This is a genomic window from Candidatus Blochmannia sayi (nom. nud.) (assembly GCF_059935855.1).
Genome location: NZ_CP011796.1, coordinates 749730 through 790354 on the forward strand (window position 1 = coordinate 749730; position 40625 = coordinate 790354).

Here is a 40625-nt window from a genome sequence, read left to right on the forward strand (position 1 = left end):
AAATAATAAAAATATTACTCCTGCATACATGATAGTACAATTGTTTACAGTATTGCTATTTAAATTTAGTTTAACTTTATTTGGATTCCAAGTTATTTTTAAAAAATTCTAAAAACATTTCAAGTTTCAAATGAAACATCTTCAATTATAATATTGTCGTACACAAACAAACACAAAATAACACATTACTATTACTCTCTTATATAAATACACTTTATTTTATATCTACATGTAAAATAACATGTCTGTTTATTTCATCATTTGATTCTTTAAAATTAGATCCAATTTTCCTTGACTATCTAAAAAAATTAAATCATCTGAACCTCCAATATGTTCGTTATTTATGAAAATCTGAGGAACCGTCGTTTTACCACTAGAACGTCGTTGCATCTCTATATATAAATCATTAGACAATTTATCATTATCTATAGAAATTTCTTTGAAATCCAATAATTTTTTCGTTAACAACGCTTTAGCTCGATTACAATAAGGACAATTTTTTTTTGTATAAATCTCAATATAAGCCATGTTCTCGTTCTCATTATCCTAATAATTATTTATTTTTTTAATAACAAAGGTAAACTGTCAGACTTCCAACCAACTATACCCCCATGCAAAACATATATCTCTTCAAATTTTAATTTATGCAAATATCTTTTAATTGAATGAGCCAAAATATTATTATCATGTGCTATAATTAATGGTTGTTTTTTAAATTTTTTTAACTTTAAAATGTTACCATTTTTAATATCTTCTACTGATATATGGATAGAATTCGATATATGCCCTGCATAATAATCATCTGTACTACGAATATCGATTACTATTGCATTCTTTCTATTCATCAACAAAATCGCTTTATTGCATAATATTTCAGAAGATCGAAATAACCAACTACTTACTGCTGAGTATAACACAATAATCAGTAAAAATATCCATATAGAACTTAATATAATATGATTTTGTAAAAATATTACTATTTCCTGTATATACACGGTATATTAGCCTCTATAAAATTAATACATATGTAAAAGAAGATATATTTCTATAATTTATTCCTAATCATGTAACATGACAGCCATACATATACTATTATGTATATCTATGGCTTTAAATAAAGTTGACAACTCTTTGAATTATTTACAATAAAAATACCACATACTGTCCAACTATATATTGCTTATTATAAAAGAAATACAACAAATACTTATATATATTTGCTACAATATATAATATATTGCCTGATAATACTAAAACACATTAAAATTTTTCACATTATAGTAAATGAAAAAATTTATAAAATTATAATGTGTTCATTTACACATCATTAATAAATAACTACCATTATTACATTTTTATATTGATTTATTCAAATGGAGTATAATAACGAACTATTATTAAATCGATGCTTCATCTGAAGCAATATCATAAAAATTAATTTAATAAGAATAATTATTGAAATAATACTTTATAAACAAATTATATGTTTACAAAACAAATCACACCTCAGTTTCAAATATTAGCATATTATATAAAAATAATTATTATAATATTAAAAAATAATTGAAGTTATTATATTAATTGTTATTTAACACATGTTTAACTTATGCGGGTAATGTATGATTATTGTAACTGGTGGAGCCGGATTTATAGGTTGTAATATAATTAAAGCGTTAAATAAAATTAAATATAAAAATATCTTAGTAGTAGATAATCTGAAAAATGGAAAAAAATATAAAAATTTAGTAAACTTGAATATCTCAGATTATATAGATAAAAATTGCTTCATTAAACATATACATACTACTACCATTCATTCTTATATTAAAAATATAGATGCAGTCTTCCATGAAGGAGCTTGTTCTTCCACTACAGAATGGGATGGAAAATATATGATGGAGAATAACTATCAATATTCTAAAGATCTTTTATGTTTTTGTATTAAAAACAACATTCCTTTCATATACGCTTCTTCTGCATCAGTATATGGTAAAGACACCAGTGTTTTTCTCAAAACTCAATCACATGAACATCCTATAAATATATATAGTTATTCTAAATTTTTGTTTGATCAATATGTACGTAGTATATTACCAAAAGTTACATCTCAAATTTGTGGATTAAGATATTTTAATGTTTATGGACCTTGCGAAGCACACAAAGGTAACATGTCAAGTATTATATTTCAATTGTACAAACAAATTAAAAACAAAAAAAATCCAAAATTATTTATTGGTAGTAAATATTTAAAACGAGATTTTATATATATTGAAGATATCGTGGATATAAATATTTGGGCTTGGAAAAATAATATATCTGGTATTTTTGATTGTGGAACTGGCAAGTCAGAATCATTCGAATCAGTCGCTAATACTGTATTACAATTTTGCAATAAAAATATGACTATTAAGTATATTTCTATACCAAAAAAATTATATAACAATTATCAAATATTTACTCAAGCAAATATTTCTCAATTAAGAAAAGCAGGTTATCACAATCAATTTATTAATATTCACAAAGGTATATATCAATATTTAAATTGGTTATCACATAACGATGTGGATTATTATCATATAAAATAAAGCATAATGATGTTTATTATGAAAAAAATATTAGTCATTGGGCCATCATGGATTGGAGATACAGTAATGTCACACAGCATGTATCAACTACTTACTAACAAATATTATTACAATATAAAAATTGATGTGATTACTCCAATATGGTGTAAAGATATATTTTATCATATGCCTGAAATCAATAAAATATTAACTATTCCTTACAAACATGGTGTTTTAGAGTTGTCAAAATGTTATCGTCTTGGAAAATTATTAAAAAATGAGAAATACCAACAAGCGATAATATTACCTAATTCATTTAAGTCTGCTCTAATACCATTTTTTGCAGATATTCCAATTCGGACTGGATGGCGTGGAGAAATGCGATATGGAGTGCTAAATGATTTGAGAATACTTAATAAAAGATCCTTTCCATCAATGGTGCAACGTTATGCCGCATTGGCATATGATCATAATATTATAAAAAATTTCCGTGATCTACCCTATCCGTTACCATGGCCTCAATTAAGTGTAAATAAAAAAGAAATTATAAACATATTATATAAATTTCATTTGAATTACCATAGAAAAAAAATATTAATTGGATTATGCCCTGGCTCAGAATTTGGATTATCTAAAAATTGGCCACATTATCATTATATAACGTTAGCTACTCAATTAATTTACTGTGGGTATCATGTAGTAATATTAGGATCATCCAAAGATCAAATAATTAATAAATTTATTGAACTTAGTATTCTCAAAAATTTAAAGAAACATTGTCACAATCTTATAGGAAAAACATCGTTAGGAGAAGCCGTTACGATTATAGCAGCGTGTAAAGCGATAGTTAGTAATGATTCTGGCTTAATGCATATAGCTTGCGCATTACAACGTCCCGTAGTAGGGTTATATGGACCCACTGATCCCATATTTACTCCGCCTTTGTATTTTAAATCTGTTATAATACGCCACATTCAGAAATATAATAAAACACAAAAAAATAGCAATTGTTACGAGTATCATGATAGTTTAATAGACATTAGACCAGAACAAGTTTTAAAAGTATTGAAAACATTATTAAATTAATTAACTATAATCTAATCAAAAAATTATGAAAGCTTTAATTATAAAAGTTTCTTCTATGGGAGATATCATACATACTTTGCCTGCATTAACTGATGCATTTAATGCTATACCTAATATATCATTTGATTGGATTATAGAGGAAACTTTTTCTGAAATTCCTAAATGGCATCCAGCAATACATAAAATCATCCCTATAACTCTCAGGTCATGGAAAAAAAAATGGTATAAAATTTCTTCATGGATTCAATATCATAAACATATTAAACAATTGCAAAAAAAAAAATACGATACAATTATTGATGCGCAAGGTTTATTACACACATCTCTATTAATCACACGATTTGCACGTGGCACAAAACACGGTATGGATTATAAAAGCGCACGAGAACCCATCAGTTCCTGGTGCTATCATCGACAACATTACATAAACAAAAACCAACACGCTGTCGAACGCATTCGTCAACTTTTTTCTCTTAGTTTAAAATATCCCATACCGATTTGCATGGGAAAATATAATATTGATAAATTATTTCCACTTAAAAACCACAATACTCCTTATTTAATATTTTTTCATTCTACTACCAGAAAATCAAAACATTGGCCAGAATTTAATTGGAGTGTTATTATACACTATGCAGTGAAATCGGGTTATCATATAAAACTACCCTTTTGGACAAAAAACGAAGAATTACGCGTTAGTCGATTAGTTGCTTTATGTCATCGTTACTGTAATCAAATAACAATCCTACCAAAATTAACATTACGAGATATTGCAATACATATATCTGAATCAATTGCAATAATATCTGTTGACACTGGGCTTAGTCATTTAGCTGCAGCGCTTAATTGCCCTAATTTAACATTATATGGCCCAACTAATCCTAGTCTAATTGGAACATACGGACAAAATCAAATAACCTTACGTGCTTCAACGAAGAAAATGGAACATCTAACTCCTATTCAAGTTTGGAAAACATTTCAAAAAACTTTACATCTAAAATAGATATGACATTTTATAATCTATCCATTAAATTATTTTAATAATAACATTACTAAATTATTTCAGACTTGCTTTAATCTGAAAACAATAGTCTCTACTATATTATAATTTTATTTTTTTTATATACTTTAAAACAAGTTTAATCATTTTATCCATAAACAATCGATATTTAGAAAATATATTATTCACGATAGATACCACCATTGTGTTTATTTAAAAATTAACATCATTTAAAATATGAATAAATTAACGATAATTATTAAACCATGATTTGTGAAATTAAAAATACTACTTTTCAACAATAATCACTAAAATACCCTAAATATTTAAAATATTATCAATTTTTTTTAAACTATAATAAATAAATATTAATAATATTCTAAAATATCAAAATTATATACACCGCTAATTATACATATTTCTCATTAAATTATTCAATGCCATACAATTAAAACTAAAAATTTTATTCAATAGATGAATTTTTCAATTTTTTAAATAAAAAATATTTTTTATTCATTTTAACAAATTTAGTAAATTTGACTATTTAACCAACATAAAGTACTAAAAAATAAAAATATACCACATTATTATTGTGAATAATATGTTATACATAACAACAAATAAATATATTTTTCAAAAAAATTAATTTAAATTAAATTACGTTATATGATCAAACCAGATTATTTCAATAATACTCAAAATGAGTATTACATTATGTAGATAATGTAATTTTAACCGTAATAAGATCTACCAAAATTCTTAAAAAAAATAATTGTTATATATTATACATTACATAATATTATAATTTATTACTAATGCTATTATTTATGCTTTTAAACAAATGAAATTATAATCTACTCATCCTAACGAAATAAACTTATTTAAAAATATAAATATAAAAAAATAACGCTATTCTCACATTATATCTTTAAACTCATGAGTTATTCATGAGCATTATCAAAAACACGTATATAATATACAAACAATGTACTATTACTACTATTACAATAGTAGTAATAAATAAAATATATCATACATCAAAAATTGATCACTATGATACTATTGTTAAACGATATGATTTCAATTATAATCATTACAAAATAACAACACAACATCACCTAAAATTGTACTACACCTATTTTGAAAAAATTGAAAATTTATTTTTCATTTTAAAAAAAATAGATTTTGAATACACAAACACTCACATAAATACAAAAATAGAAAATTAAAACAATAAAAAGTATATTCAACACTATTTCTATTTACATTACGTGTATAAAAAATTATAAAAAATTATTTAGATTCATAAATTTCATCACATCTATGTTCATTATTTGCTAATTATTAAAATTAAAAAATCAAACATATCACTGACATATAGTGATAATCTTTACTACAATAAAAAAAGAAAAAATTATAACTATATGCTAAGTAACTTCTGTTTAAATCCAAACAGTATTTTTGCTTTAAAATACAATCAATCATATAATAAATACATTTTTTAAATGAAATATTATTTCATCATCAATTTATATAAAACAATCAAATTAGTATATTAATTATGAATATAATAACTTGTTCTTTCGAGAGATAATATGTTTACATTATATATCACAATATATAGTATAATTATATATATTGCTCAACCTATAATATGGATCCGATCATTATGGCGTAGCAGGAGATTACCATCTTATCGTAAAAATTGGTTAGAACGCTATGGATTTTTTCATAAACCTATTAAATCTAACGGAATTATGTTGCATGCTGTATCTCTTGGAGAAACATTAGCAGCCATCCCTTTGATACGAGCTTTACAGCAACGCTATCCTAACATAACTATTACATTAACTTCTATGACTCCCACTGGGGTAGAGTTAGCACAATCTCAATTCCATCACAACGATACGTATTGTGGTTACTTACCATATGATTTACCTGGATCTATGAAACGATTTATTAATCAAGTCAAACCCAAATTAGTTATTGTTATGGAAAAAGAGTTATGGCCAAATCTTATTAATATATTACATAAACGCAACATTCCTTTCATTATAGCTAATGCTAGACTATCATTTAACTCTTTTCTTAAATACAAAAAAATTAATCATTTTATTTCATTACTTATGCAACGTGTTACCTTCATTGCCGCTCAAAATACAGAAGACGCTTCCCGATTTCTTAAGTTAGGATTAAAAAAAAACAAATTATTTATTACTGGCAATCTGAAATTTGATATCGAAATAACTCAAAACCTATTAAACAAAATATCATTTTTAAAAAAAACTTGGATAAAAAATAGACAAGTATGGATAGCTAGCAGTACTCATGCAGGAGAAGAAATATTATTATTACAAGCACATAAACACCTTTTAACTATATTTCCTGATTTACTAATGATTCTAACTCCACGTCATCCAGAACGTTTTATCAACGTTAAAAACATTACCGAACAAACCGGATTTACCTATATTATGAGAAGTTCTAGGACCACTCCATCTAAAAAAACACAAGTCATTATTAATGATACCATAGGAGAGTTAATGTTGTTATACGGTATTTCAGATATAGCATTTATTGGAGGTAGTTTAGTAAAACATGGAGGACATAACCCATTAGAACCAGCAGCACATTCAATTCCACTAATTATGGGACCATATACTTTTAATTTCCATGATATTTGCATCAAATTACGCAAATCAAATGGATTAATTACAGTAACTAATACTGAATCTTTAGTAAAAGCTATTTATATGTTATTAAGAAATAAAGAATGTCGTTTAAATTATGGTTATCGAGCTATGAAAGTACTAAAACATAATCAAGGATCACTACCACGATTATTATATTTGTTAGATAATTATTTATCAATCAAAAAATAATTGAATTCTATTAATAAATTATTGTATTTTCAATACACTACTTATACTATATGAAATTAAAAAATTATTAACCATGCTATCTATAATAACTATGTATAAAACTTATATTTATACCAAAAAAATTAGTGATACATTTATAAATTTATTCAACATAATAACTAATTTTAATAATTTAAATCTCTAAAATTTTTTATACATATTTAGTATAGATATGTAGTTATTCAAATAACTATTATTTGGTTCAATTTTTTATAATAAAATTCAAAACTATTATAATTTTAATAACTGTAATATTTATAAAATCCTAATATAAAATAATTTATATAAACACAAAATTGAATTTTAATATAACTAAAATATTATAAACAAATGAGTATATTAATTTCAAAATTAAATGATTATGGTATAATATAAAGTATGTAATATATATATTTCTAATCTAAAAAATATTTTAATAATAATCAAATACGAGTTTTATATAACTAAAACCTATTTATTTAAACATAATTTTAAAATCAGCGCATAATGTAGTACCATCATACATTCTGTATTTCTAACTATTACAAAAAACAATTCATAACATATTATGATCACTCAGGCTATGTATCCAGGTACTTTTGACCCACTAACTCGCGGACATCTGGATTTAATTATTAGAGCTAATAAAATTTTTGATAAACTACTTGTAGCAGTAGCTGAAAATCCAAAAAAAAATCCATTGTTCAGCCTCAAAGAACGTGTAATACTTGCAAAACAAGCAACCGCAACATTAACTAATGTAACAGTATTTGGATTTAATGATCTAACTGTAAACATTATGAAAAAAAAAAAATCAACATTCTAATCCGCGGACTTAGAACCACATCAGACTTTGAATATGAATTACAACTCTCAAAAATAAACAACCTATTCCTTCCAGAAATAGAGACTGTATTTATGATGTCTACAGATGCATGGTCCTGTCTTTCTTCTAAATTAATAAAAGAGATTGCTCAATACGGAGGAACATTAGATCATTTTTTACCTAATTTTATTGCTGAAAAAGTTATAGAAAAATTGAACAAAAAAAATAAATAGAGAATAATTTATTGGAAATAACACAAAAACAATTACAATATAAGATCATCGTTAGAAAAAAATAAAATACTAATCAATTAATTTAAGTACCTCTACCCTCTATATACAGTACATGTTTCCGTTCAATAGGATCAAACTTTCTTAATTTCATCTTTTCAGGATTATTACGTTTGTTTTTTGTAGTACTATAAAAATGTCCATTATTAGCAGAGGAAAACAAACGTACAGTTTCTCGTGTTTCTTTAGCCATACTATTATTAATTCCTTTTGAATATTATTTATTTCTTTAAGTATAAATTAGACAAAAAATATTCAATACCCAATTTATCAATTAACCTTATACCTTTAGCAGATATTCTCAATTTAATAAAACGTTTCTTATTTGCAATCCAAAAACGATGATAATGAAGATTAGGAGCAAACCAACGTTTAGTTGCATTCATTGCGTGAGAGCGCTTATTTCCATGCATAGGGCGTTTTCCAGTAATTCGACACACACGTGTCATATTTTTAACCCCTTGTTGTAAACAATAAACATTTTTTAATTAAAATAAAAAACAACCTTTTATTTATGTTGACTCATAAATCTCGTAATTATTAACATTATAACACTCTAATTACATACCAAAACATTAGTATATGATATCATCAATTATTGCATATCTTCGTTAAAATATGCAAACTATACACAATTAATAGTCATATATAATACAGAATTTGTGCATTGTATACAATACTATTGCAAGTTTTACAATAAATTTTATTTAATAAAATAATTAATTTTTTTATACTAACAAAAACTATCAATTTTTATGATATAACACATAAAATTAAATAATTGTTAAAATCATGTGAATATAATATGACGGGTTTAATAAATAAAAATATCATATTAGGAGTAAGCGGTGGTATTGCTGCATATAAAACTATAGATCTTATTCGATATTTAAAAGAACGAGGTGCAAAAATCAAAGTAATTATGACTAAATCCGCAAAAAAATTCATTACTCCTTTAAGTTTGCAAACAATATCATGTCATCCAGTATTAGATAATTTTTTCGACTCTAAAATAGAAACAGCGATACCTCATATCAAATTAGCTAAATGGGCTGATTTGGTTTTACTTGCCCCAGCTACAGCCAACTTATTAGCTAAATTATCTGTAGGATTAGCTAATGATTTGTTATGTAGTTTATGTCTAGCTACAACAGCCCCTATAGCTGTTGCACCTTCAATGAATCAACAAATGTATAAAGCCATTGCAACACAAACAAATTTAAATATTCTACAAAAAAGAGGCATATTAATATGGGGCCCAGATTATGGGCATCAAGCTTGTAATGATGTTGGATACGGACGTATGACAGACCCTAAAGTTTTAGCTGAATGTGTAGATCATTATTTTTCTAACGATCATTCTTTAGATCATCTTAATATCATGATCACTGCCGGACCTACTCATGAAGCTTTAGACCCTATTCGTTTTTTTACTAATTACAGCTCAGGAAAAATGGGATTTGCTATTGCACAAGCTGCTGCAGATAAAGGCGCAAAAGTTACATTAATAACAGGACCAGTACATCTACATACTCCTACTAAAGTACGACGCATCAATGTTATTTCAGCGCTAGACATGAAAAAAGCAGTTATGCAAAACATCAAAAACCAACAAATTTTTATCGGTTGCGCAGCAGTATCAGATTATCGTATTTGTCGTTCTTCTATTCAAAAAATAAAGAAAAATAAAAATATATTAAAAATAACCATGATTAGGAATCCTGATATTGTATCAGAAGTAGGATCATTAACAACACAACGTCCCTATGTTGTTGGATTTGCTGCTGAAACTAATAATATAAAACAATATGCTCAAGATAAACGCATTAAAAAACGTTTAGATTTAATTTGTGCTAATCATATCTCTCGTGTAAATCAAGGATTCAATAGTGATAATAATGAATTATATTTATTTTGGAACAAAGGTAGCGTTATATTACCTTTAAGGAAAAAAAAATTATTGGCACAACAACTTATTAATGAAATTATCAATCGTTACAATGAAAACAATTAATATTAAAATTATTGATAATCGTTTTTATGATTCTTTTTGTTTTCCGACATACGCAACATCAGGATCAGCCGGATTAGATTTACCGGCTTGTTTAAATGATCCTGTTATTATTTATCCTGGAGAGACTCATATTATTTCTATTGGTATTGCAGTCCATATTTCTGATCCAAAAATAACAGGGATAATCTTACCACGTTCAGGTTTAGGGCATAAATATGGAATAGTTTTAGGTAATCTAGTGGGACTTATTGATTCAGATTATCAAGGAGAATTAATGGTATCTTTATGGAATCGTGGAACAAAAAAATACGTTGTATACCCCGGGAAAAGAATAGCACAACTAGTTTTTATACCAATCATTCAAGTTAAATTTTCTGTAGTTACATCTTTTATCCCTAGTACACGTGGATCCAAAGGATTTGGGCATTCAAAATAAGCATTACAAATTTAAATAACGTTACCATTATTACGAAAAACAAAGATAAATAATTTATTTTGAATTATGATTTATTTCAACTAAAATAGAAAATAAATTATGCTATTTTTAAAGATCAATCGTTACTGCTATAGAAAAAGAACATCAAATTAAATTTATGATAATAATCTAATAATATTATTATAAAATACATAAAATATTTATTATAAATTTTATATGAATTATCGTTTAATGATATATCTTCAATTAATTAATAAGTAAAATTTTACCAAATTACATATTGAAATTTTTTATTCAATACATTTAAATATTTTTTGTCTTTATTCTTTATTAAGAATGTCAATTTAATAAACAATAAAAACATACGATTATATATAATATTATAAATCTGTAAAAATTATTGTTTTATACCAATTCTAAAAACACCATTTATTCATATAAATATATAAATCACATTTGTTTTTCTTTTTTTTTATTTTATTAATACATTTTATTATAATTTAGTTTTTACATTTTATTTAAAAACGCAATTTATAAACATTATCCATATTAGATAAATCATTATCTTCTGCAATTATTATTATTATTTAACTTAACAATAAAAAATTATTGTTAAATTGACAACCTTAAAACACATTACAAATTATATATAAACAATATAAATATATATAATTATAGCAATCTTTTAAGTATTATAAGAAAATAGATTTCTTTATAATACTTAAAAAAAAATAGGTAATATTATGGTTTATAGTATGACTGCTTTTTCAAGACATGAATCAAAACACGCATGGGGAAATGCTGTTTGGGAAATTTGTTCTGTAAACCAACGTTATTTAAATATTCATATTGATTTGCCTAAACACTTTTATGATTTATCATGGATTATTCGTAAACAAATTAAAAATTCTCTCATTAGAGGACAGATAGAATGCAATTTAAAAATTCAATTAAATACTACTAATAATATAAATAACTTTACCATTAATAAACAATTAGTTCATTGTATTATCTCATCTACAAAATGGATAAAAACATTAATTAATGAAAGCGGTGAAATTAATCCGTTAGAAATTTTATTTTATCCTGGAGTCATAACGTATGAACAAAATAACATAAATAACATTCGTTCCGAACTATTAACTTGTTTCACAAAAACATTGAGTAACTTGATACAAAATAGAGAAAAAGAAGGTATTTTTATAAAAAATAAAATTACAGAACGACTACATCTTATGTATGAAGAAATTAACAAAATCCGCCAATATATTCCTCATGTGCTAGATTGGAAACGAAAAAAACTGTTAGACCAAACAAAAGATGTATGCATTTATGTTGATCCAATACGATTAGAACAAGAGTTATTAACAATAGCTCAAAAAATAGATATTTCAGAAGAAATAGATCGATTAACGAATCATATTAAAGAAATGCACAGAATACTTATTCAAAAAGGATCTATTGGTAGACAATTAGAATTTATAATCCAAGAATTACACAGAGAAGCGAATACTTTAACTTCAAAATCTATAAATTCCAACATTACACAATTAGCGATTTCTTTAAAAATACTTATTGAACAAATACGAGAACAAACTCAAAATATTGAGTAAAAATAAAATATTTATATAATACATTGTACATTTTAATTATTTTTAAAAAAAAATGATTCTTTAAAAAAATAAATTACATTTTATATAAAACTTTATTTTCATAATTATTGATTAAATTACACTATTCTATAGTACATGAAATTTTCACTCTTTAATTAACAAAAAAATATATTTATATATTATCAATATCATATCAAACACTTTACTCAAAAATAAAATTATAAAATTTAAATAAATTTAATTTGTAATGGATAAACTATTTATTAGAAATAACATATAAGTTTATATATATAATTTACTACTATAAATTATATGATATATATCTTTTTAAGATCATTGTTAATAATGAATCAAAATCTAAAAATATATGTATATTTAATAAATATTATTTATCATTCAAAAATAAATTTGTGTTCATTATTTATAAAAAAATAATAAATAAATTTATTTTCATAAAATTTATTTATTATACCCCCCCTAAAACTTTATACCATGAGTATATAAGACTTTTAAATCAAAAATATATCATAAAAAATAAAAAAAATATTTTTAAATATATTTATCAGTAGTTTTCCTTTTTCCTATAGTAATATTTCAAATTTAAAAAAACTCCGATAAAATAAAAAATAATAAATAATTCAAGTTTAATACTGAACATATATATATATTCTAAAGAATAATAATATTTGACTATTTTAATACAACAAAATATTAATTCAGTAAAATCAAACAAAATTGGGAGGTACAAACTATAATAGTTTATTAACAATATTAATACTTATTAAACATAAATAATTGTCTAAAATAGATTATTGACAATAATTTTTTTATAAAATAATACCTTTAGTAATTTATTTTTTGATTTAGATGACTATTGCTGACACTGTCCAATGCAGTTCTATCATAGTCATTTATTGATTCAATATAGAGACTCATAAATATGAATAGATTAACAGATATTTCAAACATGGTCGAATCTTTATCCCGTATTTATCATCGTTTACGCAAAGAAATAAACGGTCAATTAATTAACGAAGGTCTTTCAATGTCAAAAATGAAGATCTTACATCTCATTACTACCGAAAAAACCAGCGCAACAGATATTAAAAATTATATGGGGTTCTCATCAAGAACTGTCGTGACAGTACTAGATGCATTAGAAAAAGATGAAATGTTACGCCGACAACAAAGCCTTACAGATCGCAGAGTTAAATATGTACATATTACAGAAAAGGGACGTGATAAACTACGTATCGCTAAAAATACACACAGCATTATTTTAGACCGTATGTTTTCGCCTTTATCTGATATACAACTTAAAAATTTTAGAGAAGTATGCAATTTACTTGAAATACAACAAAAAATAACGTGATAATTTAATTACATAAACACATACAAAATATAGAAGACCGTTAATAAAAACTTGACAAAATTATATTAGTTATACAAAATGGTAGTGTGTAATACAATATAACTAAACTCACAAAATACATTTTATTAACGGTCTTCTATAAAATTTTTCTTAATAACATGTCATTGTCATATTTATAGTTAATTAATATTAACAATACCCATCAATATTAGATGATTTAAATTAAAAAACCATATATATTTATATACACAATTATATATACGCCACTTAATAATGAAAAAACTAGGGAAATTATGCATCATATCCGCTCCAAGCGGAGCAGGAAAATCTTCTTTAATTCAAGCTTTAATGCAATATAATCGTTTCCCCACTCAAACTAAATTATCTATTTCTTACACTACACGCGTTAAACGATCTGATGAAACACATGGAAAAGATTATTATTTTGTCCCAAAAAAAAAATTTGAATATATGATGCATAAAAATATGTTCTTTGAATACGCTAAAATTTTTAACCATCACTATGGCACTGCCTTAAACGATATTAAGTCCATGTTAAAAGATGGTACACATGTTATATTAAATATTGACTGGAAAGGAGCGCAACAAATTCGTAATAAAATATTAAATAATATTTACAGTATTTTTATTTTACCCCCATCGAAAAAAGAATTAGAGCGAAGATTGCGCCTGAGAGGACAAAATACAGAAAAAAATATCACTATACGTATGAAACGAGCAATAGAAGAAATCAATCATGTTGAAGAATATGATTACATTATTATAAACGACGATTTTAATGTTGCTCTAATACATTTACAATCAATCATATTTTCTGAACAATTACGAATAACACATCAAAAAATACGCTATGCAACGTTAATAAATAACTTGTTACTACCAGATATAATAAAAAATAAGTAAAATATAATACATACAATAATAATACAATCAATTTAATGATATAATTCAAACTAATAAAAGCAATAACTATATAATATATATGGTGAATAACATGAAATGTATAATCGCGCAAGATTCTGTAGAAAAAAATAATAATAGATTCGATTTAATATTGATTGCCGCACGACGTGCTCGTCAAATGCAAATCGATGGAAAAGAAAAATTAATTAGTAATAACAAAAACAATAACGATAAATATACTGTAATTGCTCTTAAAGAAACAGAAGAAAGTTTAATTTCTAAATAAACACTTTTTTTATTTATAAATAAATAATATAAAAATACAATACTATATAAATCGTAAAGCAAATACTTTCGCAACAACGAAACATATAAAAAAAATTAAATTAAACAGCAATTAATTTTAATAACTTATTTTTATTTTTTATAATCAAAGTGATTATTACTAATATAATATACAATTAATGATATATACATATGACCATTAAATAATAATTTAATAAATTAACTAGTATATCATTTTTGATATATCTACTATGTTATACAGTACAATAATTTTTGGGATTCATATAAAATATATAATATTTATTATTACATTTTTTCATATACAACCCTGTATAATATTTAAAAAAACATTAGTATTACTGTTGATGATATATAGTACCGACTAAGTATTTTAATAATGATCACTATATTGATAGTGCATCATCAATTATAATGATTAATTATTATAGTAATAATACCAGACAAATTTTTAACAAAAAAATCAATTTTATTTTAATAAATATGTTATCTATCAATACATTAAAACAGTAATGCCAACATAAATATTTATTAAATAAATTTAGTAAGTTTTGTCATAATAAACATATATATAGTACACAGTTCTGAATTACACAATTTATGAACTGATTACCGCAACATTAAACTATGACAGCTAAGAGAATACATATGGCAGATATTGAAGAAATTTTTTCTATTATTAATGAAAATCAAATAAAATTTGTTGATTTACGTTTTACCGATACAAAAGGCAAAGAACAGCATCTTACCGTTCCTAAAACACAAGTTAATGATCATTTATTCAATAACGGTAAAATTTTTGATGGATCTTCTATCAAAGGATGGAAAGACATTCATGAATCAGATATGATTTTAATGCCTGATCCTACTAGTTTTAGTATAGATCCATTTTACAAAGAACCTACAATAATTATTCGTTGTGATGTACTTGAACCCGGAACTATGAAAAATTATGATAGAGATCCACGATCTATAGCTAAACGAGCAGAAATTTTCTTATGTAATTCTGGTATCGCCGATATCGCAATGTTTGGGCCTGAACCAGAATTTTTTTTATTTGATGATATTCGTTTTGAAACAACAATATCGGGATCTTATGTAGTTATAGATGACAAAGAATCAGCATGGAATAGCGGTAAAATTTACCAAAACGGCAATAAAGGACATCGTCCTCAAATAAAAACTGGATATGCTCCAGTGCCTCCAATAGATTCTTCGCAAAACTTACGATCCAGTATGTCTTTAATAATGGAGAAAATGGGATTAATTGTAGAAGCTCATCATCATGAAGTTGCTACTTCTGGTCAAAATGAAATAGCAACTCGATTTAATACTCTAACTAAAAAAGCCGATGAAATACAAATATACAAATATGTAGTACATAATGTCGCTAATAATTTTGGGAAAACAGCAACCTTTATGCCTAAACCTATTATGCATGATAATGGATCAGGTATGCATTGTCATATCTCTTTATATAAAAATAATATTAATTTATTTTCAGGAACTCAATATGGCAATCTTTCTGACACAGCCTTGTTTTATATTGGAGGCATCTTATATCATGCTAAAGCATTAAATGCTATTACAAATCCCACTACCAATTCCTATAAACGTTTAGTCCCAGATTATGAAGCTCCAGTAATGTTAACTTATTCTGCTTACAATCGTTCCAGTGCGATTCGTATTCCATCTATAATCAAAGAATTAGAAAATATATCATGTCGTATTGAAATTCGTTTCCCCGATCCATCTGCTAATCCTTATTTAGCCTTTTCTGCATTGCTTATGGCTGGATTAGATGGTATTATTAATAAAATTCATCCTGGAGAACCTGTAAATAAAAATTTATATACTATGTTAAAAAAAGAAGCATCATCGATACCACATATGGCTAAATCTCTTGATGAAGCACTCAAATCTTTAAATGAAGATCATAAATTCTTAACGCGAGGAAATGTATTTAGCCAAGATTATATAGATACATATATTGCATTACGTCAAGAAGAAAATAAATTAGTACATGATACCCCGCATCCTATAGAATTTAGTTTATATTATAGTGTTTGATTTAAATTTCTTAAAATATACAAAAATAATAAATATTATGTAAGTGAAGTTATACACCATTTTATGACATAAAATGGTGTATAATCGTTACATATAACAAACTGTTATAATTAAATAATTTAAAACACTAAACTTAAAATATCTAAAAATATTTGTTTTATATATACAAATTTATTTTTTAATAAATATTGAATAAATAAACCATGTAAATTTTGAAAAATTGTTTTTATATTAATATTACTACAATTATATTATCTATAAATATACATACTTATGATACATAACTATCGTGCTACTCGTTTTTCAAAAAGTATATCTAAAATATGTTGTTTACCTAATGAAAAAATAGGTATGGAAGTAGCTTTTATTGGTTATTCTAATAGTGGAAAATCCAGTACAATTAACGCTTTAACCTTTCAAAACAAACTAACTAAAGTAAGTAAAACACCAGGATGTACTCAACTAATTAATTTATTCGTAATTAAATCAGACATTCGTATAATTGATTTTCCTGGTTATGGTTACGTTAAAAAAAAAAGAACATTAAAAAACTATTGGTTTAATATTCTGTGTGAATATTTAAAAAAAAGAAAATCTTTAAAAGGATTGATATTAATAATGGATATTAGACATCCAATGAAAAATTTAGACCAAAAAATAATTAAAAAATCGATTTCTATAAATATTCCAGTTTGTATTTTATTAAATAAATCAGATAAAATATCTAAAAGTATCGCTCAAATTACATACGAAAAAATAACACAAAAAGTAAAAGCAATGTACAACACTTCAACATATGCTCAAATAAAACTTTTTTCCGCTACTAAAAAACACGGAATAGAATCATTAAAAATGGTTCTAAATTATTGGTTAAAAACATCAAAACAATATAATAAATAATAACTGTAACTGACTGTATATAAATTTTTGCAATATGTTGTTTATGCGTACCGTGTAAAATATTACACTAAATAAATTATTTTTTAAAAATTAAAAATAAGTACATAAATATATAAACACTATATTTATAGTATAAAAATACTAATAAAATTAGTGAGCTTGTTCCCAATTTTTCCCAATACCAATATCTACCTTTAATGGTACATCTAAAATAAAACATTCTTCCATTAATTTTCTAACTTGTTTTACAACGATATCTATAGTATCGTGTTGAACTTCAAATACCAATTCGTCATGTACTTGCATAATCATACGCGCTGGAACTGAATCTTTCTGTAACCAATTATCAATAGATATCATTGCTCTTTTTATAATATCAGCGGCGCTTCCTTGCATAGGAGCATTAATAGCTGCTCTTTCGGCGCTTTTCTTTTGAGAAATATTAGTAGAGTAAATATTTGGCAAATATAATTTACGACCATCCAGCGTATATACATAACCATATTTATTGGCATGTTCTCGAATATACACCATATACTTCATAACTCCAGGATAACGTTTAAAATAACGATCCACATATTTTTGAGCTTCTTTACATGTTACTGATAATTGACGTGCTAACCCAAATGCACTCATCCCATAAATTAATCCAAAATTAATAGTTTTAGCCCGATGTCTTTGTTCATCAGTAACCAAATGTAATGCAGTAACAAATATTTCAGAAGCTGTTGCAGTATGAATATCTTTTTCAGAAAGAAAATCGTTAATCAATGTAATATCTTGAGAAAGATGCGCCATAATTCTTAGTTCTATTTGTGAATAATCTGCTGCTACAATTAAAAAATTTGTTGGAGCAATAAACGCTTGACGTATCTTTCTTCCATCGTAATTTCTATTTGGAATATTTTGCAAATTAGGGTTAGTAGAAGAAAGACGTCCTGTAGAAGTTCTAGTTTGATTATATGAAGTATGTACTCGATTTGATTGCTTATTAATCATGGTTGTTAACTTATTAGTATAAGTAGATTTTAATTTGGCTAAACCACGATATTGTAAGATAATTTTAGGCATTGGATATTTTCTTGCCAATTTTTTTAATACTTCTTCATTAGTAGAAGGAGCTCCATTAGGTGTTTTTTTTAAAATTGGTAATTTTTGTTTATTATACAAAATTTCTTGTAATTGTTTAGTTGAAGCAAGATTAAAAGGAATATTAACTAACTGATGTGCTTTTGACTCTAAAACATTAAGTCGATAATTTAGTTCTACCGAATGCGCATCAAGTAACTTTTTATCAATTAATACACCATAACTTTCAATACGATGTAAAATAGATATTAAAGGCATCTCTATTTCTTCAAATATTTTTCTCAATTTATTATTTTCTTTTATTTTTGGCCATAAAATATTATGTAAATGAAAAATAGATCTGATAAATTGAGCTGCATATAAAGATTGCATACGTATATTATTAATATCTATAATTATATTATTTTGATTATAATTACTATAAGTTTTCTGAAAATTTATAACAGCGTTAAATATATCTTTGTCTAAAAATTTTTTTATATCCTGATAATTCGCAGTACCATATAAAATATATAACTCTAATATAATATCAAACGCCATACCGACTAAATTTATATTATAACGTTTAAACATGGAATAACTAAATTTTAGATGTTGGCTAATTTTTTTAATTTTTGAGTTTTCTAAAATTGGACGTAAAGTAAACATTGTGTCTTCAATACGTAAAAAATCTTTGTCACCATTAGTTAAATTACTTTTTATAGGAATAAATGCACTTTCCGCTGTATCTATACACAAACATATACTTATAATTTTAGCAGTAGACACATTCAATGTATCTGTACATATACTAAATACAAAAAATTTAGCAGTTCTAATTTTTTCAATCCAATGATACAGCATATCAACACTATATATTATAGTAACAACTTTTTTTTCTTTAGAACAATTCAATAATAGATTTTTTTCTTTATATAAAAATGTATTTTTTAACCATTGACTTGATAACATTTTATTTTCAAATTGATATTTATTAAACCATTTATCTGATTGTATATCCATTAACCAATTTTTGAACTCATATCGCTTAAATAATAATAATAAACTATTCATGTTTGCTTGCTGTATTAATAATTGATATTCTGATTGATTTAAAGATACATTTGTTTTAATAGTTGCTAATTCATAAGAAAGAAAAGCTATATCTTTATGAGTTAACAAAGTGTTTTTTATCGATTTAACACTACGTAATCTCAACATATCAATTTTATCTAAATGATCATACAATACTTTCAAGCTGCCTATATTATTTAACAAAAACTGAGTTGTTTTTTTACCTAATCCTGGAACACCAGGAATATTATCAGAACGATCTCCTGTCAATGCCAAATAATCAGCTATCAGTGTTGGTAATACTCCAAATTTTTTTTCTACTTCTATAGGAGTTAAAATAATATTTGACATAGTATTAATCAAAGTTATTTGAGAAGATACTACTTGAGCCATATCTTTATCTCCTGTACTGATTAATACAGAATTCCCTGATTGCGCGCAAAATACCGCTAAAGTCCCTATTACATCATCCGCTTCTACATTAGGTATTTTGAGCATTGGCAAACCCATAGCTTGTATGATTTCACATAATGGATCAATTTGATCATATAAATCTTTAGGAACATTAGTACGATTAGCTTTATATTTCGCAAATAAATCGTCACGAAATGTTTTACCCATTGCATCAAAAACAATTGCCATATGAGTAGGTTTATATCGTATCAATAGACTTTTGATCATATTGAGTACTCCGTATATTACCCATACTGGTTTTCCATAACTAGTGGTTAACGGTGGAAACGCATGATACGCACGATGTATATAAAAGGAACCATCTACTAAAATTATTGGATTATTTGTAACTGTCGTAACCATAATAATGTTTATGTACGATTTAATCGTATAATAAAGAATAAAAAACAGAACACTGCATATTTTAAAAAAATTACATCCAATTATAGTATTATTATAAATTATAAAATAATGAAATCAAATGAAGTTTAATATTACATTTTTTATAAAATAATTACGCATTATATTATTTTAATATTATATTGAATTAACAATATACCTAATTAAATATAAATAACTAATTATTTTTAATATTTTTATGCATAAAATAAATAATTATAATAATAATAATAATAATGGAATACATCTAAAAAATTATGTCTTATCTATAAGTAAATTTAATAGCTCGCAAAATTGTTGCATGTAAGCATTCACTGAAGATATATCTAATTTGTCATTTTTTATCATATATTTACCATTAACAAACATTGATGGTACTCCTCTTAAATGAAAATTTATTGCTGCTTGTTCTTGATCTATTACTAAAGATTTGACTAATACACTATCCCAAGCGGTATCGAATTCTTTTGCACTAACACCAGATTTAATAAATATTGCACGAATGTCTTCTACGGTGTGAATAGATTGTTGTTTTTGTATCGCTATAAATAATAATGGACTAATTTTATTTTCTATTCCCAACGTCATTGCTACAGCCCAAGCATGTGTTAATTGTTTTCCTAAATTACCTAAAAAATTTACATGATATTTATAAAAATTTACATTTTTAGGCAATGTCCGTTTTATGTTATTAGAAATATGATATACTTGTTCGAATTGATAACAATGCGGACAATAAAAAGAAAAAAATTCTAACAACGTTGGAGCATTTTGAATAGGTTTATTTAATCTAATATATTGTTTTCCTTCAATAATTGAAGATGACATACTTTTATGTGAAAATATCAAAAAAATCACTATAAAGATAATATGTAATTTTTTCATACTCCTCCTAGTCACTATGTAAATACAGTATTTTATATAAAAAAACAAATAATATAATTTTTATGCAAACAAACTATTCTAAATTAAATTAGTATTAATATTAATTTTTTAGGCTCTTTAGTTATTTATGCTCAAAATATATTTGATGAATAATTATTATTTTTAATATATATATATATGCATCTTTTTATTTATGAGTTAAAAATTATTCATAATTTCAATTTGAAATAGATGGAGGATAAACTTTTTTTTTTAAAATAATTTTAATCTATAAAAACAGTTGTTTTATTAATTTTTTTAAATCACAATATATACTAATTTTCATGTAAATAAATAATTTAATTAAAAACATATAAAATTTACATAAATATTTTAATATCAACACTGTATAAAACACATTTTAAATTAATATATAAATAATATAATTAAGAATATTTAATCAATTAAATGAGTTGAGTTGGTAAATGTTTAAAACAGGAGTATGTAGTGATCTTATTTTAAATATGAAATATTACATTATTGATTTTTATTATTATTGATTGATACAACACAATGTTCATATTTAATTGAAAGCATATTTATTTTGATTGTTTTTTATTATGTATAATATCTAACTTATCCCAAATATCATTAATATAATGTTGCACTTCATTGTGCATTTTAATTGGAACACCCCATTCTCTTTCAGTTTCCCCAGGCCATTTATTAGTAGCATCCATACCCATTTTTGCTCCTAAACCAGAAATTGGACTAGAAAAATCAAGATAATCAATTGGGGTATTTTTTATCACTATAGAATCACGAGCAGGATCCATGCGTGTAGTTATAGCCCATACTACATCATTCCAATCTCGCGCATTAATATCTTCATCGCATACAATAATAAATTTAGTGTACATGAATTGTTTTAAACAAGACCATATACCAAAAATTATACGTTTAGCATGTCCAACATATTGTTTTTTTATAGTTACGATAGCTAATCTATATGAACAACCTTCAGGAGGTAAATAAAAATCTATTATTTCTGGAAACTGTTTCTGTATAATAGGTATGAATATTTCATTTAATGCCATTCCAAGAATTGCTGGTTCATCAGGCGGGCGCCCAGTATATGTGGAATGATAAATTGGATTTTTCCTTTGAGTAATATGAGTAATAGTACATATCGGAAATTGATCGGTAGTATTATAATACCCTGTATGATCTCCAAAAGGTCCTTCTGTCGCCATTTTGCCTCGTTCTAAATATCCTTCCAATATAATTTCAGCATTAGCTGGAACATCTAAATCACATGAAATACATTTAATTACTTCAGTTTTACAACCTCTTAACAGGCCAGAAAAAGCATATTCTGATAATGTATCAGGAATTGGCATTACTGCTCCCAATAAAGTAGCTGGATCAGCACCTAATGCTATAGTAATTGGAAATCTTTTTTCTGAAGTATTTTTATCCCATTTTTGAAAATCCAATGCACCACCACGATGAGATAACCATCTTATAATGATTTTATTTTTAGATAACACCTGTTGGCGATAAACTCCTAAATTTTGTCGTTTGCTTTGCGGATCACGAGTTATTGTAATACCCCAAGTAATTGCAGGAGATATATCTTTAGGCCAACAACGCATTATTGGCATACGAGTAATATCTACGTCTTGATTACACTGAATATTCTCTTGACACGGAGCTGTATTTACACGTTTAATAGGCATATTTAAAATATGACGCAAATGAGGTATTTTAGAAAAAAAATCACTTAATCCTGTCGGTAATTCAGGTTCTCTTAAAAAAGCAAGTAATTTTCCAACATTACGCAACGATACAATATTTTTTTTTCCCATACTTAAGGCTATTCTTTCAGGAGTACCGAATAAATTACAAAGAACAGGCATTGAATATCCTTTAGGATTTTCAAAAAATAGTGCTGGTCCTTTAGATTTAATAGTACGATCAGCAATTTCTGTCATTTCTAAATTAGGATGAATAGGAAAAGTAATTCGCTTTAAATCTCCTTTACATTCTAAAATTTTAATAAAATCACGCAAATCTTTATACTTCATGATATTTATATACGATTATTCAATTAATATTTACAATCAACAATGTAATATTCATTTATTTTCAATAATAATAATTATTATACAGGTAAATACTCATATTTTATAAAAAAGAATAAATCAAATGATTTAAATTTCAATTAAATTTAATATAATTAGAAATATATTTATTTATAAATTTATAATTATGATTATAATCATAAATATTGTATTTATTCAGAAAAATAATTTTTTAAATATATAATTATAAAATGTTTTTATATGATTCAAATGAATTACTATAAAATAGTAAAAATTTAAATGAATATAATAGTAATAATATTGCAACTATTTAGTGTATGGTACGTTTCCAGCCTATCGCCCAAATAAGAACTCCAATTACAAACAAAGAGACAGCAAAAATTTTAATATATTTACTTTGTAAATAAAAAAAAACACTACTGATTACTAATATTGCTCCAATACCAAATAAGAACAATGCTTGATTCTGTTTAGTGCGTTGTATACTTAATTCTGTAATTAATATTTCTATTTTCTTTTGTAATATGCAAGAACGTTTAAATTCATTAGATAAAAAAACAGGTAATTCTGGGATTTTATCGATCCAGTGTGGCATTTTATCTTTTAATGTACATATAATTGTCGTCAGTTTTAGTTGATCTTGCATCCACTTTTCAAAAAAAGGTCTAGCAGATTTCCATAAATTTAAGTGAGGATATATTTGTCTAACTATGCCTTCAACATATAATAAAGTTTTGTGTAATAAAATTAATTGAGGTTGAATCTCCATATTAAAAGATCGCGCAGTGTTGAATAAATACAGTAATATTTTGCTGAAAGGAATGTTTTCCAATTGTTGTTCAAAAATCGGCTCAAACACTGTTCTCATAGCACATTCGAAATCTTCAATATTAGTATCTACAGGTATCCAACCGGAATCAAGATGTAATTCAGCTATTTTACGGTAATCACGATTAAAAAATGCGATAAAATTTGCTGCTAAATAATATTTATCTTTTTTATTTAAAGACCCAACAATACCGCAATCAATACTAATGTATTGAGGATTTTCTGGATGTTTATAACTCACAAAAATATTACCAGGATGCATATCTCCATGAAAAAAACTATCTCTAAATACTTGAGTAAAAAATACTTCTATTCCGCGTTCTGCTAATAGTCTCATATTAGTTTTTTGTTTTTTTAACGATATTATATCGTATATAGGTATTCCATAAATGCGCTCCATTACCATAACATTTTCACTACAAAAATTTACATATACTTCAGGTACATATAATATTTTGCTTTTTTTAAAATTTCTTCTTAAGTGAATGGTATTCGCTGTTTCTTTTAATAAATTAAGTTCGTTAAAAAGAGTTTTCTCATACTCCGAAACAACTTCTGAAAACTTGAATTTTCGACCTTCTGGTAGAAATTTGTAAATCCAATTAGATAATCTATACATCAAACATATATCTATTTTAATAATAGGCAAAAGACCTGGACGAATAACTTTAATTACTACATCTTTATTATTTTTTTTAAATTTAGCAGAATGTACTTGTGAAATAGATGCAGATGCTAATGGTACCACTTGAAAATCTTTGAACCATGTTTCTAATGATTTTCCGATAGCGCGTTCTATATATGTTTTAGCAAGCATTCCATCAAAAGGTTCGACACGATCCTGTAACATTGCTAATTGGTCAATAATAGAATCTGAAAATATATCATGACGAGTAGAAAGCATTTGTCCAAATTTAATCCATATCGGACCTAATGTTTGTAATGCTAAGCGAAACCGTTCCCCTAAAGTTAATCGAGAATATTTATTTAAAATACGTAATAAAAATCTATCGCCTATTCTTAACGGAAAAATTAATCGGTGAGTAGGGATAAAATCACTTAATCCATAATTAATTACTATTTTTAATATAGAACAAAATCTATATAATTCAGTAACAACCATTATATTTCCTCTAATTTGTTTAAATAATTGAATAAAAATATCTATTTTATATTCAAATAAATTTCATTATGAGAATTATAATCCCAACAATAAATTTGAAACAATTTTCATTAGCAACAAATTTCAGTTTAAGTAATTTATATGATATTTTTTTAATTTAATCTTAAAAATATTTAATCATATAAATTACATCTTTCGATAAAAATCATACGCTTATACAAAAAATAATAAAGTTCGAAATCTGATAACATACAAACATTTAATTAAATATCGTACTAACAGTACATACGTATATTTGATTATTTTTATTAGAATAAAAATATATTTGAAATATTGTCGTATCTTGTAGTAATTTATTAACAACAATATAAATAATAAACACAACATATATATCATCAATATGATTCATAAGTTTTGAAGTATTATATGTCTGTCTGTATAATTATTTATTTATTGTTAAAATATAAAAAGATTGAATATTATAATTTTGTGAGAATCTGATAATAGAATATTTATTTTTTTTAAAATATTCAATAAACATTAATTTATCTTGATTACTATAAATAAATATTTAAAATACTAATTTTATTGAATTAATCAAATATAAATATATAATATGTATTACTTATATGCACAATGTAATACAGCAATTCCATAAGTCATATTGAAATACTTAACATCTCTAAATCCTGTTTGTATTATCATATCTTTTAAAGTTTCTTGATTTGGGTGCATACGAATAGATTCTACAAGATAATGATAACTATTAGAATCTTGAGTTATAAATTCTCCTATTTTAGGTAAAACATGAAATGAATATAAATTATATATTTTATTTAATAATTTAAAAATAGGCACACCAAAATCTAAAATCAATAATTTACCTTGAGGTTTTAAGATTCTGTACATTGAAAATAATGCTTGTTCTTTGTTTGTAAAATTACGTAAACCGAAGGCAACAGCAACACAATCAAAAGTATTTTCAGAAAAAGGTAAAGCTTCAGCATCAGCTTGTATATACATAACATTGTTTAATATCCCTAAATTGCGCAATCTTTTTTTTCCTATATGCAACATAGAATCATTAATATCTACCAATATTACCATTCCTGTATTACCTACTAATCGTGAAAACTTAATACTTAAATCTCCAGTACCTCCAGCTAAATCTAAAACTTTGTATCCAGTAAATACCCCACTATGACAAATAGTAAATTGTTTCCATATTCTGTGTATACCGAATGACATTAAATCATTCATTAAATCATATTTTGATGCTACAGCATGAAATATATTAGACACTAAAGATGTTTTTTCGTTTGTAAAAACATTTCGAAACCCGAAATGGGTTACGTCTTTATTATATTTATTGTGCATGTTTATTCATTGTCATGATGGTTAATATGAATAATAATCTATCTATTAACACAATATTCAATAAAATAATATTAAATATCTTTTTATTAAGAATCTGTTAGAGATTCATGGTATTTATTTAAATCAATGTTATTTTTAAAATTAGATGAATCAGGAGTATTAATTTGTTTATCAGATAAAAATGGAGAATGAGATGAAATAGTTGCAGTATCAGTAATGATTGGCTGTTTTATTTGTACTCCAAGTGTTCGGAAGCTTTCTGCTTGACTAATAATATTTCCTTTTCCTTCAGAAAATTTATTTTTTGCTGCATTATAAATAACTTCCGCTTTATTTAAATATACACCAATTTTATTTAAATCATCCATAAATAATCGCAGTTTGTCATATAAGCGTCCTGCTTTATCAGCAATTTTTGAAGAATAACGATTTTGATATTCATAACGCCATAAGTTATTAATAGTACGTAAAGCTACCAGTAATGTCGTAGGACTAATTAACATTATATTAGATCGCATAGCATCTGTTAACAATGATATTTCTTGTTGAATAGCTAATATAAACGCTGATTCAATAGGAACAAACATTAAAATATAATCTAATGTATTTAATCCAAATAATTTTTGATAATCTTTTTTACTTAATAATTTTATATGAGTGCGTAATGAATGCACATGATCAACTATAGCTGATCGTTGTTCTTCTTTATTATTACTGTTGAAATAACGTTCATAAGCTATTAAAGATACCTTAGAGTCAACTACTACTTCTTTGCCGTGAGGTAAATGTATAACTACATCAGGTTGTAATCTATTTCCATCAGTTTGTTTTATATTGACTTGCACATGAAATTCATGACCTTCACGCATGCCAGAAGCTTCTAATGCACGAATTAAAATCATTTCTCCCCAACTTCCTTGAGTTTTATTGTTTCCTTTTAACGCTTGAGTTAAATTGATGGTTTCTTGAGTAATTTTTGCATTTAATTGATGTAAATTACGAATTTCATAAGTTAAAGTATGTTTCGTTTGTTCTTCTTTTTCGAAGTTGTTTTGCATTTGATTTTTAAATCCTTCTAATTGTTTTTGCAATGGATATAACATTTTATCAAGAGTAATACGATTTTGTTTATCTATTCTATATCCATTTTCTTCAAAAATACGATTAGCCAAATTTTCAAATTGCATAGTTAATTTTTTTTCATTGTCAATAAATAATTTTTTATTCTCTTCTGTTGCATGCTTATATTCTTCTAAACGAACATTTAATTCTTTTAATTTCAATGCTTGAGCATGATTTAAATTCAATTGAACATGTAATTCATTATCTAATTGTTCGCATTTTTTATGATAATAATCTAATAATTTTAATCGTTCTTCGGCAGTAGATAATTTACCATGTAATTCATATACTGTTTGTAATTCATGTTGCAATTTCTGTTCAATATTACAACGCAAAGCAAATTCATTTTTTAAATCTTGTGTGGCTATGCATAAAGCACGCTCATATGCTATACAATCGTTTTTATATTTATTGATATAACGTTTTTCTAGAATTTTAAATAATATTCCGGTTACTAAAAAAATTACAAACACACTTATTATATTATACAAATAAAATGGAACTATTATCATTTATTTTATATTTTCAAAATAATCAATTATGCAAATTAATGTTAATAATATTTTATTAAGAACGCGTTACTTATAACACTGTTATAGATTATATTTATATACATATATACACATCATATATCTAAGAATACATTTATCAATTTTTATTTATTAAACATTATGTTTAATAAATTCAAACAAATAATAATTTAATCACATAATGCTATAATAATAATATTAAAAAAGATCGCTATTTTGAGTTAATAAAATACGAGCGCCTTCTATTACAACTTTAATTGACATATATTCAGCATTTTGAATCGAACTTATTTTTGGAATTTCTTGTTCCGTACGATTTACAATAATGCTTAAAACAACACCAGCCCGTAATCCCTGAGTGGCACACATAGTTAACAATGTTGAAGATTCCATTTCGTAACTCATTACTCCCATTTTTTTCCATTCTTTCATAGAACCATGCAATCTTTGAATGACCCTTCCAGAATATGTATCTAATCTTTCTTGTCCAGGATAAAATGTATCAGAAGAAATAGTTATACCAGAATGCGACCTAATACCAATTATTTTGGTAGCTTTAATTAAAGCTATACTACATGATAAATCCGAAACCGCTGGAAATTCTAATGGAGCAAAATGTTGACTAGCACCATCACAACGAATAGCAGCAGTGGCAATTAATACATCACCTATTTTTATATGATTTTGTATTGCTCCGGCAGTACCTATACGCAAAAATGTACGTATACCTAATTGAGATAATTCTTCTACTACAATGGATGTAGATGGTCCGCCAATACCTGTAGAACAAATAATTACTGTATTATCATGGATTTTTGCAGACCAAATAGTAAATTCTCGATTACTAGAAATATATTTTGGATTATCCATTAATAACGCAATTTTTTTAACTCTATTTGGATCCCCCGGAAGAATAGCTAAGGTAGCTCCTTGTAGAGTTTTAATGTTTAAATCTAAATGAAACATATTATTGAACATATTTTAATAGATTGTTATATTATTTTTACATAAGTTATATTTTTATTAAACAAAAAGTAAAAAATATAATATTATATTTTTTGTTAAGCTGTAATAAAATGAACAGATTGTGGTTGGTCTCTCACAACCACAATCTGTTCATTTTATCACAGGACCAATTTTTATGCAACCATTTTATTATATAATTTTGTATTAACTATATGTTATGTTCAGAATAGTATTGTTTTCGTAATATTTTCGCTGCAGACACCATATTACTTAGTGATTGTCTGATTTCAGTCCATGATCTTGTTTTTAATCCACAATCAGGGTTTATCCATAAACGTTTTTTTGGAATATATTTTAATAATTGATATATTTTTTCAATGAGATCTTTTTGAGTGGGTATGTGCGGAGAATGGATATCATATATACCTGGACCAATTTCATTTATATTTTTTGTTAAATGTTGTATAGATTTTAATAATTTTTCATTTGATCGGGATGCTTCTATACTGATTACGTCTACGTCTAACTTTATAATAGCATGAATAATATCACTGAATTCAGAATAACACATATGAGTATGAATTTGAGTATCATCTTGTACTGATGATGTAGTTATTTTAAATGCATTTACTGCCCATTTTAAATATTGAATTTGATTAGAATTTTTTAAGGGTAATCCTTCTCGTAGGGCTGGTTCATCAATTTGTATTATTTTGACACCAGATTTTTCTAGATCCATTACTTCATCACGTATCGATAAGGCTAATTGTAATGCAATTGCTTGATGTTGTATATCTTCGCGTAAAAATGACCAAGACATTATAGTTATGGGTCCTGTCAATATACCTTTAATTGGTTTATTAGTTAATGATTGTGCGTAATTTATCCATTTTGTAGTAATGGGTTTTGAACGACTGATATCACCAATGATTACTGGGGGTTTTACACAGCGTGATCCATAACTTTGTACCCATCCGTTTTGAGTAAATATAAATCCATTTAAATTTTCTCCAAAATATTCTACCATATCATTTCGTTCAGGTTCTCCATGGACTAGTACGTCTAGATTTAATTTTTCTTGTTCTGCGATAATTTGTTGAATATAATTTTTAATACTGTTGTGATAATTTTTTTTATCAATTTTTTTATTTTTAAAGTTTGAACGAATTGTACGGAGTTCTTCAGTTTGAGGGAATGAACCTATAGTAGTTGTTGGAAATAGTGGCAAATTAAGTTTTTTATTTTGTAATACGGTTCGCGTTGTGTATGGAGTATGTCGAGTACATGAAATTTCATTAATATGTTTAAGACGTTCTTTAATATATGGATCATTAATTTTATTGGAATAAGATCTTGAATTATTAGAAATATAATATTTATTAAGTATTTCTTCATATGAAGAATCGTTTATATTTTTAGCGTTTAAAGCGTCGCATAGCGTTTTTATTTCGACGCATTTTTGTAATGCAAAAGCAAACCATTCTTTGATATGTTTATCTAATTTTGTTTCTAGATTTAAGTCAATTGGAGTGTGTAATAAAGAGCAAGAAGAACCTATCCACAATTCACGTTCCTTTAATAAAGGAGATAATTTTTTGAACCAATCATATAGATTAGTTTTCCATATATTGCGTCCATTAATCACTCCTGCTGACAATATCCAATGTTTTGGTAATTGTGTGTGAAGTAATGGTATGTTATCGGAGGTAGATACTAAGTCCACATGGATACCATCTACTTGCAGTTGTTTGATGGTATCCATGTGGTGATATATGTTATCGAAATAAGTGGTTAATAACAATTTAACTTTACCATGAAGTTGTTCATAAACCTTGAAGTATGCTTTTATCCATTGTGATGGTAGTTCTAAAACTAGGATAGGTTCGTCAATTTGTACCCAATTGATATTTTTTTGTGATAGTATATTCAGTATTTCTTGGTATACTGATATAAGAGCAGGGAGTAGTGATAGTCGATTAAATTTTCCTTCTTTTACTTTTCCTAACCAAAGGTAACTAATTGGCCCAAGTAATATTGGTTTTATTTTATATCCCAAGAATAGAGCTTCATCTATTTCATCGAATAATTGAGTCCAATTTAATTTGAATTCTTGATTTTGAATAAATTCAGGTACTATATAATGATAATTTGTGTTGAACCATTTTTTCATTTCTGAAGGTGGTATTGATGTTGTGTTTATAAGGTAACCTCGACTTATTCTAAATAGTGTATTTAAAGTAATATTTTCTTGATGAATGCGGTGTCTATTTGGGATATTATTAAGCATTAGGCTGGTAGTTAAAACGTGATCATACCATGCAAAATCACCTACTGGAACATAATCTATACCAGCTTCTTTTTGTTGTTTCCAATGACGCATACGTAACATACGACCTATTTCTGCTAATTTGTTTTGTTTTATTTTTCCGTTCCAATAGTTTTCTAAAGCATATTTTAGCTCTCTATGTAATCCGATACGAGGAAATCCTAGTGTATGACCAATGATTGTCATAATTTACTCCATGAATTGTTTTGACTATATAAAGTAGTTTTTGAAAAATAATTAGAATTAAAAATTATTTTTAACAGAAAATTATTACATTATCACATAATAAATTTGAGTCTGTTTCAAAATTAATTGATAAACTAATACTTTAATGATACATGAATATATGTGATAACAAAAGGTTTTTTAAAAAATAAGGTGTAATGTATTGGCATGTTATATTATATCTTATCTTATAAGATAAGAATTGCTGTTTATATAGAGTTAAATAAATTCAATTATGTATATAAACAATATTTGATAGTTTATTCTGATTTTTTTTTATAGGAGTATTCTATAAGTAGAATAGTTTTAATTTTGAATTATTGACTTCATTTTTCTCATGGCATTTTTTTCTAATTGACGTACTCGTTCGGCAGAAACCCCGTATTTATTAGCTAATTCTTGTAAAGTACTTTTATTTTCTATATTTAACCATCGTGATCGAATAATATGTTGACTACGTTTATCTAAAGTGTTTAGAGCTGTATTAAGTTTGTCGCTAACTTGATCAATCCATTCATCTTCTTCATTGGAAATAATGATCTTATCTTGTAGATATAGTATAGGTGTTGTGAAGATTCCTCTGTTGTCTTCATCTGAAGATGATTCAAAAGTCATATCTTGTGCTGTCATACGGGATTCCATTTCACGTACATCTTTGCTAGTTACGTTTAATGCCTTTGCAACTATCTCAATTTCTCCTGCGTTAAACCAACCCAGTCGCTGTTTAGTTTTTCGTAGATTGAAAAATAATTTACGTTGTGCTTTGGTGGTAGCTATTTTTACAATGCGCCAGTTTTTTAGAACATATTCATGAATTTCTGATTTAATCCAATGCACAGCAAATGATACTAAACGAACATTTAGTTCCGGATTAAATCGACGCACAGCTTTCATTAAACCAATATTACCTTCTTGGATTAAATCAGCTTGTGGTAATCCATAACCGGAATAATTACGTGCAATGTGAACAACGAATCTTAAGTGCGATACAATTAGTTTCTTTGCAGCATCTAAATCTCCATGATAATATAAACGTTTAGCTAGTTCTTTTTCTTCTTCTGTTGTAAGCATAGAATAAGTATTGGCTGCTCTTATGTAGGATTCTAAGGTTCCTTGAGGAATTAAAGTTGTGTTTTTTTGAGTATTTTTGGGCATTTATTTTCCTAATATGATTTTATTATGTCAAAATAATGTGACATTAAATACTATATAATTATAACGTAATTATTATTTAGTTTTGTTTGTAAGTATAACTAACTCATAATATCAAAATTTCTTGTATTAATCAATATAACCTTAATGAATGATAATATTAAATGTAGTTTTAAGAATAAATTTGACTGTTTGGGGAGGAGTACATATTGATTTTAAAAAAAAATATATTTTATGGTGTTTTGTTTAAATCTTTATTTTTTTATACAAGATATTAAGTGGTGTATTTTTTAATTGTTTGTAGTTTTTGTTTAAATTTTGTTTTTATCGATGTTTGGTATATATTTGGTTTTATTATGGATTATAAGGGTATGTTTTTGTGTGGTTTGAAATTTATATTATTTTCGAGGTATTTTATACAATATTAACGATTGATATTATAATAGCTTTATCATTGAATAGGATATTTATATATTGTATATATGTAATATTTTGTATGATTTATTGGATTTATTTTTTGAAAATAGCTTCAATAAAATCATGTGATTTGAACGGTTGTAAATCGTCAATATTTTGTCCTATTCCAATATATCGTATTGGAATTAAAAAATGATCAGCGATAGATAAGAGAGCTCCTCCTTTAGCGCTACCATCCAATTTGGTCATTATTATTCCTGTAATTTTAATTGTTTCATTAAATATACGTACTTGATTAATAGAGTTTTGCCCGATGTTAGCATCTAAAACTAATATAGTTTCATGAGGCGCTTCTACGTCTAGTTTTTGTATTACTCTAATAATTTTTTTTAATTCTTCCATTGAGTATGTTTTATTTTGCAATCTACCTGCAGTGTCTATGATAAGTACATCTAGAGATTTTAGTTTAGCTATTTTAATAGCGTCGAAAATTACTGAAGCAGGATCGGAGGTTGCATAGTTTTTAATGACTGCCATACAACCACTGTGTTTTCCTAAAATTTCCAATTGATCTATAGCTGCTGCTCTACAGGTGTCTCCTGCAGCTAATATTATTGTTTTGTTTTTCAATTGGTAATAATGCGCTAATTTTCCAATAGTAGTGGTTTTCCCAACACCGTTTACTCCTACTATTAATATAATAAATGGTTTTTTTTCTTGAATAATTAATGGTTTTTCAGTAGGAATGACTATTTTTAACATTTCATTATATAGTGCATTATGAAAATATTTTTTATTGTAATTTATATTAGTGTTAATATTATTTTTTAAGTTATTAATAATTTTTTGAGTGGTTTTTATGCTTATGTCTGCCATTAATAGTTTATTTTCAATTTTGTTTAATATAATAGTAGTATCAATGTTTTTGTTGTAAATTAACTCCATTATGGAATCACCTAATTTTTTACGAGTATTTAATAAACTTTGTTTAAGTTTACTAATGAGATTTTGTGTATAATTCATTTGTATTGACCTTATAATTAATATTAATGCGGAAATTCTATTTTTATATTTTTATAAAAAGATTTGATTAATTAATTTTTTTAGGTTTAAATTTAAGTTATATTCAAATACTTATTAATTTTGTAAAGTTATTAAAAGTGGATACTTTATATTAGTGATTTTTTTGTATTATTTATAAAAATAAAATATTTGGCGTTTTGAATAAAAAATTTGATGTTGCCAGTTAAAGTATAAAAATAATGAACTGTAGATGTATATATGACACATCCAATAATTATATATTATTATAATTTTATTTGTGATTATAGTCTTTTTCAAAATATATGAAAATTGATATTTGAATAATTAGTTTTTATAGGAATATAAAACTAATATTGTTAATATTTTTATAATAAATTTTTGTGTTGCAAAGAATGGTGTGTTTATTATAATTTGTTTATCTTGTAGCTTATCAGTAAGATATAGTCGATGCATAAAATAAATTTTGTTTAGAGATAGTGGGAAAAATTAAAATTATTGGAGGAAAATGGAAGGGACGTAAAATACCTATTGTTCAATATACTGGCGGGGGGATACGTCCGACTACTAATCGTATACGTGAGATGTTATTTGATTGGCTTAATCCTGTTATCTCTGAAGCGGTGTGTTTGGACTGTTTTGCAGGAAGTGGGGCATTAGGTCTGGAATCGTTATCTAGGGGAGCTAGTAAAGTAACTTTTTTAGATAAAAGTTATATTAGCATAAGAGCATTGATGAGGATAGCACAATCTTTTTCGGCATGTGATAATAGTGAAATAATACGTACCGATTGTTGTAGTTGGTTACGAAAATCGACTAAAATTTATAATATAGTGTTTATTGATCCGCCTTTTAGAAAGAGTATTATTATACTTGAAGTGATTTGGTTATTAGAAAAGTATAATCATTTGTCAAATGAGTCTTGGATTTATATAGAACATTCCAAAAATGAGGATGTTTTTAATATTAATGCAGTTCCTAATTGTTGGTGTTTGTATAGAAAAAAAGTTACTCAGAGCATTGTGTGTTGCTTATTTCGAAGAATATTGTAGGTTATTTATTGTTATAAGATTTTAAGATTCATTGAGATTAGCTATTAGCCTTAATTTCTTAATAAGAAGTTTTTGAGGTTTTTATCATAACTAAGTGCATTTTTTATTGTTATCCATTATATGGATTGGTAATAAAATAATATTATTTAAGTATTGATGGATTGAATTAATTATTACACCAAGATTTGTAGTGATTGATCAAATTGTAAGTTGAGTTATCGTGATATTTGGAAATAGTGTTTTCGTTTTTTAATTCTGATAAAATACTGTTTGCTAATTGTTTTCCTAGTTCTACTCCCCATTGATCAAATGTATTTATATTAAATATTACACCTTGTGTAAATATTTTATGTTCGTATAAAGCAATTAAAGCTCCTAAAGTATAAGGGGTAATTTTTTTAATTAAAATAGAATTGCTAGGATTATTACCTTTACATACTTTGAAAGGAATTATATGTTTTTCCTTTTCATAAGATGTTGCAGATACTTCATATTCTTGTATTATTTTTGTATGTGTTTTGCCAAAAGCTAATGCTTTGGTTTGAGCAATAAAATTGGAAATTAATTTTGCGTGATGATCAGATATAGGATTATGACTGATTATTGGTGCTATAAAATCGCATGGAACCATTTTAGTACCTTGATGAAGTAACTGATAGAATGAATGCTGTCCGTTAGTTCCAGGCTCTCCCCATATAATAGGGCCAGTTTGATATGTAATTGGACATCCATTACGATCTACACATTTTCCGTTAGATTCCATATTGACTTGTTGTAAATATGCTGTGAAACGGTGCATATACTGATCATAGGGAAAAATTGCTTCGGTTTCTGTGTGAAAGAAGTTATTATACCAAATTCCAATTAGTGCCAAAATTATTGGTATATTTTTATCTAAGGGTGTATAACGGAAGTGGAGATCCATAGCATGAGCCCCAGTTAATAATAATTCAAAATTATTAGTTCCCAATGATAGCATTATAGGCAATCCAATGGATGACCATAATGAGTAACGACCTCCTACCCAGTTCCAAAGTTCAAACATATTTTCTGATGGGTTGATGCCGAATTTGTATACTTCTGTAGTGTTGGTGGATAATGCTATAAAATGTTTAGAGATATGATTTTTATTGGTAGTAAATTTATAAAACCAGTTACGTGCGCTATGTGCATTAGTCATGGTTTCTTGAGTAGTAAAAGTTTTTGACGCTATTATAAATAGCGTGCATTCTGGATTTAAATTTTTTAATGTTTCAAATATATGAGTTCCGTCTATATTAGATACAAAATGTATATTTAAATGATTTTTGTATGGTTTTAATGCTTCGGTTACCATATAAGGGCCAAGATTGGAACCTCCAATGCCAATACTAACGATATCTGTAATTTTTTTGTTTGTGTAACCTCTCCATATACCTTGAATAATGCTATTACAAAATTGTTCCATTTTTTTTAGTACTGTATTTATTTGAGGCATAACATCTAATCCATCTACTAAAATAGGAGTATTTTTTCTATTTCTTAGAGCTATATGTAATACAGCGCGGTTTTCGCTGTAATTAATTTTTTGACCGTGAAACATATCTGATATGCTTCCCAACAAATCACATTCTTCAGCTAAAGATATTAATTTATTGATGGTTTCTTGTGTAATTATATTTTTTGAGTAATCAACTAAAATTTCATTGTTGAATGTTTTAGAAAAATTTTTAAATCTATTTTTATCTTGATTGAATAATTCAATTATTGATGTGTTTTTTATGTTATGGAAGTGTTTTTCTAGATCTTTCCAGGCCTGTGTATTACTAGGATTTATGTTTTTCATAATTTTCGTTTTTTATTTAAAAAATAAATATGACTTGAATGAAATTATATGTTTAAATTATTAAACTTTAACATTATAAGGAGTTTAATTGCTATATTACTTATATAAAAACATATAACGGTATATTATATTATTTTTTAAATATATATCAATATAAATAAACTTATGAACATGGTAAGACTAAAATATATTGAATGATTTTTATATTAGAGTTCACAAAATATTTGTATTTACTTAAATCAAATTTTTAGTTTGGATTGGACTCGTGTTTAATTGAAATATATATATTGAGTTTATAAATTTACATCAATAATAATACTTTATGTTAAGTATTTTTGTTTGTAATGATTATAAATATAAAAATATTATTTTTAATGAGTTAAATTAACTAAAAATTTTTATACTTTTTAAGTTTATGGGTTTTGTAAATTATTTTTTTAAATATAAATTGTAGATTATATTGTTTCATGTTGATATATTTGAATAGATTTAAATATTTCTTGGAATGTGATGTACATAATGATTTATCCAATTGGAAAACAATAAATATGCATGACTTTTCCAAGTTATTTGAGGCATTAAATTAGGGTTATCTTGAGGGAAGTAATGATTTGGTAATGTTGGATTTAATCCTAATTGTATATCTCGATAATATTCTTGAGATAGTGTTAGTGCATCATATTCTGGGTGTCCGGTTACAAATATTAAACGTTTGTTTTTACTAATCAATAAATATGGTCCAGCTTCTTCAGATTCTGCTAAAATTTCTAGGTCTGTGTTTTGACAAATTAAATGTTTGGGAAAATCTGAATGACGAGAGTGAGGGGCTGTAAATGTTTTATCGAATCCCTTTGTTAAAAGGGTATGAGAGTTTATAGTATTATGTTGATAGATTCCTACTAATTTTTTTTTTCTAATAAATTTGGGAAAATTATATAATATTTTCAAGGCTGCTTGAACTGCCCAACAAACAAATAATATTGATGCGATATGTGTTTGTGCCCATAAAAATAATTGTTTAATTTGAGGCCAGAATGTTATTTCAGTAAAATCGATTAATCCCAGTGGAGCTCCGGTTACAATTAAACCATCAAAGTTTTGATTTTGGATGTCTGTAAAATTACAATAAAATTTATTTAAGTGTTCGATAGGTGTATTTTTAGGAATGTGATTGTCTATACGTAATAATTGGATATCAATTTGTAAAGGAGAATTTGATAATAAACGTAAGAATTGGTTTTCTGTTTCAATTTTTTTTGGCATTAAGTTAAGAATTAATATTTTTAAAGAACGGATTTCTTGAAAAGAATCTTGTGATCTTTGCATAATAAAAATATCTTCGTTCTGTAGAATTTTAATTGCAGGCAATTCGTCTAATACCCGAACCGGCATAATAATATTGCAACCTTGATGTGTGTATATATGTATATATACGTGCAAAAATTTTTAAATTTTTATATCAGTTATTTTTTATATAGATATAACCAAAAATGTTTCTTGTCGTTTATTATTAAGTAATTATTATGAAACTTAATTTAAATACTATATATCTAAATTATAGAAATAAACATCATTGATTTAAAAGATAAGCACGTTTTGTAATGATGTCTATGATTATCACTAATAATACAATATTTATAGGCCTGAGTGGAATTGAACCACCGCCCTCACCCTTATCAGGGGTGTGCTCTAACCGACTGAGCTACAAGCCTACTCGTATAATTAAAGTTAGTTAACTTTTTGAATATTAAATATAAAATTATAATGTTATATATATTTTAATTTATCTTTATTAAAAAATTCAATCGTTCAATTAAAAACATAACATATGTTTAAAATTTATTATTTCTACCATGTGTATTTATACAGCAGGAATAATCCTTTAATAATAACATACTTAGAAAAGTTGATTCAAGTGATTCTATAATTTTAAGTATTAAAGATAATTTATAAATAATAATGATTTTTTTCTTTACATTTTAGAGTTTTTATTATTTTGATGTATTACAAGTAATAACAAAATATTTTGATTCTTGTAATCAGTCATTAAATGATTAGTGTTATTATTAAATTGTGTCGAATAAACATGCAATTTTATATATTTTTTATTATTGAATTTTTGATTTTTTAAAATATAATTGTCTGGACGTTCAGTTAATAACAACTGATATAGATGTATAGAGTAATTTCAAGTGGGTATATTTATGCAGAATATATTAAACTATCACGATGGTATATAATATGTTTTATTATATGTAGTATCTTATGATTGTGTTGAGCATTGTTATATCCAATCAATAGAAATATTCAATATTATTGAGATGTTTATAGCGTTAAATATTTATCACATAAATAGTGTTTGTGTAATGAGGTAGAGGGT

General features: G+C 25.5%; 28 protein-coding genes, 1 tRNA gene and 2 pseudogenes. 14 read left to right on the forward strand and 17 right to left on the reverse strand.

Annotated features, from left to right (window positions below; translation table 11 throughout):
- Window positions 1–249: 249 nt before the first annotated feature.
- Both grxC and Bsayi582_RS03120 read right to left on the reverse strand, forming a co-directional pair.
- On the reverse strand, window positions 250–528 hold the full coding sequence (grxC, locus tag Bsayi582_RS03115) for a glutaredoxin 3 (RefSeq protein ID WP_500815750.1): 279 nt from the start codon (window positions 526–528) through the stop codon (window positions 250–252).
- A 29-nt stretch (window positions 529–557) separates the two neighbouring features.
- Complete coding sequence (locus Bsayi582_RS03120) at window positions 558–917, reverse strand: rhodanese-like domain-containing protein (protein ID WP_500815751.1); 360 nt, start codon at window positions 915–917, stop codon at window positions 558–560.
- Between the two features lie 702 nt (window positions 918–1619).
- Here Bsayi582_RS03120 and rfaD point away from each other — a divergent pair.
- The 5 genes and pseudogenes from rfaD to coaD all read left to right on the forward strand — a co-directional run bounded on the left by rfaD (window position 1620) and on the right by coaD (window position 8609).
- A complete protein-coding gene (gene rfaD / locus Bsayi582_RS03125; RefSeq protein ID WP_500815752.1) occupies window positions 1620–2585 on the forward strand; it encodes an ADP-glyceromanno-heptose 6-epimerase in 966 nt (321 codons plus the stop codon).
- 18 nt (window positions 2586–2603) lie between these two features.
- On the forward strand, window positions 2604–3650 hold the full coding sequence (waaF, locus tag Bsayi582_RS03130; RefSeq protein ID WP_500815753.1) for a lipopolysaccharide heptosyltransferase II: 1047 nt from the start codon (window positions 2604–2606) through the stop codon (window positions 3648–3650).
- A gap of 25 nt (window positions 3651–3675) precedes the next feature.
- Window positions 3676–4653: a lipopolysaccharide heptosyltransferase I gene (waaC, locus tag Bsayi582_RS03135; protein WP_500815754.1), complete on the forward strand. Its 978-nt coding sequence runs from the start codon at window positions 3676–3678 to the stop codon at window positions 4651–4653.
- A 1592-nt stretch (window positions 4654–6245) separates the two neighbouring features.
- The gene (gene waaA / locus Bsayi582_RS03140; protein ID WP_500815755.1) at window positions 6246–7532 is read left to right on the forward strand and encodes a lipid IV(A) 3-deoxy-D-manno-octulosonic acid transferase; all 1287 of its coding nucleotides are present in this window, start codon (window positions 6246–6248) and stop codon (window positions 7530–7532) included.
- A 586-nt stretch (window positions 7533–8118) separates the two neighbouring features.
- Window positions 8119–8609: pseudogene (gene coaD / locus Bsayi582_RS03145) on the forward strand (pantetheine-phosphate adenylyltransferase).
- A gap of 82 nt (window positions 8610–8691) precedes the next feature.
- Here the strand turns inward: coaD and rpmG are convergent.
- Both rpmG and rpmB read right to left on the reverse strand, forming a co-directional pair.
- Window positions 8692–8859, reverse strand: a complete 168-nt coding sequence (gene rpmG / locus Bsayi582_RS03150) for a 50S ribosomal protein L33 (RefSeq protein WP_500815756.1) — start codon at window positions 8857–8859, stop codon at window positions 8692–8694.
- Window positions 8860–8887: 28 nt separating this feature from the next.
- Window positions 8888–9115 carry a 50S ribosomal protein L28 gene (gene rpmB, locus Bsayi582_RS03155; RefSeq protein ID WP_500815757.1) on the reverse strand — a complete coding sequence of 76 codons (228 nt, stop codon included), beginning with the start codon at window positions 9113–9115 and terminating at the stop codon, window positions 8888–8890.
- Window positions 9116–9471: 356 nt separating this feature from the next.
- Between rpmB and coaBC the strand changes: the two genes are divergently transcribed.
- From coaBC to yihA, 8 genes and pseudogenes are all read left to right on the forward strand, one after another.
- The gene (coaBC, locus tag Bsayi582_RS03160; RefSeq protein ID WP_500815758.1) at window positions 9472–10680 is read left to right on the forward strand and encodes a bifunctional phosphopantothenoylcysteine decarboxylase/phosphopantothenate--cysteine ligase CoaBC; all 1209 of its coding nucleotides are present in this window, start codon (window positions 9472–9474) and stop codon (window positions 10678–10680) included.
- Entirely contained in the window at window positions 10667–11116 is a 450-nt protein-coding gene (dut, locus tag Bsayi582_RS03165) for a dUTP diphosphatase (protein WP_500815759.1), read from the forward strand. Before coaBC ends, dut begins: the two co-directional genes overlap by 14 nt.
- 755 nt (window positions 11117–11871) lie before the next feature.
- Entirely contained in the window at window positions 11872–12729 is an 858-nt protein-coding gene (locus Bsayi582_RS03170) for a YicC/YloC family endoribonuclease (protein WP_500815760.1), read from the forward strand.
- A gap of 940 nt (window positions 12730–13669) precedes the next feature.
- Entirely contained in the window at window positions 13670–14101 is a 432-nt protein-coding gene (locus Bsayi582_RS03175) for a MarR family winged helix-turn-helix transcriptional regulator (RefSeq protein WP_500815761.1), read from the forward strand.
- 273 nt (window positions 14102–14374) lie between these two features.
- Complete coding sequence (gene gmk, locus Bsayi582_RS03180; protein WP_500815762.1) at window positions 14375–15025, forward strand: guanylate kinase; 651 nt, start codon at window positions 14375–14377, stop codon at window positions 15023–15025.
- A 91-nt stretch (window positions 15026–15116) separates the two neighbouring features.
- Window positions 15117–15305: pseudogene (gene rpoZ / locus Bsayi582_RS03185) on the forward strand (DNA-directed RNA polymerase subunit omega); the annotation flags it as partial.
- Between the two features lie 671 nt (window positions 15306–15976).
- A complete protein-coding gene (gene glnA, locus Bsayi582_RS03190) occupies window positions 15977–17398 on the forward strand; it encodes a type I glutamate--ammonia ligase (protein WP_500816113.1) in 1422 nt (473 codons plus the stop codon).
- 273 nt (window positions 17399–17671) lie between these two features.
- Window positions 17672–18298 (forward strand): ribosome biogenesis GTP-binding protein YihA/YsxC, encoded by a 627-nt coding sequence (yihA, locus tag Bsayi582_RS03195; RefSeq protein WP_500815763.1) that lies wholly within the window; start codon window positions 17672–17674, stop codon window positions 18296–18298.
- A 150-nt stretch (window positions 18299–18448) separates the two neighbouring features.
- Here the strand turns inward: yihA and polA are convergent, their stop codons facing one another.
- From polA to ftsY, 10 genes are all read right to left on the reverse strand, one after another.
- Complete coding sequence (polA, locus tag Bsayi582_RS03200; protein WP_500815764.1) at window positions 18449–21256, reverse strand: DNA polymerase I; 2808 nt, start codon at window positions 21254–21256, stop codon at window positions 18449–18451.
- Between the two features lie 291 nt (window positions 21257–21547).
- Window positions 21548–22177 carry a thiol:disulfide interchange protein DsbA gene (gene dsbA, locus Bsayi582_RS03205; protein WP_500815765.1) on the reverse strand — a complete coding sequence of 210 codons (630 nt, stop codon included), beginning with the start codon at window positions 22175–22177 and terminating at the stop codon, window positions 21548–21550.
- A 578-nt stretch (window positions 22178–22755) separates the two neighbouring features.
- Entirely contained in the window at window positions 22756–24243 is a 1488-nt protein-coding gene (gene ubiD, locus Bsayi582_RS03210) for a 4-hydroxy-3-polyprenylbenzoate decarboxylase (protein WP_500815766.1), read from the reverse strand.
- Between the two features lie 328 nt (window positions 24244–24571).
- Window positions 24572–26212 carry a ubiquinone biosynthesis regulatory protein kinase UbiB gene (ubiB, locus tag Bsayi582_RS03215; RefSeq protein ID WP_500815767.1) on the reverse strand — a complete coding sequence of 547 codons (1641 nt, stop codon included), beginning with the start codon at window positions 26210–26212 and terminating at the stop codon, window positions 24572–24574.
- A 621-nt stretch (window positions 26213–26833) separates the two neighbouring features.
- A complete protein-coding gene (ubiE, locus tag Bsayi582_RS03220; RefSeq protein ID WP_500815768.1) occupies window positions 26834–27589 on the reverse strand; it encodes a bifunctional demethylmenaquinone methyltransferase/2-methoxy-6-polyprenyl-1,4-benzoquinol methylase UbiE in 756 nt (251 codons plus the stop codon).
- An 86-nt stretch (window positions 27590–27675) separates the two neighbouring features.
- Window positions 27676–29184, reverse strand: a complete 1509-nt coding sequence (gene rmuC / locus Bsayi582_RS03225) for a DNA recombination protein RmuC (protein ID WP_500815769.1) — start codon at window positions 29182–29184, stop codon at window positions 27676–27678.
- Between the two features lie 255 nt (window positions 29185–29439).
- Complete coding sequence (udp, locus tag Bsayi582_RS03230; protein ID WP_500815770.1) at window positions 29440–30219, reverse strand: uridine phosphorylase; 780 nt, start codon at window positions 30217–30219, stop codon at window positions 29440–29442.
- 196 nt (window positions 30220–30415) lie between these two features.
- A complete protein-coding gene (gene metE, locus Bsayi582_RS03235; RefSeq protein WP_500815771.1) occupies window positions 30416–32719 on the reverse strand; it encodes a 5-methyltetrahydropteroyltriglutamate--homocysteine S-methyltransferase in 2304 nt (767 codons plus the stop codon).
- 345 nt (window positions 32720–33064) lie between these two features.
- Window positions 33065–33913 carry an RNA polymerase sigma factor RpoH gene (gene rpoH / locus Bsayi582_RS03240; protein WP_500815772.1) on the reverse strand — a complete coding sequence of 283 codons (849 nt, stop codon included), beginning with the start codon at window positions 33911–33913 and terminating at the stop codon, window positions 33065–33067.
- Between the two features lie 507 nt (window positions 33914–34420).
- Window positions 34421–35272: a signal recognition particle-docking protein FtsY gene (gene ftsY, locus Bsayi582_RS03245; protein WP_500815773.1), complete on the reverse strand. Its 852-nt coding sequence runs from the start codon at window positions 35270–35272 to the stop codon at window positions 34421–34423.
- A 575-nt stretch (window positions 35273–35847) separates the two neighbouring features.
- Here ftsY and rsmD point away from each other — a divergent pair.
- Complete coding sequence (gene rsmD / locus Bsayi582_RS03250; protein ID WP_500815774.1) at window positions 35848–36420, forward strand: 16S rRNA (guanine(966)-N(2))-methyltransferase RsmD; 573 nt, start codon at window positions 35848–35850, stop codon at window positions 36418–36420.
- Window positions 36421–36586: 166 nt separating this feature from the next.
- On the opposite strand, the gene pgi is transcribed toward rsmD, so the two are convergent.
- The 3 genes from pgi to Bsayi582_RS03265 form a co-directional block, all read right to left on the reverse strand.
- A complete protein-coding gene (gene pgi / locus Bsayi582_RS03255) occupies window positions 36587–38245 on the reverse strand; it encodes a glucose-6-phosphate isomerase (RefSeq protein WP_500815775.1) in 1659 nt (552 codons plus the stop codon).
- 489 nt (window positions 38246–38734) lie between these two features.
- Window positions 38735–39637: a homoserine O-succinyltransferase gene (locus Bsayi582_RS03260; protein WP_500815776.1), complete on the reverse strand. Its 903-nt coding sequence runs from the start codon at window positions 39635–39637 to the stop codon at window positions 38735–38737.
- Window positions 39638–39883: 246 nt separating this feature from the next.
- Window positions 39884–39957 (reverse strand) — tRNA-Ile (locus Bsayi582_RS03265).
- Window positions 39958–40625: the final 668 nt, after the last annotated feature.

Bases quoted from the DNA above. Each gene is read 5' to 3' on its own strand.
- grxC (WP_500815750.1), bottom strand. From the start codon at position 528: ATGGCTTATATTGAGATTTATACAAAAAAAAATTGTCCTTATTGTAAT.
- rfaD (WP_500815752.1), top strand. From the start codon at position 1,620: ATGATTATTGTAACTGGTGGAGCCGGATTTATAGGTTGTAATATAATT.
- waaF (WP_500815753.1), top strand. From the start codon at position 2,604: ATGAAAAAAATATTAGTCATTGGGCCATCATGGATTGGAGATACAGTA.
- waaC (WP_500815754.1), top strand. From the start codon at position 3,676: ATGAAAGCTTTAATTATAAAAGTTTCTTCTATGGGAGATATCATACAT.
- waaA (WP_500815755.1), top strand. From the start codon at position 6,246: ATGTTTACATTATATATCACAATATATAGTATAATTATATATATTGCT.
- rpmG (WP_500815756.1), bottom strand. From the start codon at position 8,859: ATGGCTAAAGAAACACGAGAAACTGTACGTTTGTTTTCCTCTGCTAAT.
- rpmB (WP_500815757.1), bottom strand. From the start codon at position 9,115: ATGACACGTGTGTGTCGAATTACTGGAAAACGCCCTATGCATGGAAAT.
- coaBC (WP_500815758.1), top strand. From the start codon at position 9,472: ATGACGGGTTTAATAAATAAAAATATCATATTAGGAGTAAGCGGTGGT.
- dut (WP_500815759.1), top strand. From the start codon at position 10,667: ATGAAAACAATTAATATTAAAATTATTGATAATCGTTTTTATGATTCT.
- Bsayi582_RS03170 (WP_500815760.1), top strand. From the start codon at position 11,872: ATGACTGCTTTTTCAAGACATGAATCAAAACACGCATGGGGAAATGCT.
- Bsayi582_RS03175 (WP_500815761.1), top strand. From the start codon at position 13,670: ATGAATAGATTAACAGATATTTCAAACATGGTCGAATCTTTATCCCGT.
- gmk (WP_500815762.1), top strand. From the start codon at position 14,375: ATGAAAAAACTAGGGAAATTATGCATCATATCCGCTCCAAGCGGAGCA.
- glnA (WP_500816113.1), top strand. From the start codon at position 15,977: ATGGCAGATATTGAAGAAATTTTTTCTATTATTAATGAAAATCAAATA.
- yihA (WP_500815763.1), top strand. From the start codon at position 17,672: ATGATACATAACTATCGTGCTACTCGTTTTTCAAAAAGTATATCTAAA.
- polA (WP_500815764.1), bottom strand. From the start codon at position 21,256: ATGGTTACGACAGTTACAAATAATCCAATAATTTTAGTAGATGGTTCC.
- dsbA (WP_500815765.1), bottom strand. From the start codon at position 22,177: ATGAAAAAATTACATATTATCTTTATAGTGATTTTTTTGATATTTTCA.
- ubiD (WP_500815766.1), bottom strand. From the start codon at position 24,243: ATGAAGTATAAAGATTTGCGTGATTTTATTAAAATTTTAGAATGTAAA.
- ubiB (WP_500815767.1), bottom strand. From the start codon at position 26,212: ATGGTTGTTACTGAATTATATAGATTTTGTTCTATATTAAAAATAGTA.
- ubiE (WP_500815768.1), bottom strand. From the start codon at position 27,589: ATGCACAATAAATATAATAAAGACGTAACCCATTTCGGGTTTCGAAAT.
- udp (WP_500815770.1), bottom strand. From the start codon at position 30,219: ATGTTCAATAATATGTTTCATTTAGATTTAAACATTAAAACTCTACAA.
- metE (WP_500815771.1), bottom strand. From the start codon at position 32,719: ATGACAATCATTGGTCATACACTAGGATTTCCTCGTATCGGATTACAT.
- rpoH (WP_500815772.1), bottom strand. From the start codon at position 33,913: ATGCCCAAAAATACTCAAAAAAACACAACTTTAATTCCTCAAGGAACC.
- ftsY (WP_500815773.1), bottom strand. From the start codon at position 35,272: ATGGAGTTAATTTACAACAAAAACATTGATACTACTATTATATTAAAC.
- pgi (WP_500815775.1), bottom strand. From the start codon at position 38,245: ATGAAAAACATAAATCCTAGTAATACACAGGCCTGGAAAGATCTAGAA.
- Bsayi582_RS03260 (WP_500815776.1), bottom strand. From the start codon at position 39,637: ATGCCGGTTCGGGTATTAGACGAATTGCCTGCAATTAAAATTCTACAG.